The following is a 54,199-nucleotide window of genomic DNA, read 5'->3' as shown; positions in this document are numbered from 1 at the left end:
GCGCGTCAGCCTCGGGCACCGATATCTGGTCCTTGTCATCGACCTCGATCACGGCCCGGCGGCTTTCCTGGACCATAAGCGCCTCTTCCACGGTGGTACCCAGCGACTCAGCCGCGGCAGGAATGGGTACCGGCCGCACCTTGCGCCGGCGCTGCCGGGTTTTCCTGCGCTGTCGGCCGTCGTACAGGGACCATGCCAGGAAGACGAGGAGGCTGGCGGGCGCCAGCCACACGATGTCGGCCAGTTCGCGGGCACTGCCCAGCACCACGTCGGGTATCCAGCGCTCCCAGGCCGGTGGCAGGCCCAGGCTTTCCGCCAGGGCGTGCAGCGCGGGCAGCCACAAAAACCCCCAGAGCAACCACGCCAGCACGGTAAGGGCGGCGTACAGGAGGCGTCGCGGCAGCGACTGCTTCTCCGGCCGGTCGATAAGAACAGCATCGGCTTTCATTGCACTCCCCGGTCCGGGCTTACCCATGTGGCGCGGCTGCCGTGGCGGCGCAGGAAGGCGCGGGGCAGGGCAACGATGGAGGTGGCGGTGTTTAGCAGCCAGTACGCCAGCGGGTACCAGATCATCCAGTAGTAATGGCGGCCAATTTTCGCCTCGTAACGGCGATCGACCAGCAGGCTGAGCATGAACTGGGTAAGGCAGGTCACGCCCAGCACGATGCCGTGCCATTGCGGGATCAGCGAAGCGACATGGAACGGCGCCGGAATGTCCGTGACCTTGCCTAGTGCCCAGAGCACGATGATGGTGCCCATGATGTACGACCAGGCCACGCTGAGCAGGTATTCCAGGGCCAGTGGCCACATACGGCGCTGCCGCCAGCGCAGCAAGGCCGGCAGGTAGCGCAACAAGACTTCCGAGCCGCCCTGGGCCCAGCGCAGGCGCTGCTTCCATAAGCCGCGCAGCGTTTCGGGCATCAGGATCCAGCACAGTGCGTTGGGTTCGTACTGTACTTCCCAATGGCGCATCTGCAGCCGCCAGCTCACGTCGATATCTTCCGTGACCATGTCGGTGTTCCAGTAGCCCACGTCGTGCAGGGCGCTCTTGCGGAAGGCCGCGATGACGCCGGATACGGTGAAGATGCGGCCGTACACACTCTGCGCGCGCTTGATCAGGCCGATGATCGACGAGAACTCGCCCACCTGGAGCTTGCCCAGCAGGGTGGAGCGGTTGCGGATACGCGGGTTGCCGGTCACCGCGCCGACGCGCACATTGCGCGAGAGCCTGGCCACCATCCAGTGCGTGGCGTAGTCATCCAGCAGCGCGTCACCATCCACGCAGACGAGGTACTCACCGTGCGCTGCCAGGGCGGCAGCACGCAGGGCCATCGCCTTGCCGTGGTTGGAGGCCATGTGCATGACGCGAAGCCGTGGGTACACCGGCATCATGGCGTCCAGGATCTCGCCGGTGTCGTCATCGGATCCGTCGTTGACTGCGATGATCTCGAAATCGGGCCAGCGCTGCGCCGCGAGGTGCGCGATGGTCTCGCGCACGTTCGGGCCCTCGTTGAAGCACGGGACCACGAGGCTCACGAACGGGTACGCCTCCAGGCGTGGGGGCGACTCACGGTCGCCCATGCGTCGCTCCACCCGCAGGTAATAGATAAGCCCGCCGCTCATCCAGAGCAGCGACATGATCCAGGGGTAGTAGAACGCGTACTGGAGCAGCGAATGCATCAACGATGCATCCGAGGTCATCCGGTTATCTCCATGCCGAGCCTGCCGTTCGTCATGGTGTGCCCTTTATGCGGTGTGGATCCATGTAACCCGGCCGCCGCACGCGGTGGTCGGGTTACGCATATCCGGCACTTTCAGGGCATTTATGTCGATTTTTCGTGGACGCTCTGCCGATTCTGTTCAGGATCAGCCCAGGCTGGGGAAGGCGTTACGGATGCCCGAGACCATCATCTGCACAGCGATCGCGGCCAGGATCATGCCCATCAGGCGCCGGGCGATGCCCACGGCCTTGGCGGAGAGATAGCGCGCGATGTAGGGGGCGCCAAGCAACGAGATGGCAAGAATGACGAGGAAGGCCCCCAGGCCGAGGGCCATGGACATTTCCGTGTGCGCGTTGCGCGCGGTCTGTCCAAGCACGATCAGGGTAGCGATAGCGCCGGGGCCGAGCAGCAGCGGAATGGCGAGCGGGTAGATCGCGACATCTTCCGCCGCGGCCAGTGCTTCCGCCTCGGAGAGCGTGGGATTGTGCTGGCTGCTCTCCGTGCCGTGCAGCATCGACAGGGCGATGAGCAGCACCATGATGCCGCCAGCGATGCGAAAGTCGTTCACCGTGACACCGAATACCGCGAGAATCGCCGCGCCTGCCGCCGCGGATACCACGCAGCCGATCGTGACCGCGATAAGCACGGCCCAGGCCACCTTGATCCGGTCCCTGTCGGTGATGCCATCGGTGAGCGACAGGAACAGCGGTACGTTCGCGATGGGGTTCATGATGGCGAACATCGCCGTGAACACCTTAATGGCGAACGGAATATCCCACGACATCGCTGGCTCCCGTGAAGGGCCCGGCCGGGCCTCATTTGACGCCTCAAATCCTTGCGAAGCACACTACCGGTGCCATCGGCACGGGGCAAGATGGCCTAGGGGAATAAACGCGGTTACCCGCAATGGGTGTACCGCACACGGATTCAGGGGTTTTAGGGATGGAAACGATTTATCCGGTTGGGCCCGCCCAGGTGCCCGCGGCTTTCACGCGCCCGGGCGCGGCCTATAAGCGGCACGCCTGGATCGCGGTTGCGAGCCTTATGCTCTTTATCGTGCTGTACCTGGCGCTGACCGCCTGGTTCGCCTGGATCGGTGTGAGCCAGCTCATGAAGATCGCGAGCGGCGGTTTCGTGCCGTTCCTGACCGGTATCGGCAGCCTGTTCCTGGCGTTCTTCCTCGTAAAGGGCCTGTTTTTCCGCAAGGCGCGCGCCGATAAGCCGGGCATCGAGCTCACGCGGGCTGGCCAGCCCCGCCTGTTCGCGTTCCTCGACCGCCTGGCGGACGAGGCCGGCGCGCCGCGTCCTCACAGGGTTTATGTCTCCGCGCGGGTGAACGCTGGCGTCTTTTACGACCTTTCGTTCTTCAACCTGTTGTTCCCTTCGCGCAAGAATCTCGAGATCGGCCTGGCCCTGGTCAACATGCTGAACCTCGGTGAGCTAAAGGCTGTGCTGGCGCACGAGTTCGGCCATTTCGCCCAGCGTTCCATGGCGGTGGGCCGTTGGGTTTACACCGCGCAGCAGATCGCCAGCCATATCGTGGTAAAGCGTGACGCGCTGGATGCGTTCCTGCGCCGGCTTTCGCGCCTGGATATCCGCATCGCGTGGATCGGGTGGCTGCTCGGCACCGTGGTGTGGGCGGTGCGGGCTATCGTCGATGTGGTGTTCCGGCTCGTGGTCGTTGCACAGCGCATGCTTTCCCGCGAGATGGAGATGCAGGCCGACCTGGTCGCGGTCTCGCTGACCGGCAGCGATGCACTGATCCTGGCCCTGCACCGCCTGGAGGCCGCGGAAGACGCCTGGGAGCGCAGCCTGGCGTTCCTGCGCAACGAAATGGCGGCAAAGCGGCCGCCGCGCGATCTTTTCGACGTACAGATTGCGCTCGCCCAGCGCCTTGGCCAGATCTATAACGACCCCGCCTATGGCGAGCGGCCGGTGATTCCCCTGGGCAGCGGTGCCGCTTTCCGCGTGTTCAAGGGCGAACTGGCCCAGCCGCCGCGCATGTGGTCCACCCATCCGATGAACCACGAGCGGGAGACCAACGCCAAGCGCCACTATCTGTTTGCCCCTGCGGACGAACGCAGCGCATGGCTGGTGTTCGATAACGCCCAGGCCCTGCGTGAGCAGATGACTGGCGAACTCGCGGGCGTTTCGGAGGATCCGACCGTTCCGATGGACGCCACGTTGGCGCACCTTGCCGTGTATTTCGGTCGTGAGCATCTCAAGGCTCACTACCGGGGGATTTACCTGGGTTATGCGCCCATGCGCCATGCTGCGCGTGTGGAGCAGTTGTTCGAAGAGGCTGCCATCACCCGCCCGCTGGCCATCGATGAGCTTTACCCCGCGAGCCTGGCCGAGGATCTTGAGCGTCTGCGTTCGCTGGAGCGGGAAGATGCCTTGCTGCGTTCTCTGCGCGACAAGGTGTATGAGGCGCCGGATGGCGTGATTCGTCACCGCGGTAAAATCCTGCGCCGCAACCAGTTGCCGGGCGCGATCGCCGAGGTGGACAAGGAGCGCGCCAGTGTCCAGGCATCCCTGGAAACCGCCTTGAAGCGCGTGCGCAGCCTGCACGTCGCTGCGGCCGCGAAGATTTCACCGGACTGGAAGGCCTACATGGTCGGCGTCATGGCCGTGTTGCACTACGCTGAACACGCCGAGGCAAACCTGAAGGATGCCAACGCGGGGCTGGGTGCCGCATGGCAGGTATCGACCGCGCGCGGCGTCATCGATGAGCGTGGTGCCCGGCGCATCATCGCCGCAGCGGCTGATGTCTACCGCGCGCTTTCCCAGCCGTATGCGCTCGCGGCCCAGGTGAATCCGGGCCCCGCCATCCTTACCGGGCTCGATTGGCCCAGCTGGAGCCAGGCACTGGGCGAGTTGGGGCTGAACGCGCCGAATCGGACGAACATCAACGATTGGATCCGCATTTTCGAGTCGTGGGTAAGGCGCACCAGCAATGCCCTTGGCAGCCTGCGCTCGGCAGCGCTCGATGAGCTGCTGCGCGCGGAGGCGGTGATCGCCGACGCCACGCGTGGCATCGCGCCGCCCGAGGCGCCCGCCGGCGTTCCGTGCGCCCCTCGCGAATACGACACGTTGCTGGCCGGCGCCGAGCGCGGTCGCCGCCGGATCAAACAAGGCTTTTGGGAGCGCTTCCTTTCCGCGAGTGGTTTCTTCCCGGGCCTCGCGCGCACCGTGGTAGCCGTTGCCGTCGTTGGCTCCGTGGTGGCCTTTGGCTATGTGGTGGACCAGGCGAGCCTGCTGGTCTACAACGGTCTCGACCGACGGATCGTCGCCACGGTCGATGGCCAGCGCGTGGAACTGCCCTCGCACGCGCACATGTCGCTGCGTGTACGCACCGGGCATGATCTGAAGGTCGTGACGCAAGCCGCGGACGGCGAACCGATCGAATCCTTCGACGCGCCGGTGGATAGCTCGGCAACGCAACTGGTTTACACGGTGGCCGGGGCCGAGCCGCTGAAATCATGGGTTGCGGCGTATGGGAACGCCCGTCCGCAGCCACCCAGAGTCATGGCGCCGCAGCGCTGGCAACCGGTGTCCGCCGATTTCGTGTTCGTGCCACCTCCCGGAAAAATCGATACGAAGAGTGACGGCGGCACGCGCTCGGTGATCGGGCCGCTCGAGGGCGAGGAGCCGGATGCCTACGTGGATGAGGTGGCGGATAAGGCCGCACGGGCTGCCATGATCCTGGCCCATGTGAGGTTCGACCAGCCGGAATCGCGCTACTTACCTGACTGGATCGCGATGGGCGCCTCGCTACCGGGATATTCCGAAGCGCTGGCCGCAAGGCGTGCATATTTCCCCGTGGATATCGTGGCCATGCGCGCAGAACAGAACGCGGCAAAGGGCACCGCGCACGATGAGGTCTGCGCACGCGATCGTGAACTGGCCATGGCAAGGCCGGGTGACGGTGATCTTGCCTACCTGGTAGCCCGCTGTGCGCCGGCCGGCGCTGAACGCGACCGGGCGTTCGCGGAGGGGTACCGGAAGTACCCCGATTCGGCGTGGTTCGCTAACGCGGCGGCATCGGGCGCGGCGGAACATGGGCGCTACGACGAGGCGCTGAAGGGCTACGAGTTCGCTATCAGCAAGAGCCCTGCCATCGCACGGGGCATGGCCCCCGAAGCGTTTCGGCTCGAGCGTTTGCTGGATCCGGCGCACGCGGCCACGCAGAAGATGCGCTTCATGGTGATGTCACCGTGGCTGCGAACGGCGTTGCTGGTGGAGGAAGGGGCGCCGGATGTCGAGGGGCCTTATCGATCGCTGTCGTTGCTGGAACGCGGTGAGCTGGACCAGGCAGTTGAAATGGCCAGGGGTACGTCGATCGAAGGGCACGTGTTACGCCTCGCCGCGGCATCGCGTGGCGCCTCTGGTGCGCTGCGTACGCGTGCCGGTCACCTGTCGCTGACCGAAGGCATGAACGAGCAGACCGTATGGTTCGCACTGGCTTCCGGAGCCGATCCGCATCATGCCGCGGTCGCCGACGTGCTCGCCCATGTTGATGAAGAATTCGATGCACCCGGCGCAGCCGCGAAGATGCAGCAGTTCATCACCGCTGTTCGCGGCGGAAAGGGGGCTTCGGCAGAGCCCATGCTGGATGGGTTGCCGGTCATGCTGCGGGCACAGGCCCTGGCCGCGGGCACCTATTTGCTGGGTGACCGTGCCCCGGCGGCGTGGCGCACGTTTGCCAGCCGCGTGCTGTTCGGCGGCCAGCGCCCGTACCTGGGCTAACCGGACCGCCTGAACTAAAAAAGCCCCGGAACGAATTCCGGGGCTTCTCTTTTGTAATTTTGGTGGAGCCAGGGAGGATCGAACTCCCGACCTCGTCATTGCGAACGACGCGCTCTCCCAGCTGAGCTATGGCCCCACATGAGCGATAAATACTATCAGGCGTTCCAGAGGGCGCCAAGTCCCCCCGAAAACCGTTTGGCCGGGTCAGCCGGGAAGCAGGGCTGACAGCCTGTCGAACAGCACTGCCTTGCGCCAGCCCTCAAGGGCCTCAGGCCATTCGCCGCCGGTCATCACGTACTCCTCCATGCTGCGACGGGAGCAGAGCAGGCCGGGCGGGATGTCCAGGTGGCTGGCCAGGGTATCGATCGCGCTGCGCATCTCATTGATGGCCCGCTTGGCTTCGCCTGCCGGGTGGCCGATGACAGACGCCGTGGCTGCGATCTCTTCCGGCTCCACGGGGCGGCGTACCAGATCGAACAGCTCCTCGCGTTGTGCCGAGCGCAAGGCGCGCGTGCCGCGGGTGAGTTCCTCGAGCTTGCCAATGTCGCTGGGGATGCTCCCGGCCAGATCCAGTGCATGGGCATCTTCGAGCAGCCACGAGCGCGGCTTGTCGAGCGTGCGCGCTGTGGTCTCGCGCCAGCGCAGGATGCGGCGGAGCAGGGCCTGGCGTTCGCGCGGCCAATCCGCTGCGGGCTTGAAGCCGCGCTGCGGTTGCGGATCGCCTTCGCGTTGGCTGGCGCGGCGCTTCATCCGCGCACAGTCTTCCGCATGCCATGCCGAGCGGCCACGCTCTTCCAGCCGTTCGCTCAGGATGGCGTGCACCGGGTGCAGGTGCACCACATCGAGCGTGGCGTACAGTTTTTGCGATTCGGTCAGCGGGCGCTGCAGCCAGTCGCTGCGCGTCTCGCCCTTGTCGAGCTCCGCGCCGACCAGGTCGGCGACGAGCGCGCGGTAGCTGATGCCCAGGCCCATGCCGACAAACGCGGCGGCAATCTGGGTATCGAACAGCGTGTGCGGGCCATCCGGCAGGAACGGCGACATGGCCTCCAGGTCTTCGCCGGCGCTATGCATCACCGTGACGACGGGTTGCTCGGCAAAGACCGGCCGCAGCGTTTCGCCCAGCGGGAAGGCGAGCGGATCGATCAGCGCATAGCGGCCCTCATGCGCAAGCTGCAACAGGGCCAGCTGCGGGTAGAACGTGTTCCGGCGCATGAATTCGGTATCGAGACCGACGACCGCGCCTGCGCCGACCGGCGCCAGCCAGGCGGCCAGTTCGTCGCGGCGTTCGATCCATGGGGCGGCGGGAGCGAGTTCGCTCGATGACATGGGGCATCCTTGTAGATAAACGGGGTCGCGCACGCGTGTTGCCCTGCAGCGCACGATTCCCTAAGGTGGCACCGCACGATAGCAGGCCCACGCGGAACCGCCCACCATGCCCAACACCGAGACCGTCCGCCGACAGCGCGCCATTGGCGGCGCCATGGGCGTGGCAGTGCTCGGGTTCGCGTTGTTCTACCACTTCTTTCCGCAGCTTTTGCATGTGGAGCCTGGCCAGATGTCGGCGCGCACGCCGCTGCGCAGCCAGCCCGGCACCATGGGTTTCGACCAGCGGCCGCAGGCTGCGCCGACGGCCGTGGCCTCGGAGGTGGATGCCGGGCCGCCGTTGGTACTGGCGCCAGCGGCAGTCATCGCCGCGCGCCGTCGTGAAAAAACCAATGAAGTGCAACTGCCGCCGCAGGCCACGCCGGATTCGCCGGAGCTGACCGCGCTGCTGGATCGCGCAGACAAGGCGCTGGCCGCCGATCGCCTGGTAGGCAGCAAGGATAGTGCGGCGGCGCTCTACGCCAGCGCGCTCAAGGAGAAGGCTGATAGCGAACGTGCGCTTTCGGGCATGGATGAAATCCGGGCGCGCCTCGTCGCCGAGATCGAGCAAGACATTGCGCTGGGCGACGCCGACGCCGCGCGCGACTCCCTGGCCGCCCTGAAGGCGCTACCCAATAGTGCGAAGGACGCCCAGCCGCTGGTTCAGCAACTGGCCGTCCTTGATAAGGTGCGCCCGTTGCTGACCACGGCTGCGACGCAATTGCAGGCGGGCCATGCGAACCAGCCGCGCGGTGACAGCGCGCTCGATACCTATCGCCAGGTGCTTCAGCTCGATCCGCAGAACGCCGTGGCGATCCAGGGCATCAGCCAGGTGCAGCACGTAGTGCTCGATCAGGCGCTCGCTGCCGTGGCGCAAAGCGATTTCGCTGCGGCGGATAATGCCCTTGCCGAGGCGGCGGCCATCGAGCCGGGCTCGCAGGCGCTGCAGGATACCCGCGGCCGGATCGAAGGCATGCGCAGGCAGAGCGGCGCGGCCATGCTGGCCCAGGCACGCTCGGCGCTCGATGGTGGCAACGTGGAGCTGGCGCAGCAACTGGCCGCGAAGGCGCAGCAGGTCAGTCCCGACCTTGCGGGCATCGATGACTTCAACGAGCGCGTGACCAACGCCAAGCTCTACGCGAGCTACAAGCCTGGCCAGGTGTTCGCCGATCGCTTCGTTGATTCGACCGGCCAGGCACCGCCCATGGTGGTGGTGCCCACCGGCAAATTCATGATGGGCTCGCCCGATGGCGAGACCGGCCACGATGCCAACGAATCGCCCGCGCACGAGGTCGACATGGACAAGGGCGTCGCCCTATCGCGTAGCGCCATCACGATCGGGCAGTTCCGCGATTTCGTGCGTGCAACCGGTTACGTGCCGCAGTCACAATCGCTGGGCGGCAGCAGCATCTACGATGAGCAGAGTGGCGGCCTGCGCGATGACGCGTCGGCCACGTGGCAGGACGATTACGCGGGCAAGCCCGGCCAGGATCGCCTCCCGGTGATCAACATTTCCTGGAACGATGCCAAGGCATACGCCGACTGGCTTTCGCAGCGCACCGGCAAGAAGTACCGCCTGCCCAGTGAAGCCGAGTTCGAGTACGCGCTGCGCGCCGGCAGCACCACGCGATATTGGTGGGGCGATGGCACCCCTTCATCGCACGTGGAGAACCTGACCGGCGGCAACGATCGCTCGGGTTCGGGCCGCCGCTGGAGCAACGCCTTCAGCGCCTACAAGGATGGCTACTGGGGGCCGGCCCCCGTCATGAGTTTCTCGCCCAACCCGTTCGGTCTTTACGACATGGGTGGCAACGTCTCGGAGTGGGTGGCGGATTGCTGGCACGATAACTACATCCGCGCCCCTCGCACGGGGGAGGCCTGGGTCAACCCGGGCTGCGGTCGCCGGGTCATCCGCGGCGGTTCGTGGGGCAGTGCACCGGACATGGTGCGTTCGGCCTACCGTCAGGGCGCCGCCGCGGATGTGCGCAGCGCACGCGTGGGTTTCCGCGTGGCCCGCGAGCTCTGATCGCGCGGCGAACTCGTGCCGAATTGACAGGCATCCCCTATTGACGGCGGTGGGTCGCCGTAACGATGCTTGTCACGTTCATCAAACCCGGCAGAGGCGAAGCACCGTGGCGACTTCGATCATCGTGGGCTACCGTCCGTTCCCCGGCCGCACCGACCTTGTGATTTCCATCCTGCTGGAGATCTACGAAGCCATGCAGCGTGCGGGGCTGATTACCGCGCGCCGCCCGTGGATCATGCGCAGTGAAGACGGCAACGTGGTCGCGGCCTTTGAAATGACCAACGAGTACTCCTACGCGGCGTCCGAAAAAATCCGGGAAGTGGCCGCGCTCCGGGCCCGCCTGATGGGGGTGGCGGAGCGTGTGCCGCTGGGCAATATCCGCGAGGCGTCCAACCCGTACGCCGAGTTCGAGACCACCACCGACTACCCGGCGGCGGCCTCTGCGCGGTAGGGGTTAAACGGCCTGGAGCTCACGCTCCATGGCATGCTGGACAAACTGGTTGAGACTGATGCCCCGTGCCGCGGCCGCCTCGGTCGAGCGCAGGTGCAGCTCTGCGGTGACGCGTGCCTGGAACTTGCCTGAAAAGGTGCGCTCGGGGGAAATACCTGCTTCGCGGCAGGCCTCCATGAAGACGCGCAGCGAGACGATCCCTTCGCGACGCAGGCCTTCCACATCGGGCGCGTAGAAATCGGCGCCGCCGTTCAGGCCGACAAACTCGCCGCGAAACATATCGATGTCGGGGTCGTACTTGACGACCGCCCGATAGCCATCGATGACCATGATGTTGTTCATGCGATCACTCCATTGCCATTGAGCCATTTGCGAATATCCGCCACGGCGCCCTTGTCGGTATCCGGACTGGGGTGCGGCCGGTGGAAGACCCTTACCTCGCCAAAGAGGATCACGGTGACGCGTGACCCTTCCGCTTCTCTGATCTGCGCGCCCAGGTAACGGAAGAGGGCTTCGATATCGGCCCATTTGACGTTGCCCGACGCTGGCCGCGTGCAGATGAGTTCGAGTGTGCGGAGGTGGCGTGGTTTCACGGTATGGTACCAAAAAGTGGTACCGAGGGAAGCTACGCGTAAACCTGGTGCCGTGGCATCGGCGCTCGGCGCCGTGAGCCGTAGGGCATTTCTTCATGTAAGCAGCGGAGTGGCGTATGCTTGACCTTTCATTCCAGAATCGGCGCCATGGCACGCCCACGCGAGTTCGACAGGGGTACCGCTTTGCAGCGGGCCATCGAGACATTTGCCCAGCACGGGTATGAGGGCACATCGACGCCTATGCTGCTTGATGCCATGAAGATCGGCAGGCAGAGCCTGTACGACACCTTTGGCGACAAGCGCGCGCTCTACCTTGAGGCGCTTCGCACCTACTCGGAGGCGAGCGTGGGGTCCACGCTGGTCGCGATGTTCGCGCATGCCAACGTGCTCGACGGCATCGAGCGCGCCTTGCTCGCTTTCGCCGAGACGGCAGCCACACCGCATGGGACGGCATGCCTGGGCATCCACGCCGTGGCGGAGTTCGGAACGACGGCGGCCGATGTGAACGCGGTTACCACGGCCGTGGGGGAGCGCACCTTGCTGGCATTTGAGAGCCGCCTGCGCGATGGTGCGCAACGTGGGGATATCGCCGCCGGTGTGGATCCGCGCGCAGGCGCGCAATTCCTCCTGGCCACGCTCTCCGGCCTGAAGATCGCCGCTCGTGGCGGTGCGCCGAACGAGGTGCTGAGGCAGATCATCTCGGTCGCGGTACGCGCGCTGGCACCGCACCAATAGTTGATAGAACGATCCAGAATGTTGTAGCCTCTATGACGGTAACGATAAAGGCGGGTTTTCACCCGCCTTTATTTCGACCAAATAATTGATCGTTCAATCCATAATGGGGTGCGAAATGAGCCAGAAGGGTTTGGCAGGAAAGGTGGCGTTCGTGACGGGCGGCTCCCGCGGCATTGGTGCGGCCGTGGTTCGACGGCTCGCGGGTGAGGGGGCTGCGGTGACATTTACCTACGCAAGCTCGGCGGAGGCGGCGAATGCGCTCGTCGCTGAGATCATCGCTGGCGGCGGCAGTGCGAAAGCCGTAAAGGTCGATAGCGCCGATGCGGCCGCGCTTGGTGCCGCGATCGACGAAGCCGCGCGCGGCACCGGCCGCCTCCACATCCTGGTTAATAACGCGGGCGTGCTCGAGCGGGGCAGCGTGGAAACCCTAGGTATCGATGGGTTTGATCGCACGTTCGCGATTAATGTCCGTGCGGTTTACGCGGGCGTCCACGCGGCACAGCGACACATGGGCGAGGGCGCCAGCATCATTAACGTAGGGAGCATCGTCGCTGACCGCTCGGCATTTCCTGGCGGCGCCGTCTACAGTGCGTCGAAGGGTGCCGTGCAGGCTATGACCCGCGGCTTCGCGCGCGATCTCGGCCCGCGCGGAATCACGGTCAATACCGTGCAGCCCGGTCCGACCGAGACCGACATGAACGCGCCTGAATACCACGACATGTTGTCATCGCTAAGCAATCCGACTCGGGCCGAGTTGTTAGCGTTGTCCTGAGCTACGAAAGCAGCCGAGGAAGCAGGGTTGTTGCGCAGCATGCGTTCGGCCTGTACGGCGTCGGGCGTCTGCAAGACCTGAGCGGCAGAAGGCACTTCACCCGGAACCAACTGAGGTGCATTTGCCAGTTTGGCCACGGTCGCAGGATCACTCCCGTAAAGCCGGGCGATGTTGGCATCCGCCACGGCTTGCGGGTTGGTGACGTGCTGAATGAGGTTGCCTACGCCACGGCTTACAGCGCCAGCACCTTGGCCGACACCGTAGAGAACCGGGCCCGTAGCAGCTCCTACGGCGACCTGTTTGGCCTTCTCCGACCCGTAGTTATCGCCACCGTCCGCGATGGGCTGCGTCGCAGCCATGATGCCACCTTCGGCGGACAGCAAGCCCAGCTTTCCGGCGGTGCTTGATACCTGGGGCAACAGGCCGAGGGCCCGGGCTTCACCGATACCGGTAGCCCAAGGAAGAACCTCGCCGAGCGTTGCGCCCGTGTAGCTCCCTACCGAGTTCGGCACCGACTGCTGGTAAGCCTGCTCGCGATCCTGAACCCACTTGTCGTACGCGGCGGTTTGCTGGTCGAGCCAGTTACCCTTTTGCTTGCCAGTTACCAAGCCCGAAAGGGTGTTATCAGCCGGTGCTACGAAGTCACCAACGGCCTTGGCACCGTGCATGCCCAACTGGGCAAGGCCCACCGGCACGCTTGCTACGTGATGGGCAAAGGCATCGCCCAGGTTATTGCCGAAGTCGTTTACGTCCTTGTAGCCCTGGGCAATGGCATCACCCGCACGCTGCATGAGCGATCGCTCGGGCTGCGCTGGCGCTTGGGTCGAAGCTGGTGCCTGTTTGGCAATGTTCGCCTGGGCGTATGCAATGGCGTCCTGCTCTGTTGCGCCCTCGGGTGCGTTGATCTCGTACGTGTGCCCATCCGGACCGGTTACATGGAAGACGGGCATTAATCGACCCTCCGGGCAGACCAGCCGCCGTTCGTGGCGGCAGGCTGAGCCGTGGGCTGGCTCATCGAGGGGCTTACGTTGCCGAACTGCACCTTGCGGGCGGTAAGGTCATTGAGCTTGTCCACGTTCGCCTGCTTCTGGTTCTGGATGTCCTGCTTGAGAGCCTTGTAGACGGCACGGAGCTGGTCGGGAGTCTGAGCCGCATTGATGGCCTCAAGGGCATGCTCACGCGAGCTGTCTGTCGTACCCGCAGCGCCCGTCGCCGACGAGGCAATCTTCGCGTACTCCTGGGCCACAAGGTTGCGGGCCGTAAGGAACGCGGCCGTATCCGGATCGCCACCAATGTTGCTCTTGGCGTTCAGCAGCATCTTGTTGAAGGCGGGGATGCCAGTGCGGCCACCCATGGTGCGTACCTCGAATCTGATTGAAGGAGCCGTGCGTTGCCCGGCACGGCGTCGGGGAGGCTCCTGTGGCGGCAGGGCCTAAGTTGATCGTGCTGCGCGCGAACACTCCCGGCCGCCATTCGGAAGTGAATCTAGACTTTCTTCAAGGTCCGGTCGTACCCTCGGGCGATTCATACCACGGGGTGAGCGGTGGTCGAGCTAAGTAAGCTGTGCCTATCTCGCGAGGAAATTGCGGAGTTCACCCGGGCCCATACTCGCGCGCGGCAACTGGCTTTCCTTCGAAACAACGGCATCCGGCACTACATCGATAACAACGGGTGGCCGGTGGTTACGCTTGCGGCTATAGGGGTGGATGAAAGCGCCAGCCCAGCCAAACCCGCATGGCGATCGAACAAGGCGATTTAGTCCGCCCAGGCCATGGCAGCCGCGTCTTTTTCGGCCTTCGAAATGAGGTTGAGCATCCACCGATCAACAACCCGAGAATCCCAGGCAACCGCATATTCGCCAATCCTGATTGGGGTAGGGAAGTGGCCGGATTCCATCCACCTGTAGAGCGTAGATTTTGTAACACCGATACGGTCACAAACGACCGGAAGGCGCTCGAATCGGAGCGCAGGTGCAGCCTGGCTAATCATTGCGATCACCAAAGAAAGATGAGGTCGCTTCTGCGACCAATTCACAATACACCCGGATTCTGAAAACCTCACAATGAGGACAAGTCCTTTTGATGCCCATTCAGTTTCAAGCAGTCCTATACGGTCTTATCCGCACGTAACTGCAAAGTGCCAAATAACTGCGAGTCCACCAGCCCGCTTGCGAGACGTAGCCAAAGTGGCAGATCACGGACGCCATGGCGCGTGATCATCGTCGCCACGGTGGTAATCGCGCGTGAGGCTCACGACAATCAGTAACTTGGTGGGCCATCCTGGGCACCGAGAGCGGACATAGCACTGCGTTGATCCGTCTGCCGGCGTAGACTGTTCAAATGGACCCAAAGCGCCGCTGGAAAATTGGCCCGCCGCTAGCATTCGTTGAAGTTAGCTTGTGCCTGCTCTTACTGGGAGTTGCGGTTGGCTTCCGTAGCCGGCTCGTCGACTGGGGCCTTGCCGTCGCTTTCATGGCCTGCATGGGTGCCGCCTCGGTATACCTGCTGTGGCGCCTAGTTCGTTTGAAGCCGGGTGAGCGGCCTCCGCTAGGTCAGGTTGCAGCCATGCCCAAGTGGCTCAAGCGCTGGGTCCTCGGAGAGTCGGACGATAAGTGAGACCGCCTCGCACCCGATCAACCATCTTGGCCGCCGTTAGCACGCTGGTATTCCTGTGCATTATGACGTGCGGTGTGGGTGATCAGGCATCCCGGTCGTAGTGATCTACAAGTCGGTCGTTTCGATTTCATTTCGATCATCGGGTGGTAGATGGCGATAGCCACACCCTAGGTGTCCAGTGGGAAAGGCCACCCAGGCTGACGGCTGGGAGAATACGGGCGTGTAACCTTGGCCTCGTGGTGTTTCACCCATCGCTCAAGGAATCGCTTTCCTTGCTCTGGTGACGCTACCGGGTGATTACGGCCTTCGCCCGTGCATCCTGTGGGATATAGGCACAGCATGACACCTTGGGCGGTTCGGCCCAGGCTGGCAAATCGCCTACCATTGCCGCCTAGTGTGGCGTGAACAAAGTGGGCTGGGTTGTCAGATGATGTCCAAGTCAGCTCAGTCATGGCCGCAATGTACGATTGAGCGGTCTCAGCGGATTAGACGCCCTGGCGGTATGCTCAGCCTATGGAATCGCGTACCGAACAACTCTTGATGTTGGCCGAACTGAGCATGGACGCAAAGGCCATGAACGATGCTGCGTTAGCCGATGATCTGGACGAAGCTAGGTTTCGCGTACGGCTCATCGTGGCAAGAGCCCAGGAGGGCGGACTAGAGTTGGTCGCCGAGGCGGCTGAGGACATTGCCGTACTTCTCCGTGACTCTGGCATGGAGCCGTTGCCGGGATACGGCCATGCCATGTTGCGGCTAGCCAAGGTACTTACACCATGATCGATTGAAAGGCGGCGTCATTCAATTCACTCTTCCGAGTGAGTCGTCAGCGATACAACGTATCCGTACTTACGCCTCTCGTTCTATTTCGACGCAACTTCATGCTGCGATAGCTTTGAACTCAGGCTTCGTCACTTGAGGGTGCAAAAATGTCCGCTGACATCGAATTACTTCTGACCACTATCATGGGGCGGAAGATCGTCGATTCCATTGACTTTCCATTGAAGCTTCACTTCCCGCAGTCAGCGATATCTGACGCGGACGAGCGTGACATCTCGTCCGCCGAAAAGTCGCAGTCGATCCTTGTTCCAGAGGTGGGTAGGACCTTCGAAACGGTGATATTGGAAGCCGCCCGTCGCCTGAAAAAGGGAATTATTGACGACGACTTTTGCACTCCGGAGCAAAAGGCCGCGCTCAAAGTGATCGCCGATGCGATACAAGACAAGGGGACGGACGAAGCTGACGTTTATGGCTCCTCGTCCCAGGCTCTTGAAAAGGCGATACGAACTATTGCCTCGCCTGTTTCTGTAAGTGCATCGATAGACTGGGTCGAGGTGTCCATTTCAAAGCCCACTCTTGCACTGGGGAACCCGATTGAGCTTCGCGACGTTTCGTTTTCTGTTCGGGTAAGGGTGACGGTCTGCATTAAGGTGTTTGGCTGGAAGCGATGCGCCTCCGTTACAACAGGATGGCTAAGGCTAGAGGCCGGAAAGGCAAGAATTCTTCTTCATTCTCAATCGGCAATTGTCTTTGCGAATCCGTCCTTCGAGGACCTTGACATCGTCCTGAGAATCAAGATCTTCGGGTATGAGATTAAGATCCCGATTGGAATCACTGGGTTCGTGAATGGCCATCTGAACTCTGCTGGCCCCATCAAGCTGGCCGATCTTTCGGGGTTTGAGCAGAAACTTCCTTTCAGTGAGAAGAAGGTACAGATTTCCGATATTGGGTTCGCCGGAAATTCCGCAGGGCTCGATCTAGGTATAACAACTCAGATTACTTAGGTCGCAAGACGAACATAATGATTGAGTGACGGTCAGGCGTTACTGATAGCGTTACGGCCTGTCCCATAGTTGTACCGCGTCTGTCCCACGGGGCAGCGTCGCCTCAAGCCTCCATGTAACGCCGCTGACCTTCTGCCTGGCCTTGCCTCCGGTTAATCCGCCGCCGTGCGGGTACTACGTACAAGGTGCAGGTACACATGGCGAGGGTGGCACCCTTCCTGGGGTGGATCTTCTGTCATGGGGCGTGCGCAAGTCGTGCTTGGGCTTACGAAGCTGATCACGCCCTGATTGCGACCTTTATCACATAGGCAACTGGCTGTTGCGCTATGTAGGGCTTCCCCTACATCCAGACAGGACACCGCCTACATACTCGGCCGATTCTCACCCCGCATGATCCCCGCGCCCTCCGAATTTCCGGAGCGCAAACCTCAAAGGGGAATCACATGCTTTCGAAGTCTATCCGCAAGGGCGTCGTCGCCGTTTCCTGCATGCTTGCTCTTGGTGCAAGCGCCTCTGTAATGGCAACTGCACACACGGAAGTACTTGCAAGTGCCGTTCAAATTCAGAGCTACGGCGGCATTACCCCAGTCCTCTTCTATACGGGCTCTGTTTGCAGCAACCAGCATCTGAATCTTGACCCGATCGCCGACTCTGATACACAGAAGTTGCTTTGGGCGGCGATCCTATCGGCCAAGGCGACAGGATCAAAGGTTGGCTTCGACTACGATTTCAACGCAGACTCGTGCGTCATCCGGTCCTTCTCCGTCAACCCGAACTGAGGGGGCTCTTGTGAAGGTCAAACCGAACGGAGACTTCGCAAGACGGACCGGATTGGCGGTGGCCCTTGCGCTTCTAGCGGCATCAGGAGCCGCATCTGCGGAGTCGACAACGTGGACCGCCATTTCAGTGGAAGGACCGGTGATTCCCGGCAAGCCAGTAATGCTGGTCGTTCAAGTTACGGGTAAGCACCTCGTATACGAGCCTGGAAACAATGCGTTTGGCGGCAATATCAACATATATGTAAACGGTGAACTGATCACAAAGAATGAGGCGGTTGTTGCCTGGTCTACTGGAATAACTCGAAAAAGCGATTCGGGCTGCGGATGCACCCTGATATTCGCAGATTCGACCATACAGCGATTCCCGTATGTCCTCCCGGCAGGGCAGAAACAGTACACATTCTCGGCCAGATACGGCGGTGACAATGAGAGCCACTCTTCGGACTCCACGGCCTTAGTGCGAAATGCGCAAGCTCCGCTGAGCCCGGCTGTCCTTCAGTTACTTCAATAGCAACGCGGGCGGGGCGGTACTCTGCCCCGTCCTTTCCTGTGTTTTGGCCCGCCCGCCGTCCGCCATGGGTCAAGCTTCCATGTGATGTCGCTGAGCCACCATTCGCTCATGGCGACGCCATGCCCATCGGCGATAGGGAACTGCTAGCAACGTGCAAGCACCGAGCTGCACCCGCTGGATGTCCGGCTTGCGGTTGTTCCAGCCTGGCGAACGTTCGGTAACGGTGAGAGCGTTACTAACAGCGTTACTTTCTGTCTGCATCTTGTCCGCTTTCGATGCGGACAGTCTCGACGCGTCGGCACGCGTCACTGACGCGTCGTTTGGGGTCGTTGGGTGGTATATGGGGAGATAGTGGATGCTCATAAACCGTAGAGCCCTTGGTAAATATTAAAGGAGCCCGATAGTCGGGGCACAAACACCGGTAAAAAGGTCAAAATTGACCCGATGGTCGGGGCGATTACGAGGCAAGTCACGCCACTTTCTTCTCAATTGACCCGATGGTCGGGGTACATTGACCCGATAGTCGGGGTGGGACTTCTGTTTTTAGCGGCTCGCCATGAGTCCGCCATTTGGCTGATGCGACCGTGGTAAACGGTACGTCCAGCGTTACTTTCGCCTCATGTATTGGAAACCATGTGTAACCGTACAGGCTAGGGGCGTGCATCCCGCCCTGACGTGTAAGCTCGATCATCCCAGCGCCTAACAATTCCCTGATCGCCCGTTGCAAGGTGTCTTTGGATCTCCAACCCTGAGTCTTCATCCACGACCAGGGAAGGGCGAGGTTCCCGTTGTTGAACCCGTTGTATCGCGCGCCCATGTCGAGAATGAGAGCTTTTGCTTTGTGACTAAGGCCCCGATAGTTCGGCGAATTCAACACTGCTGCTGGCACGATGAGGCGGTGCCCCTCCGCCGATGCTCCTTTCCCGGTATGCCTGGCTCGCTTGTCGTACCTAGGCTTCATAGCGAACCTCCGGCTGCCGTAACTGCCTCTCCAAGCACCCCAGCACAAGGGCCGGACGACTGGGGGAATACATCGGGCAGGGGGTGGTGTTGCGATCCTTGTAGCGAGTGGTGAAAACGCGCCCGTGCGATATCAATACGGGAGCCGGTCTTAGCCGAAGCCTTGAGGCGTGACCTAATATCTGTCCAACGGGCTTCCACCTTCGGCCACTCGCGAACGAGCGTGGCGAACTGGTCCGGCTGCACAATGCCCGCGACGCGAGTTTGGCCTCCAACCTTGACCAACTCGGTAAGCAAGCTGCAAACGCGCTCGCCCTGGATATGCTGAGCGAGGGGCCAGCGTGGGTCGAGGGGGCAGATGTTTGCGTTACACGAGTCGAAACGAGGGCAACGAGGAGCGGTGCTCATGCGTCCCCCCGTGAATCAGCGATGCGAGCTGTCGCCCACGCCTGGATTTCAGATTCCACCCACGCGCTGGTCGAGAGCGCCAGCTTTACCCGGCAAGGGAATTTCCCCGCAGCTTGCAAACGGTACACCTGGGCACGGGAGAGGCCCGTCCGTTCGCAAACTTGGGGAAGACGGAGAAACTTGATAGGAATTTCGGGCACAAGCGGGCCCGACACATCGGACATCAGGGTCATGTGGTCGTCTCAGATGACGGCCTACTCTTCGGGACACCTTGCGTGGCGGAAAATCCTTTCCTACCATGCTGGTGCCGTTGCCCGGAGAGCACGGCCTTGGTTGGCAAAGCTCCTAGCCCTCACCATTCGCAGTGGTGGGGGTTTTTAGTTCCTAAGGACTAGGAGTGATGGGCACGCAGGCTGGCTATCCGGGGCTCAGGTCGCCTCACTGCGGTGCTTGAGGCCAAGTTAGGATCGCGGGGGGTTTTAGTAAACCTTGACAACGACACCCATCAACAACCGAAGAATGCACCATGGAAGATATTGATCCGAAGACTAAGGTGCTCGTATTCATCCCGGCACTCGTCGCGGTGCTGGCTCATGCGGAGAGGACTCTCGGTCGGCCCCTGACTGAACCCGAAACGCTTTTGCTCAGAGACAGCGCAAATTGCGTCGTGATGGCCTATGAGCTTGCTTTGGCTGGAGAGGAAGCCCGTGGCTACAGGGATATCGTCGCGGAGGACGCCTGGAACGAGTGGCGGATGGTCAGGAAGCAGATTCCCGGGTTGCCGGTATGAGCGTGCGCAAAAAAAAGCCCGCCGGTTAGGGCGGGCTAGATGTTCGTGAAAGAGATGGGTCGTTACCGATTAGCCATACGGCGGCGCTCAAGCTCTCGCCAGGCCGAGCGAACCGAGTCAAGAAGGTCGCTAATCGTGTACATGTAAGCTTCTTGGATGTCGTCTGACAGCCTGCGGAAGCTGTCGCCTTCGCCATAGGTGTTCTGTACAAGGGACCATGCCTGGAGGAGCTTCTTATCTACCTCGTCACGCAATCCCAAGTCGTCAGCCAGCACCAAAGTCTCATTTGCGGAAATGACTAGTTGTTCGTTGCCCATGGCCGCGTCCTCAGTTCTTTGCGCTGGTGGAGAGAGCGGACATGTCGGCGAGGGGCCGCACGGCTGCGAGGATTGCCACCTTGTCGCGGGGTGACAGACGACGGAACAGGTCTAGTAATTCCTGTTCCTGGGTCGTTTCCGCGAAGACGACGGGCGGGACCGAAGGGGCCCCCAAACGGGACGCCGGTGAGGGCAAGCGTGCAGCTACAATGTTGTTAGCCATGATCGTGACTCCTAGTGTCTCGGTTGTGGTTAGGCGGGCGGGGTGCTGCTACACCCCGTTCCGCCGCTTCTGACTAGCGCGCCAGAATTCTTACGCCGCAGACCCCGCCTGCGACTTGAATGCAACGACCTTGCCACCGGCCCGCAGGCCGTCGAGGTAGTCCGCCCAGGCTTGCATCATCCGCGTACGCTCATCGAGGTACTGGGCGGCATGAGTGTAAGCCTCACGAACTTTGTTCGATTCAGCATGGGCTAGCTGGCGTTCAATGGCGTCCGCGTTCCAGCCCATTTCGTTCAATCGAGTAGCTGCCAGGCTGCGGAAGCCGTGGCCGGTCATTTCGTCACCCGAGTATCCAAGGCGACGTAGGGCAGCGTTGACCGTGTTCTCGCTCATCGGGCGTAAGCCACTGGCGAGGGAGGGGAAGATATAGCGGCCATTGCCGGTGAAGCCCTGTAGCTCACGAAGGATCGCCACGGCCTGCTGGGAAAGCGGGACGAGGTGTGGAGCCTTCATCTTCATCTTGGGCCCAGGGATGCGCCACAAGGAGCCGTCGAGGTCGAACTCAGCCCATTCCGCTGTCCGCAGTTCGCCCGGACGCACGAACACCAGCGGGGCGAGCCGAAGGGCGCACAGGGTCACGTACTGGCCCGTGAAGCCATCAATGGCACGGAGTAGCTCGCCGATCTTGAGTGGGTCAACGATCGCGGCGTGATGCTTCACCTTGGGGGCTTTCAGAGCGCCACGGAGCGAGCCGGTGGGGTCACGGTCCGTCAGGCCCTCCAACATGGCGTAGCGAAATATCTGGCCCGCCTTGATCTTGGCTCGTTTGGCCGTTTCCAGCTTGCCCGCGTCCTCAATCTTGCGGAGGGCGGTCAGCATTTCCCGGTCGGTGATCTCCTTGATCGGACGATCGCCTAGGTCGGGGTAGAGGAAGCTTTCCAGCAGCCAGCGGTTCTTGCTTGCCGTGACCTCGGCCACGTCCTGCCGAGCCAGCCAAAGGCTGCCGACTGAGCGGAACGTGGGGGTAGGGGCCAGAGCCAGGGAACGGGCCCGCTTGGCCTCCTGACGGGTCGCGCTCGGGTCAACGCCGTTAGCGATGCTGGCACGGGCCGCATCACGCCGCAGGCGGGCTTGGGCGAGGGAGATAGACGGGTAGGTCCCGAGGCTCAGCATCTTGGCCTTGCCTTCGAACCGGTACCGGAAGCGCCAGCGGAGACCCCCGCTCACTGGCACCTCTATAACGAGCCCAGCAGCGTCAGTCACCCGGTACAGGGCGGCCTTCGGCTTGAGGGTTCGCAGCTTGGCGTCGGTGAGCATGTGAGTAACCGGCGGGCTCTCGGTGAGTACGACTCCACCTTACCCACAAAGTTACTCACATGCAACAGGGGCTGTCCTGGGTCCCCCTGGCATGCCCTGAGAAGACGGGTAACAAAAAACCCGCCTTACGGGGCGGGTTTCTGTGATCGCCTGGAAGGGTCGATCGGTCCTGATTTTGCTATTTGGTGCCGAAAGTGGGACTCGAACCCACACTGTATCTCTACAAACGGATTTTGAGTCCGCCGCGTCTACCGGTTCCGCCATTTCGGCATGGAGCGGGCGATTATGCGGGAATCAGTGCACCTGGTCGAGACCTAACTGGCGTTCGTTGCGCAGGTACCAGTCATCGCCCTGTTCATCGAACACCGCGCACTGGGTCATGCGGCCGGAATAGATGTGCAGGCTGACGGTCACCGCATCGGCGCTCGGGTTGCGAATGGTGTGGTACTCGTGCGGCGGGATCAGGCTGCCGGCTGAGCCGGGGCCAGCCTCGATCGAGCCGACCGGGCGGAAGTGGTAGCGCGAGGCATCGTGCTCGATAAGCTCGTACTGGACGATCTCAAGGGCGCCGTTCCACACGCCTTCCACGCACCACATGCCGCTGTGGTCGTGGATCTTGGTGCCCTGGCCGGGGCCCCAGGTCATGGCGACCACGCTGTAGCCATGCTCTTCGCTGCGGTAGAGCTCGCGCCGGGCGTAGTGGTCCGTGGCGGCTTCGAACACGCAGGCCGGCAGCACAACTTCCTGCGAGCGGATGAGCTGGCACAGGGCCTTGCGCAGGGTATCCGTAATGGCAGGCGTGCTCGGCTGGCTGACCGCGTGGTCAATCGCCTTGATGAGCTTGCCGCAGCCCGGGAATTCGACCGTGAGCATGGGTGGAACCTCTTACTGGGACGTGGGGACGTAGCGCTGCCCACGATCATAGCAGGGCGGCCGCCGGGGCGCCGTGCAGGGCCGTACAGTGCGGCATTCCGGCCGCGGCGGGTGCCGCGGATCGCGCGCAAGCGCGCTCCTACAGGTCCGCGTTTGCCCTTGTAGGAGCGCGCTTGCGCGCGATGGCTGGGGGCTACAGGCTGCGGAGGAAGCCGCCGATGGCCCGGCTGTAGTTCTCGATATCGACCAGGAAGGCATCGTGGCCCTGCGGCGAATCCAGCGCCACGAAATCGACGTTCGCCCCGGCCGCTTCCAGCCCCTTGGCGATCGTCTCCTGCTGCTCCAGTGGGAACAGGATATCGGTGCTTACGCCGATGACGAGCGCGCGTTCGACACGGATCAACGACAGGCCTCGCATCACGTCGCCACCGCCGTGCTCGGCGATATCGAACCAGTCGCTGGCGCGAGAGAGATACAGGTATGCGTTGGGATCGAACTGCCGGTTGAAGCGGCGTGCGTGGCCTTCCAGGTAGGACTCCACCTGGAACTCGAAGCCGAACGGCTCGTTGCCTTCGCGCTGGTCGGGGTCGAGCCGGATGCGGGCGAAACGGCCATTCCACTCCATGGCCGAGCGGTAGGTGATGACGCCGAGCTTGCGGGCGATGCTCATGCCGTGATCGGGCCACACACCGCCTTCGTAGTGGCCTTCGCGCCAGTTCGGATCGAGCCGGATGGCTTCGCGTTGCAGCGAGCGAATGGCGATCGCGAAAGGCTGCGCCTGCGGCGCGGTGTCGACGCTGATGTGCGTACGTGCCGAGCCCGGGTGCAGCACCATGTACGCCAGCGCGCTCATGCCGCCCATGGAACAGCCAACCAGGCAAGCCAGCTGGGTGATGCCCAGCGCGTGCGTGACCGCCTCGTAGGCGGCATTTGCCACGTCCTCGAGCGATAGCTCGGGGAAGGTGAGGCGGTAGGGCTCGCCTGTGGCGGGATCCACGGAGGCCGGGCTGGTCGAACCCTTGTCACTGCCCAGCGAGTTCACGCAGATGACGAAGTAACGATCGGTATCGAACGCGCGGCCCGGGCCGATCATTTCTTCCCACCAGCCCGGCGTCGGATCTTCCGCATTCGCGGCGGCGTGCGCGCTGGGCGAGAGGCCGGTGAGGATGAGGATCGCATTGCTGCGCGCGGCATCCAGCGTGCCCCAGGTTTCATACGCCACGCGGGCGCCGTGCAGCTCGCCGCCACGCTTCATGCGGAACGGCGAGGTCAGGTCATGGTATCGGCGGGCGTCGCCCATGCGCTGCTCCTTGGCTCAATGCAGCGAATGGTGACACGGACGGCGGTGTTTCGTCTTATGGCGTGGTGCCGGCCGCGCGCTTTTCGGCGAGCGTGATCTGTTCGGCCACAGCGTGCGCCACGTTCGAATCCGGGTCCAGCAGCGGCTGCAACTTGCGCCAGGTGGCCGCGGCATCGGTGTACTGCTCCTGCTGGAACTGTGCGATGCCGAGCAGCCACAGCGCCTTCTGGCTATCTGGCTGGGCGGCGACGGCCTGTTCGAGCAGGCTGAGGCTGCGCCCTTCAAAGCGGTGGTCGGCGCGGGCCAGCGAATCGGCCTCGGCCCAGCCGACCATGGCCGGCACGTTCTTCGGGTCGGCCTTCAGGGCGCCCTCGTAAGCATCGCGGGCATCGGCGGGTTGCTTCACCATCGTGTAGGTCTGGCCGAGCAGCAGCCAGCCTTCCACGTCGCCCGGGTTGGCGGCCAGCCGCGCTTTCAGTGCATCCACGGCCTGGCCTACGGTCATTTCCTTCGGCGGTTCCACGCCATCGAGCGTGGCCGGCGTGCCTACCACGCGGTACAGCCCGACGCTGGCCAACGGGACCACGACCGCCACCACGACCGCCACGGTGAACATGGCACGCGAACGGCCGTGCTTGCGTCCATGGCGCACCATCGGGACGAGCAGCTGGGCAAGCGCCACGGCGAGCATCGCCGCAGCGACGGCATAAAACCAGTTACTCACCAATCATCCTCGGTATCGTTGGCGGCGGTCGTGGTCGCGGGTGCCTGGCGCGCGCGGCGGCGCACCTGCACGGCAACGACCGCGCCGCCGATCGCCAGCACGACGAGCGGGCCGAACCACAGCAGCCAGGTCTTCGGTTCCACGGGTGGCTTGTACAGCACGAAATCCGAGTAGCGATCGACGAGGTACGCCTTGATCTCGGCGTCGCTCTTGCCCGCCTGCATCATCTCGAAGATCTGCCGGCGCAGGTCGTGTGCGATGGGTGCGTTGGAATCGGCCAGCGTTTCGTTCTGGCACATGGGGCAGCGCAGCTCGGTGCTGAGCTTCTGGAAACGCACTTCTTCCGCGCGGTCGCGGAATGGCAGCGGCTGGATCGCCTGGGCGAGCGCGAGCAGCGGCAGCAGGCAGAGCAGGGCGATAAGGCCAAGCCGGCGCATTACGGGCCTTCCTTTGCCAGCGCGGCCAGCGCGGGGCGGAATTCCTTCGCCACCACGTCGGGGGTAATCGGGCCCACGTGCTTGTAACGGATAACTCCCTTGCCATCGATCAGGAAGGTTTCCGGTGCGCCGTACACGCCGAAGTCGATGCCGGCGCGGCCGTCACGATCCACGATCACCACATCGAACGGATTGCCGTGTTCGGCAAGCCACGCCGTAGCGTCGTGGGGATCATCCTTGTAGTTGAAGCCCACCAGCGGCAAGCCGAGCTGCTTCACGTCCACCGAAAGCACCGGGTGCTCGTGCACGCATTCGATGCACCAGCTGCCGAAGACATTGAGGAAGTAGGGCTTGCCAAGCAGCGACTGCTTGTCGACCTTGCGCGTGTCATCACCAAGCACCGGCAGCGCGAACGCCGGCGCCGGCTTGTTGATCAGCGGCGAGACGATTTCATGCTGGTCGTGCGCGGTGTTCCACCAGATGCCGAAGCCGAATAGCGCCACGAGCAGGCCGAAGGCGATCAATGGCAGGAAGCGGCTCATGCAAGCTGCTCCTTCGCGGGCGCGGCGGCGTTGGCCGCGGCTTTCTTCGCGCGGAAGCGGCGCTCACCGGCGGCAAGAAACCCGCCCAGCATCATGAACAGGCCGCCCAGCCAGATCCAGCGAACGAAAGGCTTGTGATACAGGCGCAGCGCCCAGGCACCTTCCACGTTGCCGCCATCCATGGGCTCGCCCAGGGCGACATAGATATCGCGGAACAAGCCCGGGTCGATCGCGGATTCGGTTTGCACCTGGCCGCGCGAGTACGTGCGCTTCTGCGGATGCATCGTGGCCATCACGTCACCACCGCGCAGGATGGTCACCACGCCTTCATCGGCGCGCCAGTTCGGGCCGGTGGTCTCGCGCACGCCGTCGAAACGGAACTGGTACGAGCCCACCGCCTCCACCTGGCCCGGCGCCATACGCACGTCGCGCTCGGTGCTGAGCGATTCGGAAAGCAGTACGCCGATAAGGAAGATGGCGACGCCGAAATGCGCGACGAGCATGCCGGCCATCTCGGCCGGGAAGCGGCGGCCGAACGGCATCTCGCGCCAGCGCTTCACCACGTAGGCCAGCGTACCCGCTGCCACCCACACCGCGCCCGCGACGCCCGCAATGGCGCGCAAGCGCCCATCGACAAAGAACACCGCCGCGCCCGTGCAGATCACCGCTGCGATGCCAGCGCGCAGTGCCATCGAGGTGAGCTGGCGCCCTTCGGCGCGGCCCCAGCGCAGGTATGGGCCGAACGGCAGCAAGAGCACCGCCGGCGCCATCAGTAGTACGAACAGGAAGCCGAAGTAGGGCGGTCCCACGGAAACGCGACCGAGGTTCAGCGCATCGCCGATCAGCGGGAACAGCGTGCCCAGCAGCACCATGGCGGCCGCCGTGGTGAACAGCAGGTTGGCCACCATGATGCCGGTCTCGCGCGAAAGTGCGGCGAACGGCTTGCCCGTGGCCACTTTTGGCGCGCGGATCGCGTAGAGCAGCAGCGAGCCGCCGATGACCACGACGAGGAAGCCCAGGATATACAGGCCGCGGCGTGGATCAGAGGCGAACGCGTGCACGGAAGTCAGTACGCCGGAACGGACGAGGAACGTACCGAGGAGCGACAGCGAGAAGGCGAACAGCGACAGCAGCACGGTCCACGCGGGCAACGAGCCGCGCTTTTCCGTGACGGCCTGCGCATGGATAAGCGCGACGCCCACCAGCCACGGCATGAACGAGGCATTCTCTACCGGGTCCCAGAACCACCAGCCGCCCCAACCCAGTTCCGCGTACGCCCACCAGCTACCCGCGACGATGCCCATGGTCAGGAACGCCCACGAGACGTTCGTCCACGGGCGCGCCCAGCGCACCCAGGCCTGTTCCAGCTCACCGCCAAGCAACGCGGCGATGGAGAAGGCAAACGCCACCGAGAACCCGACGTAGCCCATGTAGAGCACCGGCGGGTGGAAGGTCATGCCCGGGTCCTGCAATACCGGGTTGAGGTCGCCGCCATCGGCGGGCATCGGCAGTTCGCGCAGGAACGGGTTGGAGGTAAACAGGATGAAGGCGAGGAAGCCCACGCCGATCAGGCCCATCACGCCGAGCACGCGCGCCACGAAGGGCTGCGGCAGGTGCCGGCTGAACGCGGCCAGCGCCACGGTCCATACGTTGAGGATGAACACCCACAGCAGCATGGAGCCTTCGTGCGCGCCCCATACCGCGGTAATGCGGTAATACCAGGGCAGCGCGAGGTTCGAGTTATCGGCGACGTAGGCCACCGAGAAGTCGTATGCGAGGAACGCATGGATGAGGATGCCCATCGCCGCGAACACGAATACCGCCTGGCCGGCGGCGGCAGGCCTGGCGAGGGCCATGAGCGCGCCGTTGTTGCGCCATGCGCCGATGATCGGCAGCACGCCCTGCGCCAGTGCGAGCAACAGCGCGAGGATAAGGGCGAACTGGCCGAGCTCGGGGATCACTTGGGCGTGTCCTTCATGGCGGTATCGTCGATGTTGCGCTTCTGGTGCGCCTTCGCCATGGCGTCCTTCAGTTCCTTTGGCATGTAATTTTCATCGTGCTTGGCCAGCACTTCGCTGGCGATGAAGCGGCCATCGGCCATGCGCCCGGTGGCGATCACCGATTGGTTATCGCGGAACAGGTCGGGCAGGATGCCGGTGTATTCCACCGGCATGGCGCCGGCATCGTCCACGACGATGAAACTCACCTTCAGGCTGTCCTTCGCCCGCTGGATGGAGCCGGACTTGACCATGCCGCCCAGGCGAAACGTGGGGTACTGCGTGGCCTGGCCTTCCTGCACCTGGCTGGGGGTGAACAGGTAGCTCATGTTCCGCTGCAGCGCGAACACGGTGAGGCCCACTGCGATGGCGGCAGCGACAATCACGGAAATGACGACGGCGAGGCGGCGTTTACGCGTTGGATTCATTACTGGCTGGGGTTCCCGGCCGGCGGCGGTTCTCCTGGCGCGCGATGCGTGCGCGGATATCGCGCAGGTTGCGGCGGCGCCTGGCGAGCGGCGCCAGCGTGTCGATCAAAAGGACGATGAAGAAGACCGCGAACGCAGTCCAGATGTAGGCGCCATAGCCGCCCATCGCGAAAAAAGCGCTCATGCCTTGCCATCCTGCGCATGGCCGAGCGCCAGTTCGCGTACCCAGGCCTTGCCACCTTCAGAGGCGATCAGGTCGGCGCGCACGCGCGAGAACAGGCTGGCGATGTAATAGAGCTTGGTGGCGGCCATCATGGTGAGCAACGGCCACACCATGCTCGCCGCGATATGCGAAGGGCCAAGCAGGCGGATGGTGGAGCCCTGGTGCAGCGTGTTCCACCAGTTCACCGAGAAATGCACGATCGGCACGTTCACCGCGCCAACCAGCACGAGGAACGCCGCAGCGCGCGCGCCCTGCCGACGGTCTTCAAAGGAGTGATAAAGGCCGATGATGCCCAGGTAGATAAACAGCAGCACCAGTTCGGAGGTGAGCCGCGCATCCCAGGTCCACCACGTGCCCCACATGGGCTTGCCCCACAGCGAACCAGTGGCCAGCGTGATCGCGGTAAAGGCCGCGCCTATGGGCGCGGATTCCATGGCCACGGTTTCCGCCAGCTTGATCCGCCAGACCAGGCCAACGAAGGCGGCGACGGTCATGATCGCGTAGATGAACAGGCTCATCCACGCGCTGGGCACGTGGATGAAGATAATGCGATACGCATCGCCCTGTTGGTAATCCGCCGGCGCGAGCACCAGGCCGCCGTACAGCGCGATACCGCCGAGCACGATGGCAAGACCCAGCGCCCACGGGTACACGGCCCCCGCAAAGCGGTAGAAAGTCGGCGGTGATCCCAGGCGGTGCAGCCAGAGGGGAACCCAGTTAGCCATTCGTCCTCATCAACGGTTCGTGCATCGCGGTGAGTCCCCCATGGACGCCCCGCGGTTGCGTGCGCTCATGATTCCATCGCAATGCGCAGCGCGGCGGCGCACGCCAGGGGCGCGAGCACCACGGCAAGCGCCAGGCCAGCGCCCAGCCACGCAATGGGCGCGATCCAGGGCAAGCCATCCTGAGCGGCGGCCACGGCCCCGGCGGCAAAGATCACCACGGGTACGCACAACGGCAGCAACATGAGCGCCAGAAGCATACCAGAGCGTTTTGCCCCGGCCGTCAGTGCCACCAGTACCGCACCAAGCAGGCTGAGCAAGGGCGTGGCGATCGCCAGGGCCAGTACCAGCACCCCGGTGGCAGCCGAAGGCAGGTGCAGCATGCCGGCCAGCACGGGCGCCACCACGATGAGCGGCAGGGCCGCGGTGAGCCAGTGCGCCAGGATCTTCATGCCCACCAGCAGCGCCAGCGGTTGCGGGGCGAGCATCAGCTGCTCCATGGAGCCATCGTCGATATCGGGCCGGAACAGGCCATCCAGCGAGAGCAGCATGGCCAGCAGCACGGTCACGAACACCACGCCGCCCGCAATGCGGGCCAGCAACGCGGGCTCCGGCCCCAGGGCGAACGGAAACAATGTCACCACGATGACGGCATAGAGCACGGGCAGGGCGATATCGCCGCGGCGGCGCCAGGCCAGGGTGAGGTCGCGGCCCAGCAGCGCGGCGCAGGCGGCGGTCGTGCTGCCGGGCGTCACGCGTGCAACCGGATACGGCGGGGCTCGTCGCCCGCGAAGGTGACCGCGCCGTGGCTGGTCACCAGTGCGGCACCTCCACGTGCGGCGTGTTCGCGCAGCAGGCGGTTCACCAGTGCGATGCCTTCGCGATCGAGGTTGGCGTAGGGCTCGTCCAGCAGCCATACGCGGGCCGGCAGCAACAACAGGCGCGCCAGTGCGGCGCGCTTCTTCTGCCCTGCGGAGAGGCGGCGCACCGGTTCGTCCTCGAACCCCGCAAGCCCTACATCGGCCAGCACGGCATCGATCTGCGCACCGCTACGCACGCCATACAGGCCAGCGGATACCCGCAGGTTCTCGCGCGCGGAAAGGTCGAACTTCAGGCCCAGGTGGTGGCCGAGGAACACCACGGCGCCGGCCATGGTATCCAGCGAGAACGGCGCACCATCGAGCAGTACCTCGCCCTCACCAGCACGCAACATGCCGGTAAGCACGCGCATCAGTGTGGTCTTGCCGCTGCCGTTATCACCCTCCACCAGCGCGATCTCGCCGTCATGCAGCGCGAAATCAACCGGCCCGAACACGGGCTCGTCCTGGCGTAGAAAGCACAGTGCGCGGGCTTCGAGCAGGGGCTGGGCGGTGGTCATCAAGGGATTGTTGCGGCACCAGCGTGCGATGTCTATGCAGGAGCACGCTTGCGCGCGATCCCCGTTGCGACAACCTGTCGCGATGCCGCCATGCGATCGCGCGCGAGCGCGCTCCTACAGGGGCAAGGGTGGCAGGGTGGCTTCGAGCGTGCGTACGGCGGCATCGAGGTCCACGCTGGCCACCTCGTCGTGCCCTCGCAGCAGCTGTTCCACCAGCGTGTCCTGGGCCTGCCCGCGCTCCAGCGCGTAGGCGTAGGGCAGGTGGGTGAAGGTGACCATGCGGTAGCGTGGCAGGTAGTGCGTGGGCGAGCGTTGCGCCAGCAGGCCACCCAGTTCGCGCATGCGCAGGAAGTGCGGGTCGGCGACCTTGTCGCGCATCTCCACGTAGTTCTCCAGCGCCATGCGCGCAATGGCATCGGCGTTGGGCTTGCGCGTGGCCTCGAACGCGGCGAAGACGGCCGCCGGGTCGTCCGGGGTCGCTTCGAACAGGCGCGCGAGTTCCGCGGCATCTTCGAAGCCGCAGTTCATGCCCTGGCCGTGGAACGGCACGATGGCATGGGCCGCGTCGCCGATAAGTAACGCGCGCCCGCCGATGTGCCAGCGGTCGAGGTACAGGGTGGCCAGCGAACCCACCGGGTGGTCCGACCAATCCTTCGCGAAGTCGGGCATCAGATCCAGTGCATCGGGGAATTCGGCGCGGAAGAATGCTTCGGCGGCACCTGCGCCAGCGATGGTACGGAAGCTGGGGTGCTCGCCGTCATTGGGCAGGAACAGCGTGACCGTGAAGCTGCCCTCGCGGTTGGGCAGTGCGATGCACATGTAGTGGCCGCGCGGCCAGATATGCAGGGCGTTGCGCTCGATGGCAAAGGGCGCCGAAGGATCCTTGCGCGGCGGGATCTCCAGTTCCTTGTAGCCATGGCCGAGCTCTTCGATACGCTCGCCCAGCGGTGCATGGCGGTGCATCTCGGCGCGCAGCGCGGAACCCGCGCCATCGGCGCCAATGACCACGGGGGCCTCGACGGTGCGTTCGCTGCCATCGGCCGCGCGCAGGGTTAGCGTGCCTTTCTCCAGGTCGGCATAGGCCAGGCCCTGGTCGAAATGGATGGTGGCACCCGCGGCTTCCGCGGCATCCAGCATCAGGGTATTGAGCCCGCCGCGCGATACCGACCAGATCACTTCGGAATCGTCCACGCCATAGCGCTGCAGGCCACTGTGGCCGGCCGGGTCGTGCACCATGCGCCCGCGCATCATCACCGCCTGGGCCAGCACCTGGTCGGCCAGGCCGGTGGCGCGCAGCGCATGCAGGCCGCGTTCGGCCAGGGCAAGGTTGATCGAACGGCCGCCGAGGAACCCGGCTTTGCGGGGATCGGGGCGCTTTTCATAAACGGTGACGCGGAAACCGCGCTGGGTCAGCAGGGTGGCGACCAGGGCGCCGACGAGGCCGGCGCCGACAACGGCGATGTCGTTACGGGGCATGGAGCCTGCCTGGGCGATATTGCGGGGCAGCGCATCGTGCGCCGCAACGCCGCCGAGGGCAAGCCCTCAGGCGGCGCCGGGTATCAGCTGGCTTTCTTGCCGCCGCGCGGCGGCACGTGGGTGGCGGCCGCCGGCTTGGCGGTGGCCGCATCGAGGAACCCGCGCTGCATCGACTTCCATACGTCGAGGTTGCGCTCGGTCATCTCGTTGAGCATGGACCACGGGGTCTGGCCCATCATGGTGTTGAGCTGGTTGCGGAACTGCTGCTGCTGGTCGAGGAACACCTGCAGGCTGCGCTCCAGGTACGGCCCCATGAAGCCCTGCAGCGAATCCCCGTAGAAACGGATGATGTGCGACAGCAACTGCGAGGAGAGCATCGGCTGGCCGTGCTCCTCATGCTCCGCGATGATCTGCAGCAGCACGGAGCGCGTCAGGTCCTCGCCCGACTTGGCGTCCCGGACCTCGAAATGCTCTCCGTCGAGGACCAGCTGGCGAACTTCTTCCAGCGTGATGTAGCTCGAAATTTCCGTGTCGTACAAACGACGGTTCGGATACTTTTTGATGATGCGTAGGGTTTGTGCCATGCGGCGAACGCTACCACGAGGTATTGCGCCGCACCAGTTGGTTTCACGGCGTGTAAACGTTTTCAGTCACAGTGCGTGAATTTGGATCGATTTACGTAACTTGGATTTAATGACCCACGGCGCCGCCGGCATTGCCGAACGGGGGCTTGGCGAGCCACAGAATCGGAATCAGGGCCAGGAACAGGATCCCGCAGGTCCAGAAAACGTCATTTACGGCCAGGGTCAGGGCCTCGCGGTTCACCACCTGGTCCAGCACCGTGAGCTGCGGCTGCCCGTGCAAGCCAACCCCCTGCAGTTTCTGCACATAGGCCATCGCTGCCGGCGAGGCCGGGTTCACGTACTCGGTAAGCGATGCGTGGTGCGCCTCACCGCGGTGCTGCCACAACGTGACCGTGATCGCCGTGGAGACGCTGGAGGCCAGCGTGCGGCAGAAGTTGGCCAGGCCCGATGCGCCGGCGATCTGGTCCGGGCGCAGGTCGGAAAGGAAGATCTGGTTCAACGGAATAAAGAAGCAGGCGATGCCGATACCCATGACAAAGCGCGGTAGCACCAGCGTGGCGAATGACGCGCCGCTGTTGAACGTCGAGAACCAGAACGAGGTGAAGGCGAACACGATGAACGCGAACGTCACCACCGCGCGCAACTCCAGCCGCTGGATGTTCTTGCCGATGATCGGCGACATAAGGAATGCGAGGATGCCCACCGGCGCGGTCGCAAGGCCGGCCCACGTGGCCGTGTAGCCCAGCGTGGTCTGCAACCACAGCGGGAACACCACGGTGATGCCGAAGAAGCCCAGCATGCCCAGCGACAGCGCGGTAACGCCCACGGCGAAGTTGCGCCGGGCAAACAGCGACAGATCGACCACGGGGTGCTTCGCGGTGAGCTCCCAGATGATCAGGAAGGTGAGTGCCACCAGCGCGACGAGGCCGAGCGTGAGGATGAGCGGTGAGGCGAACCAGTCGTGGTCGTTGCCGTTATCCAGCATGAACTGCAGGCAGCCCACGCCGATCACCAGCAGGAACAGGCCCACCGAATCGATCGGTGCGCGCACGATCTTCGTTTCACGTGAGCGCAGGATGCTCCACGTAACGACACCGGCCGCTGCACCCACGGGCACGTTGATGTAGAAGATCCACGGCCAGGAGAAATTGTCGGTGAGGTAGCCGCCGAGGATCGGGCCAAAGATGGGCGCCACGACCACGGTCATGGCCCACATCGCCAGCGCGATGCCTTGCTTCTCCTTCGGGTAGCTGGCCAGCAGCAGCGAGAGCGAAAGCGCCACCATCGGGCCCGAGCCCGCGCCCTGCAGCAGGCGGAACACCACCAGCATGGGCATGCTCGTGGCCAGGCCGCAGAGCATGGAGAACAACACGAACAGCGCCACCGAGAAGCAGAACGTCTTGACCTCGCCAAAGCGCTTGGCGATCCAGCCGGTGAGCGGCTGCATCACCGCGCTGGCCAGGGCGTACGAGCTGATCGCCCAGGTGCCTTCGTTCGAACTGACGCCGAGGCTACCGGCGATATGCGGCACCGCCACGTTCACGATCGTCATGTCCAGGATCTCCATGAAGGTGGAGAACGCGACAGCGATCGTCAGCAGGACCAGTGGCAGGCCGTGCAGGGGTTTCGGGCCCGCGGCAGGCGCGGGCACGGCATCCGGGGTGGCGGTGGTATCGCTCAAGGCGCGCGCGCTCCGAGGTTCTGCTGCACGATCACATCGGCGGCGGCATCGGCCTTGGCGGCCACGTCGTCGTACACGGTGGTCTGCGCCACCGGCGTGGTCGAAGGCGCCTTGGCCAGCACATCGCCCTTGTCATCGGTGATGTTCACGGTGACGGCGGTCGACAGGCCAATGCGCAGCGGATGCTGGTCCAGGTCCTTCGAATCGATGGCGATGCGCACCGGTACGCGCTGCACCACCTTGATCCAGTTGCCTGTGGCGTTCTGCGCAGGCAGCAGCGAGAACGCGCTGCCGGTGCCGGCACCCAGGCCGACGACGTGGCCGTGGTATTCCACGCCACCGCCGTAGATATCCGATTCCACCTTGGCCGGCTGGCCAATGCGCACGTGGCGCAGCTGGCTTTCCTTGAAGTTGGCATCCACCCACAGGTCGTGCAGCGGCACCACCGTCATCAGCTGCTGGCCGGGCTGCACGCTGTTGCCCACCTGCACGCTGCGCTGCGCGACGTAGCCATCGATCGGGGCGACGATGGCGTTGCGTTGCGCGGCCACCCAGGCCTGGCGGAAGTTGGCACGGGCCTGCTGCACGGCCGGGTTGGTTTCCACATCGGCACCGTCGACCAGGGCACGGGCGGCATCGGCCTGGCGCTGGGCGGAATCGAGAGCGGACTGCGCGCTTTCGACCGCGTCGCGTGCGTGCTGCACTTCTTCCGGGGCCACGGCCTTCTCGGCGAGCAGCGGAATGCGCCGCTTCAGGTCATCCTGCGCACGCTTCAGATCCTGGCGGCGTGCGCCGAGCGAGGCATCGGCACTGGCAGCGGATTGTGTCTGCTGGCGTACCTGGCGCACGGCCTGGGCCAGCGCGGTGCTGGCCTTGCGCAGGGCGATGTCGCCGTCGGTCGGGTCCAGCTTCACAAGCACCTGGCCCGCGTTTACACGCTGGGTATCGTCGGCGAACACGCCCACGACGATGCCAGGCACCTGGGCGGAGATGCCCACCTGGTTGCCGCCCACATAAGCGTCATCGGTCGTTTCGCGGGTCGAGAAGACGAACAGCCACAGCAGCAGCCAGGTCGCCGCGGCGAGCAGGAAGACCACGAGGGCGATCAGCAGCGCACGGCCGCGCTTGCGCTTGTCCTTGGGCGCGTTGCCGCTTTCGGCCGCGAGCGTCGTGTCGTTAGGGGTGGCGCTCATGGGCTCTGGGCTCCGTCGGTGCTGGGCGTGGAAGGGGAATTCGGAAGTTCGGCGCGGTAGCCGCCACCCAGCGCCTTGATCAGGCTCACATCGGTGGAAAGCGCCTGGCCGTGCAGGTCGGTGGCCATGTCCTGCTGCTGGAGCAGGGCGGCTTGTGTGGCAAGTGATTCGCGGTCGTCACGGACACCGCGTGCGGCGCGCGCTTTGGCACTGGCGAGCAGGGTGGTCGCGGCATTCACGGCATCGCCTTGTTGCGTGCGCCGTGCCGCAAGCTGCTGCGCACCAAGGGCCTGCGTGGAAACATCGCGTGCGGCGGAGGCCACCGTGGCGTTGTACTGCGTTACCGCGGCATCGAGCTGGGCCTTGCTGACGCCGTGGTTCGCTTCCAGAGCGCCGCCTTCGAAGATGGGCAGGTGCAGGGCAGGGGTCAGAGAGAACACCCGGCTGTCGGCGTTAAACACCTTGTCCAGGTCAATACTGGAGAGGCCAGCCATGCCGCTGAGGCTCACATCCGGGAAGAACTGCGCGCGTGCCGCATCGGTCTGGCGCAGCGCCGATTCCACCTGCCAGCGGCTGGCGGCGATATCGGGACGGCGTGCCATCAGGTCGGTGCCCACGTTATCGGGCAGGCCCGGCGCCACATCAGGCAGGGCTCGTGGCGATAGGGCGGGCAGTTCGTTCGGTGACACGCCGACCAGGGCGGCCAGCGCGGCACGGCGAATGGCGGCCGAGCCTTCCAGTGCGGTCTTCTGCTGGCGGGCGCCGGAAAGATCACCGCGCGCCTGCTGCACCGTATCAGGCACGTCCACGCCTTGCTTCACGCGCAGCTCGGCGATGCGCAGTGCGCGTTCGCGCGAGGCGATGAGCTGGTCGGCCAGTGCCACGCGCGCTTCATCGGTAAGCCAGCCGAAGTAGGTGTCGGCCACCGTGGACTGGATCGATAGCGAGGCCGCCGAACGTTCGGCTTCCGCAGCACGGGCGCTGTCGATCGCCGATTCGATCGTATAGCGCTTCTTGCCCCACCAATCGAAGTCGTAGCGCACCTGCACGCCCAGGTCGGCCTGGTTGTACCAGGTGAAGCCGAGGAACTGCGCGGGGATAAGGCCGTGTTCGCTCATGCGCTGGCGGGTGACCTGCGCACTGCCATCCACGCGCAGGCCAGCCTGTGCCGCGGCGACGCGGATGTTCTGCTGCGCGCTATCCACGCGTGACTTAGCCTGCGCGAGATCGGGCGAGCCGCGCAGCGCCATCGCCATCAGCTGATCCAGTTGCGGGTCGTTGTACGCGCGCCACCATTGCGCCGCGGGCCAGCCCGCGCGGGTGCCGGCTTCGACACCGGCCAGCGGCACGTCATCGCGCAGCGCCGGGTGGTCGATCTTTGCGGGGACGTGGCAGCCGGCCAGCAACGCGGCCAGGGCCGCCGCCAGCAAGGCGGGGCGGAGAGGGGAGCGGGTCATGCGGTCACATCCGTGGGATCGAGATGCAGGGCGAGCTTCTTCAGCAGGTGCTCAAACGTCTTGCGTTCGTCGGCGCTGAAGCATGAGAACTTCGAGACGAGCTCGGGGAACATCGGCGGCAGCATCTGGCGGACGAAATGCTTGCCCTGGTCCGTGATGCTAAGAACGACCTGGCGGCGATCATGCGTGGCATGTGCCCGCGTGATCAGGCCGCGCTTGGCCAGCAGGTTCGTGATGCGGGTCATGTTGGTCGGCTTCTGCTCGGCCAGCGCACACAGCTCGCTTGGCGTGGAACTGCCGTCGGCGGCGGAGTACAGCATCATCAGCGTGCGGAAATCGCTGTCGTTCATGTCGAACGGCTTGAGCTTGGCTTCGACATCGCGCTGCAGCGCTTCACCCGTGAGCAGAAGCAGGCGGATCAACAGCACCTCGCACTTGGGCAGGCCCGGGATGATCTCGGCGACGCGGTCAACGCCGTCGTAGAGGGCATCGACGCATGGTTTCAGGCTGGACATTTTGCTGACGAATAGTTCGCTGGTGAACTATCAGGCTAGCAAGGGTTGGTTGCCGGGGCAAGGGTCGGGTGGCGTCGGGGTCCTGGATCGCGCGCAAGCCCCCGGGGCCGGGCGGAGTCCCGTAGGAGCGCGCTCGCGCGCGATGGCCTGGCTACGGCAGCCGAAACAACCCGGTGGCGTTCGCGGTGGTCACCCTCGCGATCTCCCCCGGATCCGTTTCGCGCAACGCTGCAATGGTCTCAAGCACATCCACCATATAGGCCGGCTCGTTCCTTTCGCCCCGGTGGTGCGCGCACGGCTGGTCCGGCGAATCCGTTTCCAGCAGCAGCCATTCGAGCGGCATTTGCTTCACCACGCGGTGGATGCGATTCGCGCGGTCGTAGGTGACGGGGCCGCCGATGCCGATATGGAAGCCCATCTCGAACAGCTGCCGTGCCTGTTCTTCGCTGCCCGAAAAGCTGTGCACTACGCCGTGCAGGCCGCCGATGCGGCGCAGGGTGTGGATGGTTTCCTCGAAGGCGCGGCGGGCATGCACGATCACGGGCAGGTTGTGTTCTTTAGCGATGTGCAACTGGCGGACGAAGAAGTGACGCTGGCGCTCGGGGTCCAGGCCTTCCACGTAGAAATCCAACCCAATTTCGCCCACGGCCACGGGACGCTTTGCCGCCAGCCACCCAGGAAGCTCCGCCAGGTGGTCCTCGCGGTGGTGGGCCAGAAACAGCGGGTGCAGCCCGTATGCCGGGTAAACGCCTTCACGCGCCGCACACAAATGCTCGATGGCTTCCCAGTTTCCGCGATCGATGGCCGGTACGATCCAGCGCCGCACGCCCGCCTGCGCGGCGCGCTCGAACATGGCGCCGCGATCGGCGTCGAACGAGTGGTCGTCGAGATGGGCGTGGGTATCTACCAGTTCGTGCATGCGGTTTGCTGCCGTTTTGCTTGTGGGCGCCAGTCTAAGGCGTCGTTCAGTTTAACGACTGTCAAATGTGTTTCGAGGCGTTCTTGCGAATTTCCGGGGCCACCGTGGCCCGGCAGGGCGCCGCTATTTTCCAGGAGAGTAGGGTTATGAGCAGGTTGAAGATTTCCGTCCTGAACGCCGGTTTGGGCGCGGCCCTGGTGCTGAGCCTTTCTGCCTGCAACCGCGATGCGAACGCCGATGTGGCCTATGGACACACGCCCGAAGCCGCACCGGCTGCGGCCCCGGCGCCTGAGCCGGCCGGCCCGAAGTACGCCCGCGTGGTTAGCGTGGATCCCGTCCGCGAGGCCGCCTCGGCCCCGCAGAAGGAGTGCCATGACGAGGTCGTGACCCGTCGCGCCCCGGTCAAGGATCAGCACCAGATCGCCGGTACCGCCATCGGTGCGGTCGCAGGCGGCCTGCTGGGCAACCAGATCGGCGGTGGCAAGGGCCGCACGCTGGCCACCGTGGCTGGCGCCGTGGGCGGCGGTTACGCCGGCCACGAGATCCAGGAGCGTCGCCAGGAGACCAATACGGTGACCAGCACGGTTCGCAAGTGCGAGACCGTGGCTGGAAAGAGTGGCGACAAGATCGTCGCCTACGATGTGCGCTACGAATACAACGGCGTGACCCGCTCGATCCGCATGGACCATGACCCGGGCGACCGCGTTGAAGTGCAGGAAGGCGTTTCGGTCGTCTCGGACGCCCGCCAGTAATCCTTATCGATCCTCCGCGAGGGCGTCATCGTATGCATAGCTTCGTCCGTAAGGTTGGCCTCGTCGCCGCTGCCATCGTGCCGCTGTCATTGACAGCGTGCTACGAGCAGCCGCGGCGCGTGTATCGCGAGGATCGCGTGGTGTACGAAGGGGGTTCGCGCCGTTGCGACCAGTGCGGTGTCGTGGATGACATCCAGCAGATCTACACCGATCGTCAGTCGTCGCCGCTGGGTGCGGTGATCGGTGCGGTTGCCGGTGGCCTGCTCGGCAGCACCATCGGCAAGGGTGATGGCCGTTCGGCGGCCACGGTGGGCGGCGCCGTCGTTGGTGGTGTGGTCGGTAATTCGGTCGGCCGCCAGAACGGCCAGGATGTGGCCTTCCAGGTGCGTATCCGCCTGGATGACGGCCGCTGGGCCACCGTGACGCAGCGTGAGGATCCGCAGCTACGTCGTGGCGACCAGGTGCAGATTCGTGGCGATCACGTTTATCGCCTTTGATCGTTTAGCCGTATAGCCGTCCAAAAAAAGAAACCCGCCGCGAGGCGGGTTTTCTATTGGCCAAAAAAAAGACCCTCGTCCGAGGGCCCCTTTTTCCCGGGAATCGCAAGCTGCCCGCTCTGATTCCTTTTCCCCGCGCGTTGGTAATGGCGTGATTAGTTCACGGCGTAGAACGCGTGGTCGCCGATCTTGCGGACGATGCGGCTGGCGGACCAGCTTGGTGCAACGGCCACGGTGGCAAAGTGATCGGCCTGCGGTACATAGACGAGGCGTTCGCCCTTTGGCAGGTTCCAGTTGTTGATGGAATCGCCGGCGATTTTCCAGGCCTTCGTCCAGGAAACGAGGTCGGTGACCTCAAAATCTTTCGGTGTGGTGGTGATAGCGAACTGGCGCGGAGCCGAGACGACTTCGCACACATTGTTGCCACCCATGCCGCGGTCGCGGCGACGGAGTGCAACTTCCGCCACGGCATACTGGCCGATGGTCGGTTCACTACGTGCTTCGAGGTACACCGTCGTCGCCAGGCACGTCTGGTCGGCAAGGTGGCTTGGAAGGACGGACGCCATCCAGAGCAAAGCGGAAAGTTTCATGTGTATCTGCCTCCAACGAGCTTTTCCGTCACTTGCGGCGTCTTGGAAGAGCCATGGGGGACGTACGGGCGGTAGACGGGCGGGCAGGCCGTTACTACCTGGACTAACCGAATGACATCCGCTTTGGATACGTAAGTTGGCGAATGGTTCGGGCGTCACACACTGTGACTTTACTGGGCGGCTGTCCGGAGCCTCCCGGTAGGGGTGTTGCTGAAAGGGAGCGGCATCGCAATGGCGGCGGCTCCGTCAGCTACAGCGCGCTCTAAGGCGGCGCGCGGTTCAAATCCTCCGGCTTTCGCCGGGTCGCGCCAGAACCGTCATCGTCGACGGATCGTCGCGGGTGTAACCAGGGCGATACACCATGGCCACGTAATGGGATCGGCGGAGACTAGTGGCGTGTCACGTTTTGCGCAAGTGCAGATGCGGCACGATTCAGCTAAGGCTCACGCTTGTACGAGATCAGTTTTTACGAAAGTGTGCGAAAGATCACGCAGCAAATGTCGACAAGATGTGCAGGCGCGCACCTTCGATTTCAAGAGTCTCTGCCTGAACAACGCTGTCATCCAATACGACAAGCGACATACGCAACTCGTCGGATTCGCTGTGCATCAACACGATTCCCGCATCGCGGCCGTTGATGCGTAGCGATTGTCCCGCATGAAGTGCGACATCCGGCCGCACCGTGCGCAGGTGGCGTTTGTGTCCACCTAGAAAATGCAGGCGTGCCGCGATTTCCTGGCCAGGGAAGCATCCCTTGTTGAACGACACTGCAAGCATGCGCTCCATCGATAGTGCAGGTGGAAGCAGTTCGCCGAGTGCATCATCGGGCAACCACGCGAAACCTTTTTCGACATGACGTGCAAGCCATGCGTCGTTGTCATCGCGTGCGCCGATATATATCGATGCATCGCCTTCGCCAAGAACGAGTGCACCGTGTTCGTCTTCATGCGCGTGCATGTCATCACGCGCACCGCCATCGGAAACGAAGCATGCATCGCCGAGCGTGATCGTTACCTTTGAACGAAACACAAAACGCTTCAGGTCATTGGCAAGCACTTCGCCATCGCCGCCGCGCGGCACGATGATGAAGCGGTCACCGGCGACACGGGCCACCTGGAGCAAGGCGCGGACCCGGCCCTTGGGATCGAGCCAGCCGCTCCACTGCCATCGGCCGGTGGCGAGGGCCAGCAGGTCGCTGCTGAGCTGGGCGTTGGCGAAGCCGGCGGCATCGGGGCCGGCAAGGGTGATGGGGCGAGTGGTACGGCTCGGCATGGGGGCGCAGGGAGGCTGGGGGAGGAGTAAGATATACGGTCGGGCCAAGGCCAAACCAAGGTTCGCCGGTATCGTCAAGGTTGTGCTGTGAAGGCACAGGTATTACGCTTTTAGAGTTTTATAACCATGTCCGACCATCCCTCAGCGCCCGAAAAGTCGAACGATTCCGCTCCCGCGAAACCGCTCGCACCACCGGTCGTCCCCACGAACGGTGAGCCCGGGGTCGAGAAAGCGCCTTTGGATCCCACCCGTTACGGCGATTGGGAAAAGAACGGACGCTGTATCGACTTCTGACCAGAAGGCGCACGAGGGCACGTTGGGCATTAGCGATTCCAATCCAGGATAGCCGCCATGGCACAAACGGGACGACCGCTCTCACCCCACCTCCAGGTCTACAAATGGCAAGTGCAGATGGTGACCTCCATCCTGCACCGCGCCTCCGGCATCATCCTTGCCGTCGGTAGCCTCCTTATTGTCTGGGGCCTCGCGTCCCTCGCCGCCGGCCCAGAAGCCTACGCGTCGTTCACCGCTTGCGCCGGCAGTGCCCTTGGCATGCTCGTGCTGATCGGCTGGACCCTGGCGTTCTTCTACCACCTGGCCAACGGCATCCGTCACCTGGTGCAGGACACCGGCAAGGGCTACGCCATCGCCTCGTTCGTCCGCTCCAGCTGGACCTCGATCGTGGTGGCCATCGTGCTCACCATCGCCGTGTGGGCTTACGTGCTCTCCGGAGGCCACGCATGAGCAAGGATCTGCGCAACCCGCTGGCCCGCGCACGCGGCCTCGGCTCGGCGAAGGAAGGCGTCAGCCACTGGATGCTCCAGCGCGTCACCGCGCTCGCCCTGGTGTTTCTGACCCTCTGGTTCCTGTGCACGCTGCTCGGCCTGCTGCACGCCGACTACGCCACGGCCCGCGCCACGCTGGCCAGGCCCTGGAACGCGGTGCTGGCCATCGCCTTCATCGTTACGATGTTCCGCCACGCCGTGCTCGGCCTGCAGGTGGTCATCGAAGACTACGTCCATACCCGCTGGCTCGAAGTGGCTTCGCTGGTCCTCATCAAGTTCATCGCCGTACTCGCCTCGCTCGCAGGCGTGCTTGCGGTGCTGCGCGTCGCGCTCGGAAGCTGATCCATGGAAGCCTACAAGGTTCAACAACATAAGTACGACGTGATCGTGGTCGGCGCCGGTGGCGCGGGCCTGCGCGCCACCTTCGGCCTGGCTGAGAAGGGCCTTAAGGCCGCGTGCATCACCAAGGTCTTCCCGACCCGTTCGCACACGGTCGCCGCGCAGGGCGGTATCTCCGCCGCGCTGGGCAACATGGGCGAAGACGACTGGCGCTTCCACTTCTACGACACGATCAAGGGCTCCGACTGGCTCGGTGACCAGGACGCCATCGAGTACATGTGCCGTGAAGCGATCCCGGCCATCATCGAGCTCGAGCACTACGGCGTGCCGTTCTCGCGCACCGAAGAAGGCAAGATCTACCAGCGCCCGTTCGGCGGCATGACCACGCACTACGGCAAGGGCACCGCGCAGCGGACCTGCGCCGCGGCCGACCGTACGGGCCACGCCATCCTGCACACGCTGTACCAGCAGGCGCTGGCCCACGACGCCACGTTCTTCATCGAATACTTCGCCATCGATCTCATCTTCGACAAGGATGGCGTCTGCCGCGGCGTACTCGCGCTCGACATGAACGAAGGCACGCTGCACCTGTTCCGTGGCCACGCCGTGGTCATGGCCACCGGCGGCTACGGCCGTGCGTACTTCAGCGCTACCTCGGCCCACACCTGCACGGGTGATGGCGGCGGCATGGTGCTGCGCGCGGGCCTGCCGCTGCAGGACATGGAGTTCGTGCAGTTCCACCCGACCGGCATCTACGGCGCCGGCTGCCTCATTACCGAGGGCGTCCGCGGCGAAGGTGGTTACCTCACCAACTCCGAGGGCGAGCGCTTCATGGAGCGCTACGCACCGAACGCGAAGGATCTTGCCTCGCGTGACGTCGTCAGCCGTGCCATGACCATCGAAATCCGTGAGGGTCGCGGCGTGGGTCCGAACAAGGACCACATCCACCTGAACCTGATGCATCTCGGCCCCGAGGTCATCAACGAACGTCTCCCGGGCATCGCCGAATCCGCGCGCATCTTCGCCGGTGTCGACGTGACCAAGGAGCCGATTCCGGTGCTGCCGACCGTCCACTACAATATGGGCGGCATCCCGACCAACTACCACGGCGAAGTGGTCACCAAGCTCGGTGACGATCCGGATGCCGTGGTGCCGGGCCTGTTCGCCATCGGCGAAGCGGCCTGCGTCTCGGTGCACGGCGCGAACCGCCTGGGCTCCAACTCGCTGCTCGACCTGGTGGTGTTCGGCCGCGCGGTGGCCAACCGTTGCGCCGAGGTCATCAAGCCGGGCACGGCCCATCCCGATCTGCCAGCCAATGCGCTGGACAAGGCCCTGGGCCGCTTCGACGCGCTGCGCTACGCCAACGGCAACACGCCGACGGCCGCCATCCGCGCCGAAATGCAGAAGACCATGCAGAACGACGCCGCCGTGTTCCGCACCGGTGAAACCCTGCAGGAAGGCTCGAGCAAGATTTCCGAGGTGTTCTCGAAGTTCCAGGACGTGAAGGTCACGGACCGCTCGCTGGTCTGGAACTCCGACCTGATCGAGACCCTGGAGCTTTCGAACCTGCTGGCCCAGGCCGTTGCCACCATGCATTCGGCCAACCAGCGCCCCGAGAGCCGCGGCGCCCACGCCCGCGAAGATTTCCCGGACCGCGACGACCACGACTGGCAGAAGCACACGCTGGTGTGGATCGACGAGGAAGGCCGTTCGAAGTTCGATTTCCGCCCGGTGCACATGTACACCCTGACGGATGAAGTCGAAGTCGTGCCGCCGAAAAAGCGCGTTTACTGATACCGGACCGGAGAGGCAATCGTGGCAGAGTTCACGCTACCCAAGAATTCCACTATTACGGCCGGCAAGCATTTCCCGGCGAAGGGCGCGAAGAATACGCGCACCTTCAAGATCTACCGCTGGACGCCCGATGACGGCCAGAACCCGCGCACCGATACGTACGAGGTTGATCTCGATACGTGCGGCCCGATGGTCCTGGACGCCCTGCTGAAGATCAAGAACGAGATCGATTCGACGCTCTCGCTGCGCCGTTCGTGCCGCGAAGGCATCTGCGGTTCGTGCGCGATGAACATCGGTGGCACCAATACGCTGGCCTGCACGCGTTCCATCGAGGAATGCGGCAGCGGCACCATCAGCATCTACCCGCTGCCGCACATGCCGGTGGTGAAGGATCTGGTGCCCGATCTCACGCACTTCTACGCCCAGTTCGCGTCGATCAAGCCGTGGATGCGTACGCAGAGCCCGGCTCCGGCCGACAAGGAACGCCTGCAGTCGCCGGAAGACCGCAAGAAGCTCGACGGCCTCTACGAGTGCATCCTGTGCGCCTGCTGCTCCACGTCGTGCCCGAGCTACTGGTGGAACGGCGATCGCTACCTCGGCCCGGCCATCCTGCTCCAGGCCTACCGCTGGATCGTGGATAGCCGCGATGAAGACACCGGCAACCGCCTGGACGACCTGGAAGATCCGTTCAAGCTGTACCGCTGCCACACCATCATGAACTGCGCGCGCACCTGCCCGAAGGGCCTGAACCCCGCCAAGGCGATCGCGGAGATCAAGAAGCTGATCGTGCAGCGCCGTTCGGCGTAAAACCCGGTGGTGCCACGACCGTTGTAGGAGCGCGCTTGCGCGCGATGGGTCCGCCGCAAGGCACCATCGCGTGCAAGCACGCTCCTACAGTCGTTTTTATCCCGCGCCAGGTACCTTGTTTTGGAAGAAGCCCGCCTCAAACGCCTGCGTTGGCGTACCCGCCGCGGTACCCGCGAGCTCGACCAGCTGTTCGGCTGGTGGCTCGATGCGCGTTTCGCCGACGCGGATGAGGGTGCCAGGCTGGCATTCGATGAACTGCTGGACGTGCAGGATCCTGATCTTTGGGATTGGGTGATGGGCCATGCCCGCGCCCCGCGCGACGACTGGCAGGCCATCATCGATGAGATCCGCACAAGGCATAACCTTTGAGCCACGGCCGTCGCCGCGGCTGACCTGGCTACTCTCCCTCGTGGTTTTCTCCGGCGCCCTGGCGCCGTGGCCCACCAGCCTGCCGCTGGTGGCACGGGCTTGCCTGTCCGCAGCGGCGCTGGCCTTTGGCGTGTGGGAGGTGCGTCGGTACCGCCAGGTGCCGTTGGCCGCCGTCCAATGGCACCCCCAGGGGGCCTGGGTGGTCGTGGACCCGGCCGGGAAGCCCTTTGCTGCGGAACCCCGGGACATTCGCGTGGTCGGTGAATGGGTCGTTCTACGGCTTTTCTGGCACCAGGGCACGGCTGCCCTGGTGCTGGGACCTGACAACATGGCCGCGGACGATCTCCGGGTCCTCCGCATCCGCCTCGGGTCCCTGTAGGAGCGCGCTTGCGCGCGATGGGTGCTTGCAGCGGGACCCATCGCGCGCAAGCGCACTCCTACAGGTGCCATCGGGCCGGCCGGGAGCTTGCCGCCCGGCTCTGCATCGGGCAATCTGCCGCGCGGTGCGCGCTTTTCGTGGCGGCCCCCTCTTTCAAGGTGCTTTTCGACAGGTATGTTCAGACCCCTCGAGCTCTTCATTGGCCTGCGCTACACGCGGGCCAAGCGGCGCAACCAGTTCATCTCGTTCATTTCGACAGTCTCCATCGTCTGCATCGCCATCAGCGTCACGGCGCTGATCACGGTCATGTCGGTGATGAACGGCTTCGATAGCGAGCTGCGTTCGCGCATCCTTGGCGCGGTGGCGCACGTCACCGTGTCCGGTATCGACGAGACGGTGCGCGACTGGCAGCACGCGGTGGACGTGGCGAAGACCACGCCGCACGTCGAGGGCGCTGCGCCCTACGTCGAGATCCAGGCGTTCCTGCAGGCACGCCGTTCCAGCGGTGCCATTATCCGCGGCGTCGTGCCGTCCATGGAGCCGAAGGTCTCCGATCTCGACCAGCACATGGTCGAGGGCAAGATGACCGACCTGACCGATCACAGCTGGAACATCATCCTGGGCCGTGAGCTGGCCCTGGAGCTGGGCGTTAATACCGGCGACAAGGTGACCGTGGTGGTGCCCCAGTTCACGGCCACCCCCATGGGCGCGGTGCCGAAGCTGCGTAACTTCACCGTCAGCGGCATCTTCGAGCTGGGCATGCAGGAGTACGACTCCAACCTGGCCCTGATCAGCATGCCCGATGCCGAGCGGCTGAATGGCCAGGAAGGCCCGACCGGCATCCGCCTGAAGCTCGACGACATGCGCCAGGCCTTCCCGGTCGCCCAGGACCTGGTGAACAAGCTGGGCCAGTCGTACAAGGTGCAGACCTGGATGGACACGCACGCCAACTTCTTCCATGCGATCGACATGGAGAAGACGGTGATGTTCGTGATCCTGTCGCTGATCATCCTGGTGGCGGTCATCAACCTCATCTCCATGCTGATGATGCTGGTGACCGACAAGCAGGCGGATATCGCCATCCTGCGCACGCTGGGTTCCACGCCGCGCAGCATCATGGCCATGTTCATGGTGCAGGGCCTGCTCGTCGGCATCGTCGGCATCGGCGTGGGTGTCACGCTGGGTTCGCTGCTGTCGTACAACCTGCCGGCCATCGTGAAGTTCATCGAGCACGTCACCGGGCACACCTTCCTGGCGCCCGACGTGTATTACATCAGCGAAGTACCGAGCCAGCTGCTGTGGTCCGACGTGGGCTGGGTCGTGCTCGTCACCTTCGGCTTCTCGCTGCTGGCCACCCTGTACCCGGCATGGCGCGCATCGCGCGTGCAGCCTGCCCAGGCGCTCCGTTATGAATAATCCGAACGATATCGTCCTGCGCGCCACCGGCGTCGCCAAGGTCTACGAAGAAGGCGACCTGCGCACCGGCGTGCTCTCCAACGTGAACTTCGAGCTGCGCCGCGCGCAGACGCTGTCCATCGTGGGCGCCTCCGGTTCCGGCAAATCCACGCTGCTGCACATCATTGGTGGCCTGGATACGCTTAGCGCCGGCAAGGTCGAGGTTAACGGGCGCGTATTGTCTGAGCTTTCGGATGCCGAGCGCGGCCGTGAGCGCAACCGGTCGCTCGGTTTCATTTACCAGTTCCATCACCTGCTGCCCGAGTTCACCGCGCTCGAGAACGTGTGCATGCCGCTGCTCATTCGCGGTGTCGCCATCGCGCAGGCGCAGAGGGAAGCCACGGCGTTGCTCGAGCGGGTGGGCCTGGGTGCGCGTTTGCGCCACCGGCCAGCCGAGATGTCGGGTGGTGAGCGCCAGCGTTGTGCCGTCGCCCGCGCGCTGGTAACGCGCCCGGCCTGCGTACTGGGCGATGAGCCCACGGGCAACCTCGATGAAGCGAATGCAGCGGCCGTATACGACCTGATGCTTGAGCTGAATCGCGAGATTGGCACCAGCTTCGTGCTGGTCACGCATGATCCGCGGCTCGCGAAGCGGATGGACCGCACGCTCGAACTCCACAACGGCGAACTGTTCGAGCGCTGAGCAGACCCGGGCAGGTACGCCTGCCGCTGGACCTTACCGGCTATGTAGGAGCGCGCTTGCGCGCGATCGCGCGCAAGCGCGTTCCTACAGGGCCCGGTAGGCCTGGAGCGTGTTGGTTAGATGGCTTTGCTGATGATCTTCTGGGCGGCGGCGCGGCCGGCGGCGTCGGCCAGGGCCACCACGGCGAAGTTGTGGTCGCCCGAGGACCAGTAGTTGGCCAGCAGGCCGCCATCCTCGCGCTCGCCACGCGGCAGCAGATGCCTCGCCGCGCCCGGCGGTCGTACGTAGAAGCTCACGGTGTGGCCGTTGCCATCGTCGTACAGCACCATGGCCGCCGGGCCCTGGTCCGTGGCGAACAGCCGGCCACCCATAGGGCGAAAGCCGGCATCCGCCAGGTCGGGCAGGCGCACATCGGCACCGACGCGGCCGCTCAGCCACGCGCGCAAATCGTTTTCGTTCGGCGTGCTGATATCCAGCCCCAGTCCATGATCCACTGCCAGCAGACGGTAGGCCTGCATGGCATCGGCCATCGGCTCCATGGCACCCTTGCCCATGCCGCGCGCCATCCAGCCGCCCATGGCACCCAGGCTCAGGCACAGCACGAAGCCGGCGGCGATAGCCACGCGACGCACGCGCCTCTCACCCAGGCGCCCGCGGATCACGGCCGGGTCCATGGCAGGGGCAGCCGTCGAAGCCAGGTCTCCCGCCAGCAGGGCGCGCAGTTGCTGGGCGCCCTGGCGCCAGGCCTGCACTTCCTCGGCACGTTCGGCATCCCGGGCCAGGTAGCGCTCCACGTGGCTGCGCCGCGGCTCATCCAGGTGGCCATCCACGTAGGCGTGGATATCGTGTTCGCTTGGCGGTGAGGTGGTCATTTCAGTAGCCGCAGGGCAGGGGTCTCGGTAGTGCCATCACCCAGCGCGCGCAGTGCGCGCCGGGCACGGGAAAGCCGGGACATCACGGTCCCGATGGGGACGCCCAGGATGCCGGCCACCTCCTGGTAGCTCAGCCCCTCGACGGTGACCCACAGCAGCAGGCTGCGTTGCTCATCAGGCAACGCTGCGAACGCGGCCAGGGTGGAGTGGGCCTCGGCCACCCGCTCCGCCGACGGCCACGTCGGCTCCTCTTCGCGCCCCAGCGCGCCCAGTAACAGCGCGTAGCGGCTGGCCCGGCGTTTCCCGTCAAGAAACAACCGGTACAAGATCGCGAACAGCCATGCCCGCAGACTCTCGTCATCACGCCGCGAGTTCCATTTCGCGAGCGCCCGTTCCATCGTCGACTGGACCAGGTCATCCGCCGCGTGCGCATCGCGGGCGAGCCACAGCGCAAAGCGCCGCAATCGCGGCAGCATGGTGCGCAGGGCGTCGTCGATATGCGGATCGGACATGCCGGGCCTCGTGCCGGAGCGGGACATGGGTTAGACGACCGTGGTGACGGAATATTCCGTTCACCGGGAATAAAAGTCGCTGACGTACGTCCCACCTTTTGCAGCCCCTTTCCCTGGGGCCAAGGAGAACCACCATGCAGGACCCCAGGAACCCGCGCCCGCCGTCAGGCCTTGCCTGGCGCTGGGGCGTGATCGGCCTGGCCGTTATCGGCACCGCGGCAGTCTTCGGCTATGCCGGCGGCTGGCTGGCCCCCGACCGGCTCAGCCCAAAGAAAATCATCAACGTGCTCCAGGCCAACGGCGGCGACCACCCCGGTTACCGGCGCAACCATGCCAAGGGCATCTGCGTGGGCGGCCATTTCGAATCGAGCGGCCAGTTGGCCCCGTTCTCGTCGGCCAAGCTGTTCGGTCCCGGCAATACGCCGGTGGTCGGCCGCCTGGCTATCCCGGGCGGTAACCCGCAGGCGCCGGACAGCTCTGCACCCATCCGCAGCTTCGCCCTGCGCTTTGACATGGCCGATGGCGAGCAGTGGCGTACGGGCATGAACGCCATGCCGGTGTTCCCGGTAGGGACGCCGCAGGCGTTTTACGACCTGAACGTGGCTACCGCACCCGACCCGGCCACGGGCAAGCCGAATCCGGACAAGGCGAAGGCCTTTTTTGGGACGCATCCGGAAACCGGCCCGTTCCTCATGTGGATCTCGCATGCCAAGCCGCCAGCAAGCTACGTGGACGAGACCTACAAAAGCCTCAACGCGTTCTACCTGCGTGACCCCGCCGGCCAGCGCCACGCGGTGCGCTGGCAGGTCGTGCCGGAGACGCCTTCCACGGGCGATGGCAGCCCGGCCGCCGGCGATACCGATTACCTGGCAGCCGATCTGCAGAAGCGCCTTGCGGCAGGCCCGGCGCGTTGGCACCTGCAGTTCGTTTTCGCCAACGATGGCGATCCGGTCGATGACGCCTCCAAGGCATGGCCGGACGACCGCAAGGTCGTCGATGCCGGCACCATTGTGATCGATAGCTGGCAGCCGCAGGCCGAAGGCCCGTGCCGCGACGTGAACTACGATCCCGCGATCCTGCCGCATGGCATGGAGATCTCGGGGGATCCCATCATCGTTGCGCGCTCGGCGGCGTATGCCGAATCGTACCTGCGCCGTACGAGTGAGGAAGGTCATCTGCCGGGCACCGAACGGCCGAAGGGGGAAACGCCATGAGCCGCTACGACACGTTCCACCCCGTGGCCCGCGTACTGCACTGGCTCATGGCCATCATGATCCTGTCGATGTTGTTCATCGGTGCGGGCATGGTGAGCACGCTGGCGGAGAAGCACGCCACGCTGGTCGCTATCCACCGGCCGCTGGGCATGATCATCTTCGTGCTCGCGTTGATCCGGCTTGGCTTCCGCCTGGCGCACCGTCCCCCGCCGTTGCCGGTCGATCTGCCTGAATGGCAGAAGCTCGCGGCGAAGGGTTCGCACTGGGTGCTGTACGCCCTGATGATCCTCATGCCGTTGATCGGCTGGGGCATGCTTTCCGCAGGCAAGTATCCGGTGGTGATGTGGGGCGGCTTCGTGCTGCCGCCGATCCTGCCGCAAGACCCTGCGCTGTTCGCATGGTTGCGCGAGGCCCACCGTTATCTCGCGTGGTTGTTCTTCCTCACGTTCCTCGCTCATATGGGTGCGGCCCTGATGCACGGCCTGATCCGCCGCGACGGAGTGCTCAAGTCCATGACGACAGGCAATTAAGGCTCGTGTAGGAGCGGGGGGGGGGGGGGGGGGGGGGGGGGGGGGGGGGGGTGGGGGGGGGGGGGGCGGGGGGGGGGGGGGTGGGGGCCCCCCCCCCCCACCCCCCCCCCCCCCCCCCCCCGCTCCTACAAAGGGCGGGCATTCGGGCAAAGGGCGCGCATTCGGTCAAAGGGTGCGCATTCGGGCACAATGCCCGTATGCGCCTTGCCCTCATCACCATGCTCGTGTTGCTCACCGGTTGTCGCAGCCTCGGCTACTACGCCCACGTCAGCCACGGGCAGATGGCGCTGCTTGCCGCGCGCAAGCCCATCGATAAGGTCATCGCCGATCCGAAAACACCGGACAAGGTGCGCAAGCGCCTGGTGACGGCGCGCGATGCCCGGCAGTTCGCGAGCGAGCAGCTCGATCTTCCGTTGAATCGCAGCTACACGTATTACGTGCAGCTGGATCGCCCGTGGGTGGCGTACAACGTGTTCGCCACGCCGGAGCTCTCGGTCGATCCGGTGGTGCATTGCTTTCCGTTCGCCGGCTGCGTGTCGTACCGCGGTTACTTCCGTCGCGAGCTGGCCGATCGCGAAGCCGCACGCCAGCAGGCGTTGGGTTACGACGTAAGCATTGGCGATGTACCGGCGTATTCGACGCTGGGTTGGTTCGCCGATCCGCTGCTGAGCAGCATGCTCGGCTGGGATGATGACGACCTGGTAGGCACGATCTTCCATGAGCTTGCGCACCAGAAGATCTATGTAAAGAACGATTCGTCGTTCAATGAATCCTACGCCAGCTTCGTCGAGCAGGAAGGCGTGCGCGAATGGCATGCGGCGAAGGGCCTCGTGGCACCCGATCCGAAGGGCGACATGCTGTCGCGCTCGTTCACCCAGCAGGTGCTTGCGTTACGCGACGGATTGAAGGCGATGTACGCGATGCCGATGACGGATGACGCCAAGCGTATCGCGAAGGTCGAGGCGTTTGAAGTCTTCCGTGGGCAATACCTTGCCTGGCGCGCGAACGAGGCGGGTGGCGATCACCGCTACGACCGCTGGATGGCGCAGCCGATGAACAACGCGAAGCTGCTGCCGTTCGGGTTGTACGACCAGTGGACCGGTGCGTTCGCTGCGCTGTTTGAGCGCAGCGACCGCCGGTGGCCGGCGTTCTTCGCCGCGGTGGACAAGCTCGCGAAGCTGCCGCCCGCCGAGCGCACCCGGGCCTTGAAGGCGCTACAGCCCCTGTAGGAGCGCGCTTGCGCGCGAAAGCAACCTTGCGGCGAGTCCCCATCGCACGCAAGCGCGCTCCTACAGGGTCTGCTGGCTATCCGCAACCCCTGGCGTTCACCCAGGGAAACGCTGTGTTCGCATCTGGCCGTCCAGACGGCCAATCGCGGGTGTATGGTCGGGCATCTGTTCCACGATGGCCCCGCTCATGTCCCTTGTTTCCTCCTGGTTCCGCATCCGTTTCTGGAAGCGCGTCGCTGCCGGATTCGTGCTGGGCGCGCTGGCGGGCTGGTTGCTTGGCCCCTCGGCGGCCACCTGGTTTGGCCCGCTGGGCGAGCTATACGTCACGCTGATCAAGATGATCGCCGTGCCGCTGGTGTTCTTTGCTGTACTCCACAGCGTCTCCAGTTTGCATGGGGTCAAGGATGTCGCGGCGTTGGGTTCCCGTACCTTTATCTGGTTCGCGGCGACCGCCACGCTAGCCGTGGTGGTCGGCCTGGGCGTGGCCCTGGCGACGCAGCCGGGCCTTGGTGTCGAAGGTCTCACCGCGCCTACGGGCTGGCACCCAAAGGTATTGCCCGAACCGATCAAGGTGCTGCTGGATATCGTGCCGGCCAACCCGTTTCGTGCGCTCACCGAGGGCAAGATCCTCCAGGTCATCTTCTTTGCCGGGCTGCTGGGCCTCGCCTTCGTGAAGATCGGCGAGAGATCCGCGCGGCTACGCGCGCTGGCGGGCGAGGCTAACGATGCGATGATCCAGGTAACCCGCTTCGTGCTGGAAGTAACGCCGTTCGGCACCTTCGGCCTGATCGCCGCACTGGTCGGCGCCTACGGTTTCGAAAAGCTGCTGCCGCTGGCTACGTTTGTCGGCGCCTTGTATCTCGCGTGCGCCTTGCAGATCGTGGTCGTGTACGGCGGCCTGCTGCTTGCCCACGGGCTGAATCCGCTGAAGTTCTTCCGCGCCGCGTTCCCTGCGATGCAGGTGGCTTTCACGTCGTCGTCCAGCTTCGCCGCCATGCCGATCGCGCTGCGCAGCGTGGTGCGCAATATGGGCGTGAAGGAGGAGTACGCGGCGTTCGCCGTGCCGCTGGGCGCAAGCATCAAGATGGATGGCTGCGGTGCGATCTACCCGGCGATCTCGGCGGTGTTCATCGCGCAGTATTTCCACCTGGACCTGCAGCCGGCGCAGTACATCATCATCCTGCTGGCGTCAGTGCTGGGCTCGTTCGGTACCGCAGGCGTGCCGGGTACCGCCACCGTGATGGTGACCCTGGTGCTGAGTTCCGCGGGCCTGCCGCTGGAAGGCATCGGCTACCTCGTCGCGATCGATCGCATCCTCGACATGATGCGCACCATGACCAACGTGACCGGGCAGATGGTGGTGCCGGTGCTGGTCGCACGCGAGCGCGGCATTCTGGATCTCGAGGTTTATAACCGGGCGTCCAGCGAACTGGTAGCCGAACAAGTCGCCTGATGCGCTTTCTGTAGGAGCGGGGGGGGGGGGGGGGGGGGGGGGGGGCGGGCGCCCCCCCCCCCCCCCCCCCCCGCCCCCCACCGGGGGGGGGGGGGGGTGGGACGGCCCCGCCCAAATAGCCCGAACCCCAAAAAAAAACCCGGAAGCC

At 64.3% G+C, this 54,199-nt stretch carries 58 protein-coding genes and 2 tRNA genes (1 of these 60 cut by a window edge); 25 read left to right on the top strand and 35 right to left on the bottom strand.

Translation table 11 applies throughout. The annotated features are described in order from the left end of the window. The 3 genes from pgaD to ABIE56_RS10635 form a co-directional block, all read right to left on the bottom strand. On the bottom strand, nt 1–448 hold the 5' portion of the coding sequence (gene pgaD, locus ABIE56_RS10645) for a poly-beta-1,6-N-acetyl-D-glucosamine biosynthesis protein PgaD (RefSeq protein WP_429243785.1). It extends 53 nt beyond the left edge of the window; 448 of the gene's 501 nt are visible here — the first part of the coding sequence; its start codon is at nt 446–448; the stop codon falls past the left edge of the window. Beyond that, nucleotides 445–1,701, bottom strand: a complete 1,257-nt coding sequence (gene pgaC / locus ABIE56_RS10640; protein ID WP_429243784.1) for a poly-beta-1,6-N-acetyl-D-glucosamine synthase — start codon at nt 1,699–1,701, stop codon at nt 445–447. The genes pgaD and pgaC overlap by 4 nt, the downstream gene beginning before the upstream one ends. Nucleotides 1,702–1,866: 165 nt before the next feature. Next, entirely contained in the window at nt 1,867–2,505 is a 639-nt protein-coding gene (locus ABIE56_RS10635; protein ID WP_429243783.1) for a MarC family protein, read from the bottom strand. A 158-nt stretch (nt 2,506–2,663) separates the two neighbouring features. On the opposite strand from ABIE56_RS10635, the gene ABIE56_RS10630 reads away from it, so the two are divergent. Then, the gene (locus ABIE56_RS10630) at nt 2,664–6,470 is read left to right on the top strand and encodes a M48 family metallopeptidase (RefSeq protein WP_429243782.1); all 3,807 of its coding nucleotides are present in this window, start codon (nt 2,664–2,666) and stop codon (nt 6,468–6,470) included. A 60-nt stretch (nt 6,471–6,530) separates the two neighbouring features. On the opposite strand, the gene ABIE56_RS10625 is transcribed toward ABIE56_RS10630, so the two are convergent. Both ABIE56_RS10625 and rnd read right to left on the bottom strand, forming a co-directional pair. Then, nucleotides 6,531–6,606, bottom strand: a tRNA-Ala gene (locus ABIE56_RS10625). 68 nt (nt 6,607–6,674) lie between these two features. Then, entirely contained in the window at nt 6,675–7,796 is a 1,122-nt protein-coding gene (gene rnd, locus ABIE56_RS10620; RefSeq protein WP_429243781.1) for a ribonuclease D, read from the bottom strand. A 106-nt stretch (nt 7,797–7,902) separates the two neighbouring features. Here rnd and ABIE56_RS10615 point away from each other — a divergent pair, with 106 nt between their 5' ends. Both ABIE56_RS10615 and ABIE56_RS10610 read left to right on the top strand, forming a co-directional pair. Continuing rightward, nucleotides 7,903–9,858, top strand: coding sequence for a formylglycine-generating enzyme family protein (locus tag ABIE56_RS10615; RefSeq protein WP_429243780.1), 1,956 nt, complete (start codon nt 7,903–7,905; stop codon nt 9,856–9,858). A 106-nt stretch (nt 9,859–9,964) separates the two neighbouring features. After that, entirely contained in the window at nt 9,965–10,309 is a 345-nt protein-coding gene (locus tag ABIE56_RS10610; RefSeq protein WP_429243779.1) for a hypothetical protein, read from the top strand. Between the two features lie 3 nt (nt 10,310–10,312). Here the strand turns inward: ABIE56_RS10610 and ABIE56_RS10605 are convergent, their stop codons facing one another. Further along, a complete protein-coding gene (locus ABIE56_RS10605; RefSeq protein ID WP_429243778.1) occupies nt 10,313–10,651 on the bottom strand; it encodes a type II toxin-antitoxin system HicB family antitoxin in 339 nt (112 codons plus the stop codon). Beyond that, complete coding sequence (locus ABIE56_RS10600) at nt 10,648–10,902, bottom strand: type II toxin-antitoxin system HicA family toxin (RefSeq protein ID WP_429243777.1); 255 nt, start codon at nt 10,900–10,902, stop codon at nt 10,648–10,650. Before ABIE56_RS10600 ends, ABIE56_RS10605 begins: the two co-directional genes overlap by 4 nt. A 147-nt stretch (nt 10,903–11,049) precedes the next feature. On the opposite strand from ABIE56_RS10600, the gene ABIE56_RS10595 reads away from it, so the two are divergent. Continuing rightward, nucleotides 11,050–11,637, top strand: coding sequence for a TetR/AcrR family transcriptional regulator (locus tag ABIE56_RS10595; protein WP_429243776.1), 588 nt, complete (start codon nt 11,050–11,052; stop codon nt 11,635–11,637). Between the two features lie 103 nt (nt 11,638–11,740). After that, nucleotides 11,741–12,409: an SDR family NAD(P)-dependent oxidoreductase gene (locus ABIE56_RS10590; RefSeq protein ID WP_429243911.1), complete on the top strand. Its 669-nt coding sequence runs from the start codon at nt 11,741–11,743 to the stop codon at nt 12,407–12,409. A gap of 949 nt (nt 12,410–13,358) precedes the next feature. Here ABIE56_RS10590 and ABIE56_RS10585 read toward each other — a convergent pair. Beyond that, a complete protein-coding gene (locus ABIE56_RS10585) occupies nt 13,359–13,763 on the bottom strand; it encodes a hypothetical protein (protein ID WP_429243775.1) in 405 nt (134 codons plus the stop codon). 189 nt (nt 13,764–13,952) lie between these two features. Here ABIE56_RS10585 and ABIE56_RS10580 point away from each other — a divergent pair, with 189 nt between their 5' ends. Then, nucleotides 13,953–14,168 carry a DUF4224 domain-containing protein gene (locus tag ABIE56_RS10580; protein ID WP_429243774.1) on the top strand — a complete coding sequence of 72 codons (216 nt, stop codon included), beginning with the start codon at nt 13,953–13,955 and terminating at the stop codon, nt 14,166–14,168. Here the strand turns inward: ABIE56_RS10580 and ABIE56_RS10575 are convergent. Next, on the bottom strand, nt 14,165–14,398 hold the full coding sequence (locus ABIE56_RS10575; RefSeq protein ID WP_429243910.1) for a helix-turn-helix transcriptional regulator: 234 nt from the start codon (nt 14,396–14,398) through the stop codon (nt 14,165–14,167). The genes ABIE56_RS10580 and ABIE56_RS10575 overlap by 4 nt on opposite strands. 1,139 nt (nt 14,399–15,537) lie before the next feature. Between ABIE56_RS10575 and ABIE56_RS10570 the strand changes: the two genes are divergently transcribed. The 3 genes from ABIE56_RS10570 to ABIE56_RS10560 all read left to right on the top strand — a co-directional run bounded on the left by ABIE56_RS10570 (nt 15,538) and on the right by ABIE56_RS10560 (nt 17,584). Further along, a complete protein-coding gene (locus tag ABIE56_RS10570) occupies nt 15,538–15,801 on the top strand; it encodes a hypothetical protein (RefSeq protein WP_429243773.1) in 264 nt (87 codons plus the stop codon). 149 nt (nt 15,802–15,950) lie between these two features. Continuing rightward, nucleotides 15,951–16,805, top strand: coding sequence for a hypothetical protein (locus ABIE56_RS10565; RefSeq protein WP_429243772.1), 855 nt, complete (start codon nt 15,951–15,953; stop codon nt 16,803–16,805). Between the two features lie 443 nt (nt 16,806–17,248). Further along, entirely contained in the window at nt 17,249–17,584 is a 336-nt protein-coding gene (locus ABIE56_RS10560; RefSeq protein ID WP_429243771.1) for a hypothetical protein, read from the top strand. A gap of 1,875 nt (nt 17,585–19,459) precedes the next feature. On the opposite strand, the gene ABIE56_RS10555 is transcribed toward ABIE56_RS10560, so the two are convergent. Continuing rightward, complete coding sequence (locus ABIE56_RS10555) at nt 19,460–19,687, bottom strand: helix-turn-helix transcriptional regulator (RefSeq protein ID WP_429243909.1); 228 nt, start codon at nt 19,685–19,687, stop codon at nt 19,460–19,462. Between the two features lie 302 nt (nt 19,688–19,989). Between ABIE56_RS10555 and ABIE56_RS10550 the strand changes: the two genes are divergently transcribed. Then, nucleotides 19,990–20,253 carry a hypothetical protein gene (locus ABIE56_RS10550; protein WP_429243770.1) on the top strand — a complete coding sequence of 88 codons (264 nt, stop codon included), beginning with the start codon at nt 19,990–19,992 and terminating at the stop codon, nt 20,251–20,253. A gap of 62 nt (nt 20,254–20,315) precedes the next feature. On the opposite strand, the gene ABIE56_RS10545 is transcribed toward ABIE56_RS10550, so the two are convergent. The 21 genes from ABIE56_RS10545 to ABIE56_RS10445 form a co-directional block, all read right to left on the bottom strand. Next, nucleotides 20,316–20,570, bottom strand: a complete 255-nt coding sequence (locus ABIE56_RS10545; protein ID WP_429243769.1) for a hypothetical protein — start codon at nt 20,568–20,570, stop codon at nt 20,316–20,318. A 313-nt stretch (nt 20,571–20,883) separates the two neighbouring features. Next, nucleotides 20,884–22,110, bottom strand: a complete 1,227-nt coding sequence (locus ABIE56_RS10540; RefSeq protein WP_429243768.1) for a tyrosine-type recombinase/integrase — start codon at nt 22,108–22,110, stop codon at nt 20,884–20,886. A gap of 183 nt (nt 22,111–22,293) precedes the next feature. Next, nucleotides 22,294–22,380 (bottom strand) — tRNA-Leu (locus ABIE56_RS10535). Between the two features lie 24 nt (nt 22,381–22,404). Then, nucleotides 22,405–22,983 (bottom strand): cysteine dioxygenase, encoded by a 579-nt coding sequence (locus ABIE56_RS10530; RefSeq protein ID WP_429243767.1) that lies wholly within the window; start codon nt 22,981–22,983, stop codon nt 22,405–22,407. A 193-nt stretch (nt 22,984–23,176) separates the two neighbouring features. Beyond that, nucleotides 23,177–24,283, bottom strand: a complete 1,107-nt coding sequence (gene metX / locus ABIE56_RS10525; RefSeq protein ID WP_429243766.1) for a homoserine O-acetyltransferase MetX — start codon at nt 24,281–24,283, stop codon at nt 23,177–23,179. A gap of 55 nt (nt 24,284–24,338) precedes the next feature. Further along, nucleotides 24,339–25,007, bottom strand: a complete 669-nt coding sequence (locus tag ABIE56_RS10520; protein ID WP_429243765.1) for a tetratricopeptide repeat protein — start codon at nt 25,005–25,007, stop codon at nt 24,339–24,341. Beyond that, nucleotides 25,004–25,444 (bottom strand): cytochrome c-type biogenesis protein, encoded by a 441-nt coding sequence (locus tag ABIE56_RS10515; protein WP_429243764.1) that lies wholly within the window; start codon nt 25,442–25,444, stop codon nt 25,004–25,006. The genes ABIE56_RS10520 and ABIE56_RS10515 overlap by 4 nt, the downstream gene beginning before the upstream one ends. Next, on the bottom strand, nt 25,444–25,986 hold the full coding sequence (locus ABIE56_RS10510; RefSeq protein WP_429243763.1) for a DsbE family thiol:disulfide interchange protein: 543 nt from the start codon (nt 25,984–25,986) through the stop codon (nt 25,444–25,446). Before ABIE56_RS10510 ends, ABIE56_RS10515 begins: the two co-directional genes overlap by 1 nt. Next, entirely contained in the window at nt 25,983–27,947 is a 1,965-nt protein-coding gene (locus ABIE56_RS10505) for a heme lyase CcmF/NrfE family subunit (protein WP_429243762.1), read from the bottom strand. Before ABIE56_RS10505 ends, ABIE56_RS10510 begins: the two co-directional genes overlap by 4 nt. After that, nucleotides 27,944–28,411 carry a cytochrome c maturation protein CcmE gene (ccmE, locus tag ABIE56_RS10500; protein WP_429243761.1) on the bottom strand — a complete coding sequence of 156 codons (468 nt, stop codon included), beginning with the start codon at nt 28,409–28,411 and terminating at the stop codon, nt 27,944–27,946. The genes ABIE56_RS10505 and ccmE overlap by 4 nt, the downstream gene beginning before the upstream one ends. Next, a complete protein-coding gene (gene ccmD, locus ABIE56_RS10495) occupies nt 28,395–28,595 on the bottom strand; it encodes a heme exporter protein CcmD (RefSeq protein WP_429243760.1) in 201 nt (66 codons plus the stop codon). The genes ccmE and ccmD overlap by 17 nt, the downstream gene beginning before the upstream one ends. Next, nucleotides 28,592–29,359 carry a heme ABC transporter permease gene (locus ABIE56_RS10490; protein ID WP_429243759.1) on the bottom strand — a complete coding sequence of 256 codons (768 nt, stop codon included), beginning with the start codon at nt 29,357–29,359 and terminating at the stop codon, nt 28,592–28,594. Before ABIE56_RS10490 ends, ccmD begins: the two co-directional genes overlap by 4 nt. 65 nt (nt 29,360–29,424) lie before the next feature. Next, entirely contained in the window at nt 29,425–30,111 is a 687-nt protein-coding gene (gene ccmB / locus ABIE56_RS10485) for a heme exporter protein CcmB (protein WP_429243758.1), read from the bottom strand. Further along, nucleotides 30,108–30,734, bottom strand: a complete 627-nt coding sequence (gene ccmA, locus ABIE56_RS10480; protein ID WP_429243757.1) for a cytochrome c biogenesis heme-transporting ATPase CcmA — start codon at nt 30,732–30,734, stop codon at nt 30,108–30,110. Before ccmA ends, ccmB begins: the two co-directional genes overlap by 4 nt. Nucleotides 30,735–30,848: 114 nt before the next feature. Next, complete coding sequence (locus ABIE56_RS10475; protein ID WP_429243756.1) at nt 30,849–32,210, bottom strand: FAD-dependent oxidoreductase; 1,362 nt, start codon at nt 32,208–32,210, stop codon at nt 30,849–30,851. Nucleotides 32,211–32,293: 83 nt separating this feature from the next. Then, complete coding sequence (gene phaR / locus ABIE56_RS10470) at nt 32,294–32,794, bottom strand: polyhydroxyalkanoate synthesis repressor PhaR (protein WP_045829959.1); 501 nt, start codon at nt 32,792–32,794, stop codon at nt 32,294–32,296. A 106-nt stretch (nt 32,795–32,900) separates the two neighbouring features. After that, nucleotides 32,901–34,475 carry a DHA2 family efflux MFS transporter permease subunit gene (locus ABIE56_RS10465; RefSeq protein WP_429243755.1) on the bottom strand — a complete coding sequence of 525 codons (1,575 nt, stop codon included), beginning with the start codon at nt 34,473–34,475 and terminating at the stop codon, nt 32,901–32,903. After that, complete coding sequence (locus tag ABIE56_RS10460) at nt 34,472–35,668, bottom strand: efflux RND transporter periplasmic adaptor subunit (RefSeq protein WP_429243754.1); 1,197 nt, start codon at nt 35,666–35,668, stop codon at nt 34,472–34,474. The genes ABIE56_RS10465 and ABIE56_RS10460 overlap by 4 nt, the downstream gene beginning before the upstream one ends. Beyond that, entirely contained in the window at nt 35,665–37,125 is a 1,461-nt protein-coding gene (locus ABIE56_RS10455; RefSeq protein WP_429243753.1) for an efflux transporter outer membrane subunit, read from the bottom strand. Before ABIE56_RS10455 ends, ABIE56_RS10460 begins: the two co-directional genes overlap by 4 nt. Beyond that, complete coding sequence (locus ABIE56_RS10450) at nt 37,122–37,640, bottom strand: MarR family winged helix-turn-helix transcriptional regulator (RefSeq protein WP_429243752.1); 519 nt, start codon at nt 37,638–37,640, stop codon at nt 37,122–37,124. The genes ABIE56_RS10455 and ABIE56_RS10450 overlap by 4 nt, the downstream gene beginning before the upstream one ends. Before the next feature lie 151 nt (nt 37,641–37,791). Then, a complete protein-coding gene (locus ABIE56_RS10445) occupies nt 37,792–38,559 on the bottom strand; it encodes a TatD family hydrolase (protein ID WP_429243751.1) in 768 nt (255 codons plus the stop codon). 146 nt (nt 38,560–38,705) lie between these two features. On the opposite strand from ABIE56_RS10445, the gene ABIE56_RS10440 reads away from it, so the two are divergent. Continuing rightward, on the top strand, nt 38,706–39,311 hold the full coding sequence (locus ABIE56_RS10440; RefSeq protein WP_429243750.1) for a glycine zipper 2TM domain-containing protein: 606 nt from the start codon (nt 38,706–38,708) through the stop codon (nt 39,309–39,311). Nucleotides 39,312–39,343: 32 nt separating this feature from the next. Then, entirely contained in the window at nt 39,344–39,808 is a 465-nt protein-coding gene (locus ABIE56_RS10435; protein WP_429243749.1) for a glycine zipper 2TM domain-containing protein, read from the top strand. Nucleotides 39,809–39,963: 155 nt separating this feature from the next. Here ABIE56_RS10435 and ABIE56_RS10430 read toward each other — a convergent pair whose 3' ends face one another. Both ABIE56_RS10430 and ABIE56_RS10425 read right to left on the bottom strand, forming a co-directional pair. Next, on the bottom strand, nt 39,964–40,398 hold the full coding sequence (locus ABIE56_RS10430; RefSeq protein ID WP_429243748.1) for a cell wall hydrolase: 435 nt from the start codon (nt 40,396–40,398) through the stop codon (nt 39,964–39,966). 486 nt (nt 40,399–40,884) lie between these two features. Beyond that, nucleotides 40,885–41,670, bottom strand: coding sequence for a YgfZ/GcvT domain-containing protein (locus ABIE56_RS10425; protein WP_429243747.1), 786 nt, complete (start codon nt 41,668–41,670; stop codon nt 40,885–40,887). Nucleotides 41,671–41,796: 126 nt separating this feature from the next. Here ABIE56_RS10425 and ABIE56_RS10420 point away from each other — a divergent pair, with 126 nt between their 5' ends. The 9 genes from ABIE56_RS10420 (at nt 41,797) to lolD (ending at nt 48,241) form a co-directional block, all read left to right on the top strand. Beyond that, on the top strand, nt 41,797–41,964 hold the full coding sequence (locus tag ABIE56_RS10420; RefSeq protein WP_429243746.1) for a DUF1674 domain-containing protein: 168 nt from the start codon (nt 41,797–41,799) through the stop codon (nt 41,962–41,964). A 57-nt stretch (nt 41,965–42,021) separates the two neighbouring features. Continuing rightward, on the top strand, nt 42,022–42,414 hold the full coding sequence (sdhC, locus tag ABIE56_RS10415) for a succinate dehydrogenase, cytochrome b556 subunit (protein ID WP_429243745.1): 393 nt from the start codon (nt 42,022–42,024) through the stop codon (nt 42,412–42,414). Then, nucleotides 42,411–42,797 (top strand): succinate dehydrogenase, hydrophobic membrane anchor protein, encoded by a 387-nt coding sequence (sdhD, locus tag ABIE56_RS10410; RefSeq protein WP_429243744.1) that lies wholly within the window; start codon nt 42,411–42,413, stop codon nt 42,795–42,797. The genes sdhC and sdhD overlap by 4 nt, the downstream gene beginning before the upstream one ends. A 3-nt stretch (nt 42,798–42,800) precedes the next feature. Further along, nucleotides 42,801–44,588: a succinate dehydrogenase flavoprotein subunit gene (sdhA, locus tag ABIE56_RS10405; protein ID WP_429243743.1), complete on the top strand. Its 1,788-nt coding sequence runs from the start codon at nt 42,801–42,803 to the stop codon at nt 44,586–44,588. 21 nt (nt 44,589–44,609) lie between these two features. Then, a complete protein-coding gene (locus tag ABIE56_RS10400) occupies nt 44,610–45,395 on the top strand; it encodes a succinate dehydrogenase iron-sulfur subunit (RefSeq protein ID WP_429243742.1) in 786 nt (261 codons plus the stop codon). Between the two features lie 120 nt (nt 45,396–45,515). Next, a complete protein-coding gene (locus tag ABIE56_RS10395; RefSeq protein WP_429243741.1) occupies nt 45,516–45,764 on the top strand; it encodes a succinate dehydrogenase assembly factor 2 in 249 nt (82 codons plus the stop codon). After that, on the top strand, nt 45,736–46,143 hold the full coding sequence (locus ABIE56_RS10390) for a hypothetical protein (RefSeq protein ID WP_429243740.1): 408 nt from the start codon (nt 45,736–45,738) through the stop codon (nt 46,141–46,143). Before ABIE56_RS10395 ends, ABIE56_RS10390 begins: the two co-directional genes overlap by 29 nt. Before the next feature lie 174 nt (nt 46,144–46,317). Continuing rightward, on the top strand, nt 46,318–47,559 hold the full coding sequence (locus tag ABIE56_RS10385) for a lipoprotein-releasing ABC transporter permease subunit (protein WP_429243739.1): 1,242 nt from the start codon (nt 46,318–46,320) through the stop codon (nt 47,557–47,559). Continuing rightward, complete coding sequence (gene lolD / locus ABIE56_RS10380) at nt 47,552–48,241, top strand: lipoprotein-releasing ABC transporter ATP-binding protein LolD (protein WP_429243738.1); 690 nt, start codon at nt 47,552–47,554, stop codon at nt 48,239–48,241. The genes ABIE56_RS10385 and lolD overlap by 8 nt, the downstream gene beginning before the upstream one ends. A 116-nt stretch (nt 48,242–48,357) precedes the next feature. On the opposite strand, the gene ABIE56_RS10375 is transcribed toward lolD, so the two are convergent. Together ABIE56_RS10375 and ABIE56_RS10370 are read right to left on the bottom strand one after the other, a co-directional pair. Next, nucleotides 48,358–49,113, bottom strand: coding sequence for an anti-sigma factor family protein (locus tag ABIE56_RS10375; RefSeq protein WP_429243737.1), 756 nt, complete (start codon nt 49,111–49,113; stop codon nt 48,358–48,360). After that, a complete protein-coding gene (locus ABIE56_RS10370; protein WP_429243736.1) occupies nt 49,110–49,625 on the bottom strand; it encodes an RNA polymerase sigma factor in 516 nt (171 codons plus the stop codon). The genes ABIE56_RS10375 and ABIE56_RS10370 overlap by 4 nt, the downstream gene beginning before the upstream one ends. Before the next feature lie 134 nt (nt 49,626–49,759). Here ABIE56_RS10370 and ABIE56_RS10365 point away from each other — a divergent pair, with 134 nt between their 5' ends. The 4 genes from ABIE56_RS10365 to ABIE56_RS10350 all read left to right on the top strand — a co-directional run bounded on the left by ABIE56_RS10365 (nt 49,760) and on the right by ABIE56_RS10350 (nt 54,051). After that, a complete protein-coding gene (locus ABIE56_RS10365) occupies nt 49,760–50,839 on the top strand; it encodes a catalase family peroxidase (protein ID WP_429243735.1) in 1,080 nt (359 codons plus the stop codon). Then, entirely contained in the window at nt 50,836–51,369 is a 534-nt protein-coding gene (locus ABIE56_RS10360) for a cytochrome b (protein ID WP_429243734.1), read from the top strand. Before ABIE56_RS10365 ends, ABIE56_RS10360 begins: the two co-directional genes overlap by 4 nt. 197 nt (nt 51,370–51,566) lie before the next feature. Then, nucleotides 51,567–52,598, top strand: coding sequence for an aminopeptidase (locus ABIE56_RS10355; protein WP_429243733.1), 1,032 nt, complete (start codon nt 51,567–51,569; stop codon nt 52,596–52,598). Between the two features lie 187 nt (nt 52,599–52,785). Beyond that, nucleotides 52,786–54,051, top strand: coding sequence for a dicarboxylate/amino acid:cation symporter (locus ABIE56_RS10350; protein WP_429243732.1), 1,266 nt, complete (start codon nt 52,786–52,788; stop codon nt 54,049–54,051). Nucleotides 54,052–54,199: the final 148 nt, after the last annotated feature.

It is taken from the genome of Luteibacter sp. 621, from assembly GCF_050435445.1.
Lineage (GTDB): Bacteria > Pseudomonadota > Gammaproteobacteria > Xanthomonadales > Rhodanobacteraceae > Luteibacter.
The sequence above is the reverse complement of the archived record's forward strand: the minus strand, read 5'-3'. Positions and strand labels throughout refer to the sequence as shown.

Bases quoted from the DNA above. Each gene is read 5' to 3' on its own strand.
- ABIE56_RS10630 (WP_429243782.1), top strand. From the start codon at position 2,664: ATGGAAACGATTTATCCGGTTGGGCCCGCCCAGGTGCCCGCGGCTTTC.
- ABIE56_RS10545 (WP_429243769.1), bottom strand. From the start codon at position 20,570: ATGGGCAACGAACAACTAGTCATTTCCGCAAATGAGACTTTGGTGCTG.
- ABIE56_RS10355 (WP_429243733.1), top strand. From the start codon at position 51,567: ATGCGCCTTGCCCTCATCACCATGCTCGTGTTGCTCACCGGTTGTCGC.
- metX (WP_429243766.1), bottom strand. From the start codon at position 24,283: ATGGGCGACGCCCGCCGATACCATGACCTGACCTCGCCGTTCCGCATG.
- lolD (WP_429243738.1), top strand. From the start codon at position 47,552: ATGAATAATCCGAACGATATCGTCCTGCGCGCCACCGGCGTCGCCAAG.
- ABIE56_RS10585 (WP_429243775.1), bottom strand. From the start codon at position 13,763: ATGGGTGGCCGCACTGGCATCCCCGCCTTCAACAAGATGCTGCTGAAC.
- ABIE56_RS10365 (WP_429243735.1), top strand. From the start codon at position 49,760: ATGCAGGACCCCAGGAACCCGCGCCCGCCGTCAGGCCTTGCCTGGCGC.
- pgaC (WP_429243784.1), bottom strand. From the start codon at position 1,701: ATGACCTCGGATGCATCGTTGATGCATTCGCTGCTCCAGTACGCGTTC.
- ABIE56_RS10615 (WP_429243780.1), top strand. From the start codon at position 7,903: ATGCCCAACACCGAGACCGTCCGCCGACAGCGCGCCATTGGCGGCGCC.
- ABIE56_RS10590 (WP_429243911.1), top strand. From the start codon at position 11,741: ATGGGGTGCGAAATGAGCCAGAAGGGTTTGGCAGGAAAGGTGGCGTTC.
- ABIE56_RS10510 (WP_429243763.1), bottom strand. From the start codon at position 25,986: ATGAGCCGCTTCCTGCCATTGATCGCCTTCGGCCTGCTCGTGGCGCTA.
- ABIE56_RS10570 (WP_429243773.1), top strand. From the start codon at position 15,538: ATGGAATCGCGTACCGAACAACTCTTGATGTTGGCCGAACTGAGCATG.
- ABIE56_RS10635 (WP_429243783.1), bottom strand. From the start codon at position 2,505: ATGTCGTGGGATATTCCGTTCGCCATTAAGGTGTTCACGGCGATGTTC.
- ABIE56_RS10490 (WP_429243759.1), bottom strand. From the start codon at position 29,359: ATGGCTAACTGGGTTCCCCTCTGGCTGCACCGCCTGGGATCACCGCCG.
- ABIE56_RS10430 (WP_429243748.1), bottom strand. From the start codon at position 40,398: ATGAAACTTTCCGCTTTGCTCTGGATGGCGTCCGTCCTTCCAAGCCAC.
- ABIE56_RS10530 (WP_429243767.1), bottom strand. From the start codon at position 22,983: ATGCTCACGGTCGAATTCCCGGGCTGCGGCAAGCTCATCAAGGCGATT.
- ABIE56_RS10455 (WP_429243753.1), bottom strand. From the start codon at position 37,125: ATGACCCGCTCCCCTCTCCGCCCCGCCTTGCTGGCGGCGGCCCTGGCC.
- ABIE56_RS10460 (WP_429243754.1), bottom strand. From the start codon at position 35,668: ATGAGCGCCACCCCTAACGACACGACGCTCGCGGCCGAAAGCGGCAAC.
- ABIE56_RS10390 (WP_429243740.1), top strand. From the start codon at position 45,736: ATGAGATCCGCACAAGGCATAACCTTTGAGCCACGGCCGTCGCCGCGG.
- ABIE56_RS10540 (WP_429243768.1), bottom strand. From the start codon at position 22,110: ATGCTCACCGACGCCAAGCTGCGAACCCTCAAGCCGAAGGCCGCCCTG.
- ABIE56_RS10595 (WP_429243776.1), top strand. From the start codon at position 11,050: ATGGCACGCCCACGCGAGTTCGACAGGGGTACCGCTTTGCAGCGGGCC.
- phaR (WP_045829959.1), bottom strand. From the start codon at position 32,794: ATGGCACAAACCCTACGCATCATCAAAAAGTATCCGAACCGTCGTTTG.
- ccmE (WP_429243761.1), bottom strand. From the start codon at position 28,411: ATGAATCCAACGCGTAAACGCCGCCTCGCCGTCGTCATTTCCGTGATT.
- ABIE56_RS10555 (WP_429243909.1), bottom strand. From the start codon at position 19,687: ATGTCCGATGTGTCGGGCCCGCTTGTGCCCGAAATTCCTATCAAGTTT.
- ccmD (WP_429243760.1), bottom strand. From the start codon at position 28,595: ATGAGCGCTTTTTTCGCGATGGGCGGCTATGGCGCCTACATCTGGACT.
- ABIE56_RS10565 (WP_429243772.1), top strand. From the start codon at position 15,951: ATGTCCGCTGACATCGAATTACTTCTGACCACTATCATGGGGCGGAAG.
- ABIE56_RS10550 (WP_429243770.1), top strand. From the start codon at position 19,990: ATGGAAGATATTGATCCGAAGACTAAGGTGCTCGTATTCATCCCGGCA.
- ccmA (WP_429243757.1), bottom strand. From the start codon at position 30,734: ATGACCACCGCCCAGCCCCTGCTCGAAGCCCGCGCACTGTGCTTTCTA.
- ABIE56_RS10420 (WP_429243746.1), top strand. From the start codon at position 41,797: ATGTCCGACCATCCCTCAGCGCCCGAAAAGTCGAACGATTCCGCTCCC.
- rnd (WP_429243781.1), bottom strand. From the start codon at position 7,796: ATGTCATCGAGCGAACTCGCTCCCGCCGCCCCATGGATCGAACGCCGC.
- ABIE56_RS10475 (WP_429243756.1), bottom strand. From the start codon at position 32,210: ATGCCCCGTAACGACATCGCCGTTGTCGGCGCCGGCCTCGTCGGCGCC.
- ABIE56_RS10425 (WP_429243747.1), bottom strand. From the start codon at position 41,670: ATGCCGAGCCGTACCACTCGCCCCATCACCCTTGCCGGCCCCGATGCC.
- ABIE56_RS10450 (WP_429243752.1), bottom strand. From the start codon at position 37,640: ATGTCCAGCCTGAAACCATGCGTCGATGCCCTCTACGACGGCGTTGAC.
- ABIE56_RS10350 (WP_429243732.1), top strand. From the start codon at position 52,786: ATGTCCCTTGTTTCCTCCTGGTTCCGCATCCGTTTCTGGAAGCGCGTC.
- ABIE56_RS10375 (WP_429243737.1), bottom strand. From the start codon at position 49,113: ATGACCACCTCACCGCCAAGCGAACACGATATCCACGCCTACGTGGAT.
- ABIE56_RS10360 (WP_429243734.1), top strand. From the start codon at position 50,836: ATGAGCCGCTACGACACGTTCCACCCCGTGGCCCGCGTACTGCACTGG.
- ABIE56_RS10440 (WP_429243750.1), top strand. From the start codon at position 38,706: ATGAGCAGGTTGAAGATTTCCGTCCTGAACGCCGGTTTGGGCGCGGCC.
- ABIE56_RS10515 (WP_429243764.1), bottom strand. From the start codon at position 25,444: ATGCGCCGGCTTGGCCTTATCGCCCTGCTCTGCCTGCTGCCGCTGCTC.
- ABIE56_RS10560 (WP_429243771.1), top strand. From the start codon at position 17,249: ATGCTTTCGAAGTCTATCCGCAAGGGCGTCGTCGCCGTTTCCTGCATG.
- ABIE56_RS10445 (WP_429243751.1), bottom strand. From the start codon at position 38,559: ATGCACGAACTGGTAGATACCCACGCCCATCTCGACGACCACTCGTTC.
- ABIE56_RS10575 (WP_429243910.1), bottom strand. From the start codon at position 14,398: ATGATTAGCCAGGCTGCACCTGCGCTCCGATTCGAGCGCCTTCCGGTC.
- sdhA (WP_429243743.1), top strand. From the start codon at position 42,801: ATGGAAGCCTACAAGGTTCAACAACATAAGTACGACGTGATCGTGGTC.
- sdhD (WP_429243744.1), top strand. From the start codon at position 42,411: ATGAGCAAGGATCTGCGCAACCCGCTGGCCCGCGCACGCGGCCTCGGC.
- sdhC (WP_429243745.1), top strand. From the start codon at position 42,022: ATGGCACAAACGGGACGACCGCTCTCACCCCACCTCCAGGTCTACAAA.
- ABIE56_RS10370 (WP_429243736.1), bottom strand. From the start codon at position 49,625: ATGTCCGATCCGCATATCGACGACGCCCTGCGCACCATGCTGCCGCGA.
- ABIE56_RS10605 (WP_429243778.1), bottom strand. From the start codon at position 10,651: ATGAACAACATCATGGTCATCGATGGCTATCGGGCGGTCGTCAAGTAC.
- ABIE56_RS10385 (WP_429243739.1), top strand. From the start codon at position 46,318: ATGTTCAGACCCCTCGAGCTCTTCATTGGCCTGCGCTACACGCGGGCC.
- ABIE56_RS10435 (WP_429243749.1), top strand. From the start codon at position 39,344: ATGCATAGCTTCGTCCGTAAGGTTGGCCTCGTCGCCGCTGCCATCGTG.